Here is a 56740-nt window from a genome sequence, read left to right as displayed (position 1 = left end):
CGCTGCTCGGGCGCATCGAGGCCCAGTTGCGCGCCGCGCTGGAGATGGCCGAGGGCTATCTGCACCTGGCGCGCGCGCAGGCGCCGGAGCCCGATGCGCGCGAACTGCTGGACCTGCGCGACGTCGCGACCGAGGCTGTCGACCTCGCCTGGGACGCGGCCCGGCAGCGCGATGTGCGCCTGACCTGCGAGCTGCCGCCCGAGCCCTGCCTGGCCGAGGCCGACGGTGCGATGCTGCGCCGCGCCCTCGGCAACCTGATAGACAACGCGCTGAAGTACGGCCGCCCCCAGGCACCCGTGCGCTGCACGCTGTTGCCGCAGCCGGACGGCTGGCGGCTGGCCGTGGACAGCGAGGGAACGCCCGTCGCCGCGGCGCTCGCGGCCGGCCTGTTCGAGCACTTCCGCCAGCGCGACGGCAGTTCCGGCGGTGGCGTGGGCCTGGGCCTGGCGCTGGTGGACGCCGTCGCCCGCCGCCATGACGGCCGGGCAGGCTGGGAGGCGCTGCCGGCGGGCAACCGCTTCTTCATGGACCTGCCGGCTGCTGTCGACCCCGGCGACCGGGACGCATGACGGCAGCGCGCCGCAGCGCCAACTGTCAACGATTGTCATCGGCGTTAGGGGCATCCAGGCCTCGCTGACACAGTGCCCGCACGAAGGCCGTTGAGGGCCTGGCGAAAGGCATGGATGAAGGCGCTCATGGCCGAGTTTCTCGGCACGTTCTGGTTGGTTCTTGGTGGGTGCGGCAGCGCCGTGATCGCCGCGGCGTTTCCCGGGCTGGGCATCGGCCTGCTCGGCGTTTCGCTGGCCTTCGGCCTGACCGTGCTGACCATGGCCTACGCCGTGGGCCCGGTGTCGGGCGGCCACTTCAACCCGGCCGTCACGGCGGGGCTGTGCGTCGCCGGCCGCTTTCCGGCGACCCGTGTTGTGCCCTATGTCACCGCGCAGTTGCTTGGCGCCGTGGCCGGCGCGGCCGTGCTGGCCTGCATCGCCACGGGCAAGCCGGGGTTTGACCTCGTCGCCAGCGGCTTTGCGACCAACGGCTACGGTGCCCGTTCGCCGGGCGGCTACGGCCTCGGCGCCGCCGCGCTGGTCGAAGGCGTGCTGACCGGTGGCTTCCTGCTGGTCATCCTGGGCGCCACGTCGGCCCGGGCCGCCACGGCCCTCGCGCCGCTGGCCATCGGCCTGGCGCTGACGCTGATCCACCTGGTCAGCATCCCCGTCACCAACACCTCGGTCAACCCGGCGCGCAGCAGCGGCGTCGCGCTGTTCGCGGGCGGTGCTGCGCTGGAGCAGCTGTGGCTGTTCTGGCTGGCCCCGCTGGCCGGTGCGGTGGCCGCGGCGCTGATCGGGCGCTGGCTGTTTGCCGACGGCGACACCACCCGGTCGACGTGACCGCAGCGGCCTGACTTCCGCATCCTGCCGCCGCGCCCGCCCGTCCTCGACAGCGGGCGCCAGCCGCCCCATGACGCTCGATCTGCAAGTGCTGACCTTGCCCTGACCCCATGAGCCCACACCGCGTGTTTTCTCGAATCCTGGCCATCCTCGCCCTGGCTGCAGCCGGCGGTGCCCAGGCGCAGCTGCAGATCACGGGCATGCCAGACAGCCCGGACCCGGTGCCGGCAGGCGGTACGGTGACCTACCAGATCGGTGTCGCCGACGCGGGGGGCAGCCCGCAATCGGGCGTCACGCTGAACGTGGATATCCCGGCCAACGGCCGCTACGCCGGCATGGGCAGCCTGCCTGGCGGGGTGAGCTGCGGTGGCATGGCGGTGGGGCAGGCGGGCCCGGGCACGGTGACCTGCACCGGCATCAACATCCCGGCAATGGGCGTCGTGCAGGTGCCGGTCCGGGTGACCTCGACGGCCGCGGGCACGATGACCGTGTCGGCCACGCCGGTCGGCGGCGCCACGCAGAGCGAGACGACGACGGTCAACGTCGGCGCCGATCTGTCCATCGCCATCAACACCCCGGCCACCGCCGCGGCCGGCAGCACGCTGAACATCCAGCTGACGGTTGCCAATGCCGGGCCCTACGCCTCGCCTGCGTCCACGCTGCACTACAGCGTGCCCCCCGGGTTGGTGCTGGGCACGCTGCCGGGCGGCTGCTCGGTGGCTGGCAGCACTGTCAGCTGTTCGATCGGCAACCTTGGGATCGGTGCTTCGTCGAGCGTGACGCTCAACGGCATCATCGGTGTCGGCGGTGGTTCGACCCTCACCCACACCGCCGACGTGGCGGCAGGGGGCGGCGTCGGCGACGGCGACACGAGCAACAACACCACCTCGGTAAACACCAGCGTCACGCCGGGCAGCAGCCTGGCCGTCACCAAAACCAAGTCGGTCGCGGACCCGGTGCAGACTGGGCAGGGCTTCAACTTCCAGTTCGCTGTGCGCTACAGCGGCGATGCGCCGAGCAATCTGCAACTGAGCGACCCGCTGCCCGCCAACTTCTGTCCGGTCAGCGCAACCTTCTCGAGCGGCGGCTGGAGCTGCACGGCTTCGAGCACCTGCCCGGCTGCGGGCGGCACGTTGACCTGTACTCGGCCCAGCCCGGCCGGTGCCGGCGCGAACGCGTCCCTGGGCAGCATCACGGCGGCCGTGCAGGCGCTGACCAGCGGCCCCGGCATCATCAACACGGCAACCGTCGGCGCTACTGGCGTGACGCCCGCCCAGGGCTCGGTAAACACCACCGTCATCGACCCGTCTTCCGATCTGCGCGCAAACAAGGCCAAGAGCTGGCCACAGGCTGCAGTGCCGGTCAATCAGCCGTTCAACTACACGATCAGCACTACCAACCTCGGCCCGAGCGCCATTCCGTCCAGCGGCACGATCACGCTGACGGATACCGTGCCAGCCAATCTGCAGATCAACAGCATTACGCAGCCTGCCGGCTTCACCTGCATTTCGTCAGCAGGTGCGGTCTTCCCGCAGACGGGGCCGCTGACCATCACCTGCAATAGCAGCAACGTTGCGCTGGCCGTCAATGCGACAACGAGCAACGTGACTCTGAACGCTCAGGTCACGGTGGCCGGTGGCTCCGTGACCAACACGATGTGCGTCAGCGGCAGCAATGTGCCCGCTGATCCAGACAACGCCAACAACTGCGCCAGCGTCGGCGTCAACCCCCAAGCGGGCGGCAACCAGGCCGATGTTTCGGTGCTCAAGCGCGTCGTTGGCGTCGGTGACTCGCCCGGCAACCGTCAGTTGGCGGGCCAGCCCATCGTCTGGGAGATCGAGGTCGTGAACGCCGGGCCACAGCCTGCCACCGGCGTCGTCGTCACCGACACGCTGAATGACGTGTTCAATGCCAACGCCAGCCAGTATGGTGTCAGTGTCGTTGCCGGCGCGGCCACGATGGGAGCCTGCACGCTGACCACAACCGGATCGGGTGTCTCGCTCAGTGGCAGCAACTGCACGATCGCGACGCTGCCGATCTGTACCGCCGGGGCGGACTGTCCCCGCATTCAGTTGACTGTGCGTCCGCATGGCGATGGCACCGCCGCGAACGACGACTTCACGTCGACCAACTCGGCCTTCGCGCTGTCGCAAGCCGAGGCCGACCCCAACCTCGCCAACAACACCTCCGCGACGGCCACTGCCTACCTGACGGCTCGCACCGACGTGGCCGTGGCCAAGGCAGACAACCCCGACCCTGCGGCTGTCGGGCAGTTGTTGACCTACACCATCACTGCCAGCAATCCAGCTGCGACCAGCGCGAGCCAGGCGTACAACGTCATGGTCACCGACACGCTGCCGGCCGGACTTGTGCTTGTGTCGGCTGCGACCGCCAGCGGCGGCGGCAGTTGCCCGACCCAACCTGCGGTTGGCAGCACTACCGGTCCAGGCAACAACAGCATCGTCTGCAGCTGGGCCTCCCTCGCGCGCGGATCGCAGCAGACGGTGACAGTCCAGGTGCGTGCAATCGCAGCGCTGGCCGCCGCACTTGGCGGTCCGGGCAGCGTCACCAACAGCGTGGTGATCTCCACGACCACCCCTGAGGTGGCGGGCGGAGCGGCCAACAACACGGCCAGTGAGGCCACTGCGCTGAGTTCGCCAACGTATGACCTGATCGTCAACAACACTGACGACATCGATCCCGCCAACGTGGGTGACGCTGTCGTGTACCTGCTGACCGTCACTAACAACGCTGCGTCGACTGCCGAGAACGTACGGCTCACTGACACGCTGTCTAACGCCGTGGGGGCTCCGACCTTCGATGCCATCGTCGGTCCGCTGCCCGTTGGTGTCAGCTGTGACACCAGTGGCGTGACTGTGGGTCAGGCGGGCGGCAGCCTGAGCTGCACGATCCCTGTGCTGGGAGGGACCGGTGCCGCGGCTACCGGCGAGCCCAACTCGGTGCAGATCCGGGTGCGCCTCATCGGTGCCAGCAAGGGCACTTACACCAACACCGCCAGCGTGCGTTTCGTCAATGCGGCGTTGGATGCGTTCGACAACCCTCAGGCCAATAACACCGCAGCAGAGCCGACCACATTCCGCAACAAGGCCGACGTCGAGGTGATCAGCAAGACGGCTGTGCAGGCCGGCACAGCCACGCCCGTCAGTGCAGTGGGGCAGGCCCAGGCCTTTGACTGGCTGGTTGAGTTGCGCAACAACGGTCCACAGTCCGCCGACAACGACAGCTTCACAGACACGCTGCCTGCCAACCTGCAGCTCGCCGGCGCGCCGGTTTTCACCGTGACCTCGGGCCTGTTCACTCCCGCCGCGCCGACCTGCACGGGCGTTGCTGGCGGCACGGTCGTCAGCTGCGCGGTTAGCAGCATGCCGTCAGGTGCAACGGCGACGGTGCGCATCCCGGTGCAGGTGGTCGGGATGCCGGCCGCCAACAGCGTACTGACCAACACGGCGCACTTCGTCACCAATGGCTCCGGAGACACCAACGGTGGCACCGACCCCAATGGTGGCAACAACCACAGCAGCGGCTCAGTGACGGTGATGAGCCTGTCCGTGTCGGGGCGCGTCTACGAAGACCTGAACGGCAACGGGCAGCCCGACGCGGGCGAGCCAGGCATCGCTGGCGTGCAAATCGCGATCAGCGGCCCGGTCAACCAGACCACAACCACCGACGTCAACGGCAACTGGAGCTTCACCGTGCCGGCCGGCAGCTACACCGTCGTTGAGACGCAGCCGGCCGGGTATCAACCCGGCATCACGCGCGCCGGCAGCGTCACGGGCGCAGGCTCCACAGCAGGCACGGTGCCCACCAGCGGCGCTGGCGTCCTGAGCGGCCCCAATGGCAGCACGGCCAACACCATCCAGGCCATCGTGCTGGCCGGTGGCGGGTTCTCCATCAACAACAACTTCGGCGAGGTGCGCGCAGCGTCGCTAGCAGGCCGCGTCTACTTGGATGCGGATCGTAATGGCGTCTACTCAGCCAACGAGGAGCCCATCGGGGGCGTGGCCGTGAAGCTGACCGGTACCGACGACCTCGGCAACACGGTGAGTCTCAGCACCACTACCGCCGCAGCCGGCGGCTACGTCTTCGACAACTTGCGTCCTGGCATCTACGGCGTGGCCGAGACGCAGCCGGAGAGTTTTGCGGACGGCGCGGAGACAGTTGGTAGCGCAGGCGGCAACGCGAGCATCAATGACGTCATCAGCGGTGTCGTGCTCGGCTCTGGCGCCGCAGCCACCGGCTACAACTTCGGCGAATTCGTCACACGCATCACGGTGCACGTGTTCGAGGACCCGAACAACGACGGCTTGCCGGCGCTGACCGATGCCGGCATTCCGGGCGTCACGCTGACACTGACCGGCCGCGCGTTCAATGGCACGCCAGTGAGTCTGCTTGCTCAACCGACGGCTGGCGGGGCCGGCTACTACGAGTTTTCGCAGGTGCTGCCGTCTGATGCGGCTGGGTACACCATCACGGAAACCCAGCCGGCGAACTATGCACCGGGCAAGGCCCATGCCAACGGCCAGCCGGGCGAAGCTCAGCCGAGTGGCAACGTCATCAGTGGCATTGTGGTTCCCGCTGTGAACCCACCTGCCTGGCTGGGCGACTACCTGTTCGGCGAGCTTCTTGGCAGTCGCATCCAGGGCCGCAGCTTTTACGACCGCGATGGCGACGGGCAGCAAGGTGCCGTGGCACGGGAGCCCGGTATTCCGGGCGTGACGATCACGCTCACGGGTACCGACGGCAATGGCAACCCGGTCAACCGCACGATGACGACCGATGCCAACGGTGACTATGTATTCGCCAACGTGGCCGAAGGCCGTTACACCCTCACGGAGACCCGCCCCGCCGGCTATCTGCCCGGGCTGACCCATGCTGGTTCGGTGACGGGGACAGGCTCGACCCCGGGCACGGTGCCGACCAGCGGCAGCGGCGTCACCACCGGTCCGCTCGGCTCGGACGCTCCCGTGATCCAGAACATCGTGCTGGGTAGCGCGGGCGCCGGCTCGGCACAGAACAACTTTGCCTCGGTGCGCCCCTCGGCATTGAGCGGCCATGTCTACATCGACACCGCGCCGGCCAACGGCCAGCTTGATGCCGGAGAGGCGTTGGTGCCGGGCGTGAATGTCATGCTCAGCGGTACGGACCTCTACGGCCGCAACGTGAGTCTCACGCAGGCGACCGACGCCAACGGTGCGTTCGCTTGGAACGGCCTGCTGCCGGGCCGCTATCAGCTCGACGAAACCCAGCCGGCCGGCATGGCCGACGGCGCCGAGCACCTCGGCACTGTGGACGGCGTTGCGCGCGGCACGGCAAACCCCGGCGGCACGAACGACCGGTTCGGCGATATCCAGCTTGCGTCGGAAGAGCAGGGTGTGGACTACGACTTTGGTGAGCGCGGCGGCCAGATCGCCGGCCAGGTCTATGTGGATCGCAACGACAACGGTCAGCGCGACGCCGGTGAGGCACCCATTCCGGGCGTCACGCTGACGCTGACGGGCCGTACGGCGAGCGGCCAGGCCGTGAACCTCACTGTGACGACGGACGCGCAGGGACGTTACAGCTTCGACGGTCTGCTGCCGTCCGACGCGGCAGGGTATGCCATCACCGAAACCCAGCCCAAGAGCTATGCCGATGGCCGCGACGCCGTGGGTCGTATCGGCGGGCAGACCGTTGGCCAAGCCGACGGCAGCGACCGCACCGGGCACATCGTGTTTCCCGGTGGCGTGGGCGAGGGCTATGACTTCGGCGAGCGCGGCGCTTCGCTGACAGGCCATGTCATCAACGACGTCGATGGCAACACCAAGAAAGACAGAGGCGATCTACCACTGCCGGGCGTTGTCATCACGTTGAGCGGAATGGATGCCGACGGCCATCCGGTCACGCGCGTGACGACGACCGATGGGCAAGGCCGTTATCGGTTTGACGACCTGCCGATGAGCGGCGGTACGGGCTATACGCTGACGCAACAGCCGGTACCGGACAGTACTCACGTTGGCGAAGTGCCGGGCTCGCTCGGCGGCTCGGTGCCGGCACCGCGCCAGATCCTGGTTGCGCTCACGACGACCGAGGGAGGCGTCGAGTACGACTTCTTCGAGCGGCTCAACAAACCCTCGTCACTGACGGGTAGCGTTTGGTGGGACACAGACCACGACCGCCAGTTCGGCGCCAGCGAAAAACCCCAGGGCGGCTGGACGGTGGAACTCGTCGCTTGCCCCGACGGCAGCACCGGCTGCCCGCCTGCTCAAGGCGCGGTGATCGACAACCGCACGACAGGCGGCGATGGCGGCTACCGTTTCGACAACCTGACGCCAGGCAACTACCAGCTCCGTTTTCGCGACCCGCAGGGTCAGTTGGTCGGCGGTGAATGGCCGACAGACCCGGTGCTCAATGGTGTGGGCGGGCCCTTCCCGACGGTGTCCGGCATGCCGCCGCGCATATCGATCCCGGTCACCATCACCGCAGGCCAGGACGTGATCCGCCAAGATCTGCCGCTCGACCCGGGTGGGGTGGTGTTTGACAGCGTGACGGCCGAGCCCGTGGCAGGTGCGCAAGTCAGCATTGCCGGCCCGGCGGGCTTCGATCCGGCCAAGCATCTGCTCAACGGCCAGGGCACGGTCACCACCGCTGCCGACGGCCGCTACCAGTTCTTCCTGCTGCCCGGTGCACCGGCCGGGAGCTACCAGGTGGGCATCACGCCGCCGGCCGGCTACATGCCTTCGGCGACATACCCGCCCGCCAAGGCGCCGCTTGACGTGGTGAGCTGCTCGGCGACCGGTGTGTCCGGCCCGAAGAAGGGCGGCGAAGCTTGCGTCGTCAGCAAGCCGGCCGAGCCGGTGTCCGGCCAGGTCGATCCTTACTTCATGACCTGGCTGACGGGCGGGGCAGTGTCCCGCCAGGTGGTGAACAACCACATTCCGCTCGACAAGCTGGCTGCCGCGGGGAGCATCGAGCTGCGCAAGAGCACGACGAAGCTCAACGTCCGCAAGGGCGAGCCAGTGCCATACGTGATCACTGCGCGCAATGCCGGCTCCGTCGCAATCGGCAACGTAACGCTGCAGGACACGTTGCCTCCGGGTTTCAAGTACCTTGAAGGATCGTTGACTGTGCAGACGCTGCCGGGCGGTCCTGTCGTGGCGGCGCAGCCGAGCATCCAGGGACGCGTGCTGACGTTGTCGCTTAACTTTGCGGCTGGCGAGAGCAAGCGCATCTCCATGGTGCTGGGTGTGGGCCTGGGCGTTGGCGAAGGCCAGTACGTCAACAGCGTCGTCGCCCAGCAAGGTGCGCAGGGCCGCGAAGTGTCCAACACGGCGACGGCGGCCGTGCGCGTCGTGCCCGACGCGATGCTGGACTGCACCGACCTGATAGGCAAGGTCTGGGACGACCGGAACGCCAATGGGTTGCAAGACCAGGGTGAGCCAGGCTTGGCCGGCGTGCGCGTCGCGACGGTCAATGGCCAACTGGTCACGACCGACACGAGGGGGCGCTACCACATCGCCTGCGCGGCGGTGCCAAAGGATGGAACCGGCAGCAACTTCGTGCTGAAGCTGGATGAGCGTACGTTGCCGTCGGGCTACCGGGTGACGACCGAGAACCCGGCTGCCGGGCGGGCCACCCGCGGCAAGGTGCTGAAGATCGACTTCGGAGCCACGGTGCACCGCGTTGTGCGCCTGGAGCTGCGCAGCGATGCCTTCGAGCCGGGTGGCAACGCGCTGCGGCCTCAGCACCAGGACGTGCTGACCCGTGCGTTGGCCGTTCTGCCAGAGAGGCCCTCTGTGTTGCGCCTGAGTTACCGCCCGGCGACCGGCGAGTCCGTAACTCTGGGAGAGAGCCGGGTCGCAGCGATCAAGTCGGAGGTACTGAAGCGTTGGGCCGAGCTGGGCCGCTCGCGTGAGCTCGCGCTGTTCGATCTCGATGTCGAGATCGAGATGCAGACCGCCGTTGTCAACAAGTGATGCAGGAGACCGACATGAGCCACCTGCACCACACCACCGAGCTGACCATGACCCGACGACCCGCCTTCCGCCGCGCAGCACTTGCGAGCGCGGCGGCCACGGCATGCATGCTTGCTGCGCCGATCTTTGCGGCAGAGCCGGCATCCTGCACGGGCGACGCGCGCGGCCGCTTCAGTGACCGCTGCCTGGAGGACCGCCGCGCGTTCGAGATCACCGGCGAACACAAACTCCCGCAGAGCAGTGAGCGCGAGTTGCCCAAGCTGACGTTCTTGCTAGGCGATCCGCGTGCGCTGAATGTGCTGAAGCACGAGGAGAAGCACACCGAACCGGGCGGCACGGCCAACCGCAGCGATGCGCAGACGTCGCGATTCGACTCGGGCGAGGATCTGCTTAAACCCGAGGACCGAGCGCGGCTGGACGCCATCGCGGCCCAGGTACGTCGCCACTCCGATCTGCGCTTCGAAATCATCGGCCACACCGACGTGCAGCGTATTGCGCCTTACTTGCGCTCGCGCTTCCCGGACAACCAGGCGCTGGGCTTGGCGCGTGCGAACCAGGTCGGCCGCTACCTCACGCAGCAGCTGGGCCTGCCATCAAGTGCCTACACGGCCGACTCGCGCGGCCCGGACGAGCCCATCGCAACGCCGCGTGAAGACCGTGCCAACTGGGCCGCCAACCGCCGCGTCGAGGTCAAGGTCTACTGGACGGAGTCGCTGCCGGACAAGATCACGACCGCCACCAAGACCACGCTGATCGACCCGACCGCGTGCAGCATGTTGAGCAGCTATGACCCTGACGCGCCAGTGCGCCTGACGCTGGATGGCCAGCCGTTGGTCGGCAGCGGTGGCAGCGCCGATCGGCAGCGTTGCATCGACGTAAAGCTGGAGCATGACCAGATCAGACTGCAGTACGACAACCTCTCGCAGCCGCGCCGCCTCGCCGGAGCCGCCTGGCCTACCACTGTCGTTCCTGGTGACACAGTGAGCTTCGCTGCGCACAGCAACTACCGCCTATACCAGCAGCGCGCCGAGTTGTTGCTGTTCACGGCCGACGGCGAGGGACGCCCGCGGCCACTGGCGACGCTGCCGTTGGACGCACAGCTGCGCGCCGCCTGGACGGCGCCGGCCGCTTGGGGTGGCGATGCGCTGGCGCAACGCAAGTTGCTCTGGCGCGTGCGTGTCTACGACAAGGACGGCCGCTTCGACGAGACCGAGGACTATGCGCTGTCGCTGGCGCAGCAGCATCGCCCCGAGCAGCCTGCCGCCAGCGAAGCCATGCCCGAGCAGCGCCTGCTTCATGAGTACGGCGAATCACGCCTGGCCATTGTCAACATCCCTATCCAGGGCGGCACAGTGACTGTGCATGGTTCGGGCCTGGGGGCTGGTGACCGCGTGCGTGCGCTGGGCTTTGACGTGCCGGTGGATGCCAATGGCCGCTTCGTCACACAGCAGCTCGCGCCGCGCCAGGTGCAGACAGGAGAGGTCGTCGTCACGCCGAAGGAAGGCGCTGAACGAATCTACCGCCGCGACTTCGAGCTCCCCAAGCACGACTGGTTCTTTGTCGGCCAGGCCGACCTGACCGTCGGCCGCAACCGCACCACCGGGCCGGCGGCCCTCGTCACGAGCGACAGCAACCGCTACAACGGCGACACCTGGACCGAAGGTCGAATCGCCTTCTACGGCAAGGGCCGGTTGGATGAGCGCTGGACGCTGACCGGTAGCCTGGACACCGAGGAGCGCCCGCTCAAGGAGCTGTTCCGCAACTTCGACCGGAAGGATCCAACTTCGCTGTTTCGCCGCATCGACCCGGTCGATAGCTGGGGCACCTTCGGAGACGACTCAACCAGTATCGAGGACGCCCCTACGCAGGGGCGCATGTACTTGCGGGTCGACGACGGCCGCTCGCATGCGCTGTGGGGCAACTTCAAGCTCAGCCTGGGGCAGGACAACACGCTGGCCCAGTTCAATCGCGGCCTCTATGGCTTGCAGGGCCGCTTCGTCAGCGAGGCAACGACGAGTTTCGGCGACGCGCAACTGCGTGTGGATACCTTTGTGGCGGAGCCCGGAACATTGGCTGCGCATGAGGAATTCCGCGGCACCGGTGGCTCGCTGTACTACCTGCGTAACCAGGACCTGAGCCGCGGCGCGGAGCGCGTCGTGATGGAGGTCCGGGACCGCGACTCCGGTCTGGTACTGCAGCGCCGCGCACTTGTGCCTGGCAGTGAGTACGAGGTTGACTACCTGCAGGGCCGGGTGCTGCTCAGCGCGCCCCTGCCAAGCACGGCCGACAACGGCGCGCTGGTGCGTGCGGCTGGCCTCAGTGGCCAGCCGGTCTACCTGGTGGTGGACTACGAGTACGCGCCCACTGCTGCCGACCTCGACACGCTGGCCGTCGGCGGCCGCCTGGCCTGGTGGGCCGGCGATGGCGTGCGCCTGGGCCTTACCGCGTTGAAGCAGCGCCAGATGGGCGCCGACCAGAAGCTTGGAGGCCTGGACCTGCTGCTGCGCAGGAGCGAAAGCACGACGCTGCGCGTGGAAGCCGCGCACAGCGACGGTCCGGGCATCGGCTCGCAGCTATCGGTGGACGGTGGGTTCGGCTTTGCGGCCAACCAGTTGCCGGCCGGCACGGGCGGGGCGAATGCGTGGCGTGTCGAGGGACAGGCGGACCTGAAGGACCTGGGGCTGGCAGGGCAGGGCCAGGTTGGCGCGTACGCGCAGCAGCGCGAGGCAGGTTTTTCGGCCCCCGGCCAGGTCGCGGCCAATGAAACCAAGCAGATAGGCGCCACCGCGACGCTGCCGCTCGGCGATGGGAGCGAGCTGCGCGTGAAGGCCGATCGCAAGAACGAGGTCAATGGCTACAACACCGACGTGGGTGAGGTGCAGGCCAGCACCAAGCTTGATGAGCACTGGAGTCTGGCTGCGGCTGTGCGCAGCGATCGCAAGAGCAGCGATGCGCTGAACACCTCGCCTTTGCTGCCGACCTCGGGTGTCGTCCAGGGCGAGCGCACTGATGCATCGGTACAGGTCGACTACAGCGATGGTGCGGACTGGGGCATCTACGGTTTCGGTCAGAAGACGCTGGGTCGCACCGGCACGCGGCTGGAAAATGATCGCCTCGGCGTCGGTGGTCGCTACCGCGTGACGGACAAGCTCGCGCTGCGTGGCGAAGCCTCCGGCGGCGATGGCGGTGCGGCTGGCAAGGCGGGCATTGACTATCAGTACGACGACCGCTCCAACGTCTACGTCACTTACGCCCGCGATACCGGCCGTACCGACGAGGCCTCGTTGGCGCGCGGTGGCGCGCTGGTGGGCGGCGTGAAGTCGCGCCTGGCCGACGGCTTGAGCGTCTACACCGAGCACAAGCAGAGTACTGGCACGCAGGCAGGACTGACCCATGCCTACGGCGTGCAATACGCGCCCGACGATCATTGGACGCTGGGGCTGACGACCGAGAACGGCCGCATCGAGGCTGAGAATGCGGGCGAGATGCGGCGCAATGCGGTCGGCCTGAGCGTCGGCTACGTCAAGCCGGGCCTGAAGTACATGGGCGGAGCCGAGTTCCGGCGCGATGCGACTCGCAATGGTCAGGGCAGCGACAGCCGTCGCAGTTGGCTGCTGAAAAACTCGTTCACGCTGCAAGATGGCGACGACGCGCGCTGGATGGGCAAGCTCAACTGGGCGGATAGTGACGTCAGCGGCGCCGGCGCGTCCAGCGCGCTCACCTCGGCCAAGTACACCGAAGCCACGCTGGGCTATGCATTCCGGCCGGCCAGCAATGACAAGCTGAACATGCTGGTCAAGTACACCTATCTGTATGACCTGTCGTCTCCGGCGCAAGTGTCAGTAGACGGGGCGGCGCTGCCGGCGGTCAGCACGCTGGGTATCGACTACCAGCAGCGCAGCCAGGTAGCAGCAGTGGATGCGACCTACGAGATCAACGCACGTTGGACGGTGGGAGGCAAGGCGGCCTGGCGCGTCGGCGAACTGCGCAACAGCCGCGACGACTCGGCCCCCTGGGTCAAGGCCGGGGCGCAGTTGCTTGTCGCCCGCGTTGATTGGAAGGTGCTGCGCCACTACGACTGGCTGCTCGAAGCGCGCACGTTGCGCTCAGGCGAGCTGGGTCAGCGCCGCAGCGGTTGGTTGACGGCCGGTTATTACCACGTCAACGAGAACTTCAAGGTCGGCCTGGGCTACAACTTCACCGACTTCTCGGACGACCTGACCGACCTGGGCTACCGCAGTCGGGGCGTTTTCCTCAACGTGCTCGGGAAGTTCTAGCCTCCATGAAGCTGTGGGGGCTTTCTTCTGGGAGATGGCCCAAAAGCGCCACATCCTGAAAGACCCCACAACAAGCCCTACAGGATGCGTGTGCTTCATCGCGACGCCCTGGGCGGCCTGGGGCAAGAAAGTCCTTATAGATCAGTCAGTTATTGATTCTTTGAGCGTGTGCTGGAGCGCCCCGAAAACCTACTCAATGTTCTGCACCTGAACCTCGTGGTCGAGGCCAAGTCGTTGATGCCAATGGAATCCGGATCTCAGAGCAGTCATTAACCCAACGAATTACCTCGCATCGAAGCTGAGCTTTGGTGACACGCGAGGAGACTCTATTTGGCGTTGACCGTCTCAACGAAACGCCGTGAATGTGTACCAGCGGCGCCTTCTCGCCATAGATGCTGTCGTCGCCAGAGTTCGTCGGATGTGGCCGCATCAGCGCGCCTGTTCATAGAGCCGCCGCGCTTGATCCAATACGGGCCGCAGCTTGCCAGCCACGCTCTTCACGACGTCAGGCAACTGCATCGAAGGCAACTCGTTCTTCTTCAGGAAGGCGTGCCAGATGGCGTTGCGCGTCGGGTCGTTTGCAAACTCGTCGCTCAGGCCGATGGGCAGGTCTGCGGGTACCGCCGTGCCCCGGCGGTTGAAGGTGGCCGCGATAGCGGTCGCCAGCGTGCTCGGATCGACCGTCCCTCGATCGAGCATCACCGAGAGGTCAAGGTAGTCCTTCAAGCGACTGTTCGTCATGCCCAGCAAGGCGATGGCGTGAAGCTTCTCGGCGATGACGCTGTAGACCGGGTAGGTGCGCAGTTGCGGCGCAGGGAAGTCCGCGATCAACACGGGGTAGACGGCAGATATCGGCGCTGGTGTCACCGCGTCGCCGAATCCGATGTCGACCTGGACCTTGCATTTCGCCCGAGCCAACTCGGCAGCGAGGATGACACGAGCCCCGGCATAGCCGGCGTCCTTGCGGATCTCCTGAGCATTGACAGTCGCGGGATCGAACACGATCCCGTCGTCTGCCGCGATGGCAGCGATCTCTCGGAATGTCCGCTCGATGGATGCGAGGTCGCTGGCGCCGAAGCCCAGCAGGTCCACGTCGCGCGTAGGGCGGTGAGGCATGTCGTACCAGAGCGTGAACAGCAGCGCGCCCTTGAGCAGAAAGTTGTCGGCGTGCGGGGAGCGGCTCATGCGGTACAGCAAGCGCTCCAGCGCGTACCGAACCAGCACGCCATTGAAGTCCGAACCCTCTGCCTTGGCCAGGTTCAGCAGTCGTGCTCGCACCGAAGCCGCCAGGTCTTTGCTCACGTTGTGGCCTCTAGGTAGGGGCGCAGCACATTGGCGACGCGGCAGACCTTGGCGTAGTGCCACAGGTCCTCGATGGAGGCTTTCTTCTGGGCCAGGGCGTCCTTCAGGGCTTCCAGGGCCACGTCCAGGCCGATCTTGTTGCGGTGCTTGAAGCAGTCGGCCACGGTCTTGGCGACGCTGTAGACGCGCAGTTGCACCCGATCGCGCTCGAAGAGCTCGATGCCCTCTGAGTAGCCTGCGCCCGTGAACTGGACCATCTTGATCGGCGGATGGTCGATGCGAGGCGCATGGCTGCCGCGCGGCATGGCGATCCAGACCCGGCGGGGGAGCTGGGTCGTCAGCTCGTGGAACTGCAGCGCCGTGAGCAGACAGAACACCGCCTGCGGCACCTTGACGGCGATGGACGCCAGACCCTCATGTTCCGACATGCTCTCGTTCGGCAGGCGATAGAGGCCGCGACCGACTCGTTCCAGCTGCCCGCTGGTGGTAAGCCTGGTCAGGGCCATCCGCGGAGCGCCCAGGACCTGCAGGTCGGCGGCGCGCACCATTCCCCTCTCGCGGGCGAGATCGAGGATACGCTGAGGGTGGGACAGGGCCGACATGGACGTTCCGTTTTGTCGTCAAAAGATTTTAATCGACGAAATTATGCAACATATCGGCTCGGCGGATGTTGCTGTGGCGAAGGAGCGAACAGTTCCGCGTGCGAGAGCGCGGCAGGCCTTCTGGATGTTCCGTTCTTCCGTCATATGCAAAGACCTGACGAACATACGTAGCCCGCGGCTCGCCACAAGAGCTCTGACAGGCTCGCAAATTTGCTGTACAGCAAATCTTGCGGTTTCCCCAAATCAAAGCCGCCGAACGGCCCGTCGGCGCCACTAGAACCGCTGATTGCCCTGCAGCCTGAGGTTGTTGATCTTCGCCTTGCGCAGGAGCTTCAGCAGCAGGTTCCGGCCCTCACGAAGCAGCGGGTAGAGCACCCGCGCTCGCGCCTTGGAGCGGAAGATCCAGTGGTTCGTCCGGTTGAACAGGCCCGAGCCACTGCTCATCAGCGACAGCGCGCAGATGGCGTCGGCGCCGTAGTAGAGAACGTCATCGACCTTGAGCACCATGCCTTGGTCGATGTCCATGCCCTGGCGCGTGATCTCGTCCATCACGCCGCCCGCGCCGCGCGCATTGACGAGTCGCAGCGCTCCGACCGATTCACGAACGCGGACCATGCGGCAATAGGCATCGCACAAGGGGCACTCCTCGTCGTAGACGAGCAGGATCTCACGCTCCGGACCGGCGCTGCCTGTGGCCGACGCGTCAGGCGACATCGAAGGCCTCGCGCGTCGATTCGAAGGCGACGGCCAGCGGCGCGACACAGAGTGCGAGGCGGCGTAGCGCAGGCGCGCGCAGGCTGAGCGACACGCACAGTGCGGGCAGGCCTCGAACCTGGCGCTGGCCGACGTGCAGCACCAAGCGCGCGGCTGCGGCGTTCTCGTGGAACTCGACGCGCGGGCCAACGATGCGGCGAACGAGGGTGGCTGGCAGCGTCGCCGCTGGACCTTCCATCGTGACCGGCTGGTCTCCTTGAATCGTGCCTTTCCAACACAGACGCAGGACGTGACGCATGCCGATACTCGCGCCCGACCGCGGTGCCCGGTCGCGCCGACGCTCAAGTTCAACGGAGCCGGCTTCATCGCAGGCCTGCAGTTCTGCACGCTCCGGAAGCGCCGCGGGCAGTCGGATTGCCCAGACCAGCCCGAGCTTGCGCAGCACCATCAGCATCCACCAACCCGGATCCCACTCGCCGGCAAACAGCCCGAGGCGGGCCGAGCCAGGAAAGGCGTGGTGGTTGTTGTGCCACGACTCGCCCATCGTCAGCAGCGACGTGAAGCGGATGTTGCGGCCCTGCACCGCGGCGTTGTGCACCTCGTAGTGCATGGCGCCGCGGTTGTGGGCGAAGTAGCCGATCAGCCAGTGGCCGACCACGCCGGCGGTGACGCGGGCGCAGGTGCCCCAAAACACGAAGCCCCAGCCTCCCAGCGCGTAGAGCAGCATGGCGGGAGGCAGTTGCTGAACCATCCAGGTGCGCTCGACGAATCGGTAAAACCGGTCGGCGGCGATGCCCGGCTCGATCGTCAGTCGTGGCGGGTTCTGCAGGCGCAGCTCGCAGTGGAGCTGCCACCAGGCATCGCGCCAGAACGAGCTGCCGTGGCGAAGGTAGTCATGGCAATCGGGCAGCCGCTGCGCATAGTCGCGCAACTCATGCTGGCGCAGCAGGCCCAAGGGTCCGGCGAGGCCCACCTGCACGCCAAAGTAGACCAGCGCGTACTCCAGCCACTTCGGGCACTGGTAGCTGTCGTGGATGAGCTTGCGGTGGCTGCCGAGCGAATGCCCGAGCAGCAGGACCGTGCCCGTCGTTGCAAGGAAGACCAGGAAGGCAGCCCAAGTGAACGTGAGGATACCGCCCACGAGCGCCGCGCCGGCCATGCCGGCGAGCCACAGCGACTTCACCGGGGCGTAGCGCACCTCGCCGCGTACGACGCTGTCGACATCGTCGGCCTGGGCGCGGTGGTGGCTCAGGCTGGCGGGGAGTTCGGTCATGTCTCTCTCCTCGAGCTGGATCAGGCCTGCTTGCGCCGCTTCTTCGCGACTTCCCGGGACTCGCGCTTCAGCGGCCGGCCGACGGGGCACAACTCGAACGCGAAGCCCGTGAGGTTGTTGACGAGGTTGTCGCGGTTGAGTCGGTACATCACGAACTGGCCTTGTCGCTCGCTGCTCACCAGGCCGGCGTTCTCCAGCACCGAGAGGTGGCGAGAGATCGCCGGCGCGCTCATCGAAAAGCGCTCGGCCAGCTGCGACGTGCTGAGCTCAGCCTCGGAGAGGTAGGCGAGGATCTGTCGTCGCGGGCCGGAAGCCAGGGCTTCGAAGACCTTGTCGAGGGACATCTGGATTCAATCATTAACTCATTCGTTAATGATTTATAGCTTGACGCCGCGCACGCGTCAAGCGCCAAGTGTTGCCTCGCTGCGATCAAGCCGTGGGACAGCGAGTCCCGCTGAGGTCGTAACGAGCAAGCCCTGCGGCCTCTGCCACGGCCGGCGCACGAGATGCCCCTCAGGTGATCTGCAGAATGGCGCGATGACTACTTCTTTCCCCAAGGCTCCGGCCCGCGTTTCCTTGTCTACACCCGTCCCCACCTTGCCGCAGACCGGCTTTGTCAGGCAGGCACAGGTTCTCTCCTTCATTCCGATTTCGAAGTCGACGCTGTGGCGTCAAGTTGCGGTCGGGGCCTTTCCGGCGCCCGTGAAGCTGACATACCGTGTCACTGCTTGGCGAGCCGAAGACATTCGGCTGTGGATCGAAAACAGGAGTGCTGCCGCCTGACCTACAGGCGGACTCGCCGGGGCACCGCCCAACCTGCTCGGGCCTGCGCAACGGTGTCGAGGGCGAGCGAAGCAGTGGTTCTCCTCAGGTGCTTCGAGATGTCGGCGGTGAGCGTCAGATCTGCAGCGATGACCGTCATCCGCAGCAGGTATCGCCGCACGTCGTTGGCGACGGTTGGCGCACCGCCCGCGACGATGCGGGTCAGCACCTCGTCGATGTGCACGGGTCGGACGACCTCGACCGGCAACTTGCCGATCACCGGCTTGATGTGGCGCCGAATCGTGTGCTCGACGACCTCCGGGCGTTTGTACTTCGGCGCGATGTCACGTTCGTACCAGGCGCGGGCGAGGCTCTCGACGTTGTGGGCGTCGCTGATGCGAAGCTTCTCCAGGCGCTTCTGTACTGCGACGTCCACGCCCTGTTGGATCTGCGCACGGTAGCGCAGCGCCAACTCGCGGGCAGTCCGTAGCGTGATCTCGGGGTGGCGGCCGAGCACCTTCTCCTTCTGGCGACTGCCGAAGCGGTACCGCAGGATCCATGACGCTTTGCCGACACGGGCGCTCGCCTCGGAGGCCACGAACATCAGGCCGTCACCGACGGATCGGTCGACGGGCCCGGCGCTCAGCCAGGACTTGAGCAAGAGATCAGAAACTGGCTTTGGTGTTATTCCCATGGAACCTCCGTTGGGGGATCGATGGGGCGACCCTCCGCGCGGGCTACGGGAATCTGAACCGAGCAACTCTGCCGGTGAACTACCCCAAGAGATGGTTGTGCTTCAGGGAGCCGGTTGCCATGCCGGCTTGCGAAGCGCTACTGAAAATCGGCGGCGAATCGGGCGCCGTGCGGTGGCATGCCTACCGAGCGCCGCGTGAGGGGCTCTGCGCCGGGGCATGCTACCGACAGTTCACCCCACTGACCGCGTGCGCTTCAGTGAGACGGGCTGGGACGCCGTGAAATTGACTACCGTCGGAGGTTGGCGCCGAACATCGAACTACGGGACGGTTTGAGACGCGGTGAGACGTTCATTCAATGTTTTGCACCTGTTCGCGCATCTGCTCGATGGCGACCTTCATCTCGACCGAGATGTTCGTCAGCTCCAGTGCGGCGGATTTGGAGCCCAGCGTGTTGGCTTCGCGATGCAGCTCCTGGATCAGGAAATCCAGCCGCTTGCCGAGCTCGCCGCCCTTCTTCAGCAGTCGCGTCAGCTCGTCGAGATGGGCCCGCAGCCGTGCCAGCTCCTCGGCCACGTCGATGCGAATGGCGAACGCTGCGGCCTCGTTCAGCGCGCGCTCCTGCAATGCCTCCTGGGGCACGCTGCTGGTGGCGCCTGTGGAGGCCAGGGCTTCCTGCCAGCGCTCCAGAAAGCGCTGCTGCTGGCGGGCGACGACGGCCGGCAGCAGTGGCTCTGCCTCGTCGGCCAGTTGCCGCAGGCGCTTGATGCGCTCGGCCAGGATGGTGACCAGCTTCTCGCCCTCACGCTCGCGGGCTTCGGCCAGGCCCTGCACGCAGGCCTGGGCCGCCTCCAGGGTGGCTACGTCGAGCTGTGCTGGCACGGCCGAGCCGCTCTTGCACCAGTTCAGCGCTTCATGGACGGACAGCGGCGCGGCCTGAGGCATCCAGGCACGAACCTTGGCCTCGAGGTTGGCCAGGCGGTTGAGCTGCTCCGGCTGAGGCTGGGGCCAGCCACCTTCGGCCTCGCGCTGGGTATTGATGCGCAGCTCGATCTTGCCCCGCTTGAAACGGGCCGCGATGAGTTCGCGCAGTTGGGGCTCCAACCCCCGCAGCTCCTCGGGCATGCGCATGGATAGGTCAAGGAAACGGCCGTTCACCGACCGCAGTTCGACGCTGACGGAGGCTTGTATGGAAGTGTTGCCGTCCTCGGCTTTAGGGGGTTGGGCCAGGGAATTGGCGTACCCGGTCATGCTGTAGACTGGCATTTCGCACTCGCAGAACAGACGTTAACTAAGAGACTCAAGCGCGATTATGTCCAAGCCGAAGCCGGCGCCCTTGCCCGCAGGCACGGTGGTTGGGGGCTACCAGATCATCAAGCGACTGGCGGCGGGCGGATTCGGCGTGGTCTACCTCGCCGAGGACCCCGACCACCATCTGGTCGCGCTCAAGGAGTATCTGCCCTCGTCGCTGGCCGAGCGCTCGCCGGGCGAGCTAACCCCTCGCGTCAAGCCCGAAAAGCAGCCGCTGTATCGGTTGGGGCTGAAGAGCTTCTTCGAGGAGGGACGCTCGCTCGCGCAAATCTCGCACCCCAGCGTCGTGTCGGTGCTGAATTTCCTGCGCGAGAACGAAACCGTCTACATGGTTATGAACTACCTGCAGGGCGACACGCTGCAGGACTTCATCGTGACCGCGCGTGACATGAAGCGCGACAAGGTGTTCCGCGAGTCCACCATCCGCAGCCTGTTCGACGAGATCCTGCGCGGCCTGCGCATCGTGCACCAGCACAAGATGCTGCACCTGGACATCAAGCCGGCCAATGTTTTCATCACCAACGACAACAAGGCCGTGCTGCTGGACTTCGGCGCCGCGCGCGAGGTGCTGAGCAAGGAAGGCAACTTCATCCGCCCGATGTACACGCCGGGCTTCGCCGCGCCGGAGATGTACCGCCGCGATGGCTCGCTCGGCCCGTGGACCGACATCTATGCCATCGGCGCCTGTATCTACGCTTGCATGCAGGGCTATCCGCCCAATGACGCACCGCAGCGGCTGGAGAAGGACCGCCTGTCCCTGAGCCTGTCGCGGCTGCGAAATGTCTACTCCGACAACCTGCTCGAAGTGACCGAGTGGTGCATGTCGCTGGACCCGCTGTCGCGTCCGCAGAGCGTGTTTGCTCTCCAGAAGGAACTGGCCCGCGAGACCGAGCGTCGCTACACCAAGCTGTCCTTCAGCGAGCGCCTCAAGCTGCAGCTCGAGAACCTCAAGTCCGGAGCGAAGGCTTGAGGTTCAACGTCTTCCAGGTCAGCCGCCGCGGAGGCCGCGAGACCAATGAAGACCGCATGGGCTACTGCTTTACGCGGGAGGCGGGCCTGTTTGCGCTGGCCGACGGCATGGGCGGTCATCCCGAAGGCGAGGTCGCGGCCCAGATTGCGCTGCAGACGTTGGCGGCACTGTTCCAGCAGGAAGCGCGGCCCGTCATCACGGATCCCCAGCGTTTCCTGCAGGAAGCCATCATCGTGGCCCACCAGCAGTTGCTGCGCTACGCCGCCAGCAAGGGGCTCTCCGACACTCCGCGCACGACGGTCGTGGCCTGCATCCTGCAGGGCAACCAGGCCTGGTGGGCGCACTGCGGCGACTCGCGCCTGTATCTCGTACGCTCGTCCAAGCTGATTGCCCGCACGCGTGACCACTCGTACTCCGAGCTGCAGGAAGCACTGGGGCGCGTCTCGCGCGGCGGCGAACCTTTCAACCGCAACGTCCTCTTTACCTGCCTGGGCAGCCCCGGTCGGCCTATGGTGGACGGGCAGGGACCGTTGGTGCTGGAACCTGCGGATCGCCTGCTGTTGTGCTCCGACGGCTTGTGGGGAAGCGTGGACGACGACGAGATCGTCCAGCATCTGGCCGACCAGCCCATCTCCGAGGCCGTGCCCGAACTGGTCGAGCAGGCCCTGCGTCGCGGTGGCGCACGCAGCGACAACGTCACCGTCCTTGCCGTCGAGTGGGAAGGCGAAGGGGAGCCCAGTGGCGACACGACGCAGAGTCTGGGCAATTCTGGCTTCGCATCCACCATACAAGGCGCGCTGGACGCCGACCTCGTCGCCGCCATGGATGAGGAGGAAATCGAGCGCTCGGTGCGCGAGATCAACGAAGCCATCCGGGTGCGCGCCGCCGCCAATCGCCGCTAACTTTCATTTCTCCATGACACAGACCTTCATGCGCAGCGCAGGCCGCGCCGCCAATCAATTGCGCCCGGTGCGCATCACCCGCGGTTTCACCGTGCATGCCGAGGGTTCGGTCCTGATCGAGTTCGGTGCGACGCGTGTGCTGTGCACGGCCTCCGTCGAGGAGCGCGTGCCGCCGCACAAGCGCGGCTCGGGCGAGGGCTGGGTGACGGCCGAGTACGGCATGCTGCCGCGCGCCACCCATACTCGCAGCGACCGTGAGGCGGCCAAGGGCAAGCAGAGCGGGCGCACGCAGGAGATCCAGCGCCTCATCGGGCGCTCGCTGCGCGCTGTCTTCGATCTGGCCGCCTTGGGCGAACGCACAATCACGCTGGACTGCGATGTGCTGCAGGCCGATGGCGGTACGCGCACGGCGGCCATCACCGGCGCGTTCGTGGCCGCGACCGATGCGGTCAACCGGCTGCTGGCCGACGGCCGGATCGCGAAGTCGCCGATCAAGGACTCGGTTGCGGCCATCTCGGTCGGCATCGTCGATGGCACGGCGCTGCTGGACCTCGAGTACATCGAGGACTCCGCCTGCGATACCGACATGAACGTCGTCATGACCGGCAACGGCGGTTTCGTCGAGCTGCAGGGTACGGCCGAGGGTGTGGTCTTCACGCGCGAGGAGATGAACGCGCTGCTGGACCTGGCCGACAAGGGCATCCGCGAGCTGATTGCCCTGCAGAAGTCAGCATGACGGGCCACTCAGCGCCGGGCCGCGCCGAGCAAGCGGCCAGCTCCGTCGGGGATGGCCCGACGCACCCGCTGGGCGAGGTACGGATATGAAGCTGGTCCTCGCCTCCAACAACGCGAAGAAGCTCGTCGAGCTGCAGGCCTTGTTCGTGCCGATGGGCATAGAGTTGCTGACCCAGGGCAGCCTTGGCATTCCGGAGGCCGAGGAGCCCTATCTGACCTTCGCCGAGAACGCGCTGGCCAAGGCCCGCCATGCCGCGAAGCTGAGCGGCTTGCCGGCGCTGGCCGACGACTCGGGCCTGAGCGTGGACGCGCTGGGCGGAGCGCCCGGCGTGCGCTCGGCACGCTACGCGCTGGATGCCGGTGGCGAGAAGAGCGACGCGGCCAACAACGCTCGCCTCCTGCGCGAGATGGCCGGCCTGGCCGATCGCCGTGCGCGCTTCGTCTGCGCGCTGGTGGCCGTGCGCAGCGCCGACGACCCAGAGCCGCTGATCGCGATGGGGCGCTGGGGTGGCGAGATCCTGACGGCGCCCAACGGCGAGGGCGGCTTTGGCTACGACCCGCTGATGCACATCCCGTCCCTGGGCCGGACCGTCGCCAGCCTGGGCGCTGAGGTCAAGAACCGCCACAGCCACCGCGCGCTGGCGGCCGCGCAACTGATCGCCCAGTTCCGCGAGGTCTGGCACCTCGGCTGACGCCATGGCCGATCTCGTCCATCTGATGCGCCCGGGCACGTTGCAACTGCCCGCGCTGCCGCCGCTTGCCCTCTACGTGCATCTTCCCTGGTGCCTGCGCAAGTGCCCCTACTGCGACTTCAACTCGCACGAGGTCAAGGGTGGCGCGCTGGCGACCGACACGGCCGAGGCCTATCTCGCCGCACTGCGGGCCGATCTTGAGGCCGCGCTGCCGCTGGTCTGGGGGCGACCGGTCGTCAGCATCTTCATTGGCGGTGGCACGCCTAGCCTGTTCAACCCAGAGCAGATCGCGCAACTGATCTCCGATGTCCGCGCCCGCCTGCCGCTGGAGCCAGGCTGCGAGATCACGCTGGAAGCGAACCCCGGCACCTTCGAGCGCGAGCGCTTCAAGGGCTTTCGCCAGGCCGGCGTCACGCGGCTGTCGGTGGGTGTGCAGAGCTTCGATGACGCGCAGCTGAAGACACTGGGCCGCGTGCACAGCTCGACGCAAGCTCGAGAAGCGCTGGCAGAGGCGGCCGAGTCGTTCGAGACCTTCAACCTCGACCTGATGTACGCGCTGCCGGGCCAGACGCTGGACGATCTGGCCCGCGAGCTCGACGCGGCGCTTGCCTTCCGTCCGCCACACCTGTCGATCTACCACCTGACCATCGAGCCCAACACGGTGTTCGCGACGCGCACACCCGCGGGCCTGCCCGACCCCGACCTTGCCAGCGACATGCTGGACCTGATCACCGAGAAGACCGGCACCACGGGCCTGTCGCGCTATGAGGTGTCTGCCTATGCCCGCGAGGGCCACCGTTGCCAGCACAACCTGAACTACTGGCAGTTCGGCGACTACCTCGGTATCGGTGCCGGCGCGCACAGCAAGCTCAGCTTTCCGAATCGTGTGCTGCGCCAGGTGCGCTGGCGTGAGCCAGCGGCCTTCATGGCGCAGGCGAACAAGGTCAGCAACGAGCAGGAGGTGGCGCGCAAGGACCTGCCGTTCGAGTTCATGCTGAACGCGCTGCGGCTCAAGGAGGGCGTCACCATCACGCAGTTCCTGGAGCGAACCGGTCTGCCGCTGTCCGCCATTGCCAGCGGCCTTGAAACCGCCCGTGGCCGTGGCCTACTGATGGCCGACCCGGCCCGCATCCAGCCCACCGAGCGCGGCTTCGACTTCCTCAGCGACTTGCAGCAGCTGTTTCTGTGAGCCTTTGCTGAAGGGCTGCGATCTCGGCGTGGAGCCAGTCACAAAAGGCGCGCACCGCGGGGTCGTCGCGCAGCGCCTCGGGATAGACGACGTGATAGTCGCGGCCGGCCTCCAGATCCAGCTCCTGCGCAGCCACGCGCACAAGGCGTCCATCCAGCAGTGCATCACCGGCCATCAATTCGCGCGCTAACGCCACGCCCATGCCCTGCTCTGCGGCTTGCAGCAGCACGCCAGCGTCGTTGAAGCTGGCAACGACGACCGGCGCTACTGGGAGGCCGGCCAGTGCGAACCACTCGCGCCAGACGTCCACATCGTCCAGCAATGGCTGCGAGGCGAGGGCGGACAGCGGCTGGCCCATCAGGCGATGCGCCAGCGCCGGCGCGGCGACGGCGATCAGCGGCGAGTGGAAGAGGCGTTCGTTGACGAGGCCATGCCATGGCCCGCGGCCCACGCGCAGGCCGATCTGGTAGCCATCCCGCTCCAGGTCGACCACCTGCTGGCTCGTGTGCAGATCCAGCGTGATGCAAGGCTGCAGCGCCTGCCATCGTGACAGCCTCGGCATCAACCAACGCTGGGCGAAGGAGGGTAGGGACGTCACGCGCAGCATCTGTGCCGCGTTGTTGTGTGCCTGGCTGGCTGCCAGCAATCCGGCCTGCAGCTCGGCGAAGACTTTGCTGACAGCGCGCTGCAGGGCCTGGCCGGCGGGGTTCAGCGACAGCCGGCGGCCCTGGCGCGTGAAGAGCTCGAAGCCGAGCTGTGCCTCCAGGCCGCGGATCTGCTGGCTGACCGCGCTGTGCGTCAGGTGCAAGCTCTCGGCTGCCGCACGCAAGTTCTCCGTGTGGGCCGCGGCACGGAATGCGACGAGATAGTGGAGTGGAAATCGGTCGAGTGAAGCCATCTGGTTAGCCATTCAAACCAATCAGTGCAGAAAAAAGCGCTTTTTGGCGCTCTTTTGGATGAATAGCATAACCAGCATTCAAGGAGTCCACATGAATATGCCGCTTCACAAGATTGCCCTGTTTCCGTTGGTTACCGCGCTGGTGCTGGCCGCGGTGAGCGCGCGAGCCTTCACGGATTCGAACGCCGACCTGAAGGACGCCGCAGCCGACCATTCAGCCCGGGTCGTCATCACCGGCAAGGCCGAACGCCCGATGCAGACGGCCTGGGTGCCGGCGACGCCCAAGTCGCTGGACGGGTTCACGCCGGTCGTTGCCGGGGAGCGCCTGGCAGCGGCACGCAACCGCGCAACCTTGCTCGCCAAGGCAGATGCGGCGGCCAGCGCAAGCCGCCGTTGAGGCCGGTCAGACGCGGTTGAGAGACATGCCGGAGGTGGCGCGCAGTCGCTCCAGCACCTTGCCCGCAATCTGGTTCAGTGGCAGCACCTCGTCCGCCGCGCCGGCCGCGATAGCCTCGCGGGGCATGCCGAAGACCACGCAGCTGGCCTCGTCCTGGCAGTAGTTGTAGGAGCCGGCGTCCTTCATGACCTTCATGGCGCGGGCTCCGTCGGCGCCCATGCCGGTCAGCATGATGCCGATGGCATTGGGGCCGACGACCTTGGCGGCGGACAGGAACAAGGCCTCCACTGAGGGCTTGTGGCGGTTGATGGGCTCGCCGTCTTGCACGCGGGCGATGTAGTTCGCACCGCTGCGCTCCACGGTCAGGTGCATGCCGCCCGGTGCGATGTAGCCGTGTCCGGGCAGGATGCGCTCGCCGTCCTGTGCTTCCTTCACGCGGATCTTGCACAGGCCGTCCAGCCGCGCCGCGTAGCTCTTCGTGAAGCCGGGTGGCATGTGCTGCGTGATGACGACCGCGGGGCTGTCGGCCGGCAGGTTGAGCAGCACGTCCTTGGTCGCTTCGGTGCCACCGGTGGAAGCGCCGATGAAGATGATCTTCTCCGTGGATGCCCGGCCCAGGCTGGCCATGGTCACAGGCTTGGCCGGTGCCGGCGCAGCCGTTCCCGGCGCCGGCGCCACATGGCGACGGATATGCGCCTTGGAGGCGATCCGGATCTTGTCGGTGATGTCCTGAGCCAGCAGACGGATGCCGTCGGCCACGCCGATCTTGGGCTTGGCGACGAAGTCGATGGCGCCCAACTCCAGCGCCTTCAGCGTGACCTCGGCACCGCGCTCGGTCAGCGTGGACACCATCACGACGGGCATGGGCCGCAGCCGCATCAGGCGCGACAGGAAGTCCAGACCGTCCATGCGCGGCATCTCGACGTCCAGCGTAATGACGTCGGGGTTCAGGTTGCGGATCATCTCGCGTGCGACCAGCGGGTCTGACGCCGCGCCTATGCACTCCATGTCGGGCTGGCGGTTGATGATCTCGGTCAGGATAGAGCGCACGAGCGCCGAATCGTCCACCACCACGACCCTGGTCTTGGGCATGGGTGTCTCCTCAGAACAAGTCGATGGAGCCGCCGCTGCTCGCGACCGGCTGCACCTTCTGGATGGCTGCGCGGTCCTGCTGGACCAGCGCGTCAGTATTCGTCGATGCCAGGCGTTTGATCATGGCCTTGCCGCTGGCGGGCAGGAAGCAGACCTTGCGCGGATAGACGTCAAGGACGTCCTTGGACACGATGGGGATGCGCTCAAGCTTCAGGTAGTCGATGACGAAGTTGGTGTTGCGCTCGCCGACGTTGAGCGAGTTCATGCCAGAGATGACGGCGCCGCCGCCGAAGATCTTGGCTTCCATGCGCGCCTTGCTGGCGCCGCGCTTCATCATCTCGTTGATTAGCAATTCCATTGCGTAGGAGCCATAGCGTCCCGAGTCGCCATTGCCTTCGGGCAGCATGAAGTGATTCATGCCGCCGACCCGGGCGACGCGGTCCCATAGGCAGGCGGCGATGCAGGAGCCCAGCGTCGTCATCACGAGCAGGTCCTCGGTGTCGACGAAGTACTCGCCCGGCAGAATCTTGACGGCGGCGTTCTTGAAGTGGGCGTCGTAGAAGAAAAACGAGGCTTCGCCCTGCTTGCGCGGCTGGGCCTTGAGCTGGTTGACCCTGGCCAGCGCGGCGGGGTTGCCGATCGTGCTGGCAGTGGCGAGAGGCGTGCTCATGGTCAGACCCTCTCGTAGATGGTTTTGCCGCGCAGCTTGAACAGGTCGCGCGATTCGGTGAAGTTCTCGGAATGCCCCACGAAGAGCAGCCCGCCGGGGCGCATGACGCGGTGGATGCGCTCAAGCACCTTGCGTTGGGTAGCCGCATCGAAATAGATCATCACGTTGCGGCAGAACACCATGTGGAAGGGATCGCCGAGCTGCCACTGCGTGTCCATCAGATTCAGCGGGCGGAACTCCACCCAGCGCTGCAGCTCGGGCTTGACGCGGATCTTGCCGGCATTGGCACCGGTGCCGCGCATGAAGAAGTTCTTAAGCCGCGTGGCATCCAGGCCGCGAGCATCTGCGTTGTAGACAGCGCGCTTGGCCGTGGCCAGCACCTGGGTGTCGATGTCGCTGGCGACGAGTTGCACCGAGGCGCTAGGCCCCAGGGCCTCGCCGCAGGTCATCAGGATGGAGTACGGCTCTTCACCGGTCGAGGCGGCACAGCACCAGATGCGAACGGGCTTGCCCACGAAGGGCTTGAGATCGTCCTTGAGCGCATGGAAATGGTGATCTTCGCGGAAGAACGAGGTCAGGTTGGTCGTCAGGCAGTTGACGAACTCCTGCCATTCGGCCGTCCCGGCTGCGCCGGTGGATGCTTCCAGCCATTGGAGATAGCTCGCGAAGCTTTTGTGGCCGGTTTCGCGCAAGCGACGCGACAGACGGCTGTAGACCATCGCGTGCTTGCCGTCATGCAGGCTTATGCCGGCATGCTTGTAGATCAGCTCGCGCACACGGTCGAAGTCGGCCTTGCTGAAGCTGAACTCGTGATCAAGGGAATCGGTGCCGGAGGCGAGGTCGGGTGCGGGCATGTCGGAAACAGATTGGTGGGTGCTCGCAGCGGTTCTAGCGGTGGCGCATCGATTTTCCACCGCAGGGGCAGTTGTACGGCCCTGACGCAGCCCAGCATAGTGCAAACAGCTCACGGGAACGTGCCTGTTTCACGACCTGGACATGGGAAGCGCGCTGCTAGACTGCCCTGAAACCACAATCCAGCAGTTCGCACCACCTTTGGAACATCGTTTGCCCGCCCCTCGCCTGATCGACGCCCAGGTGCTCGTTCTGGACCAGGCCCTGCAGCTGCTGCAGCAGGCCGGGGCGTTGCTGCCGGACGAGGCACCGATGACGACTGCCTGGCTGCAGGCCGTGCTGGACGCGCTGTGCGACCTCTCCAGCAGGGATGCACTGACCGGGCTGGCCAACCGCCGCAGCTTCGAGATGGCCCTGGCTCGCGAGGTCGATCGCGTGGCCCGGTCGGACGAAGCAGCCCTGCTGCTGATGCTGGACATCGATCACTTCAAGGCTGTCAACGATACCCATGGCCATGGCGCCGGCGACCAGGTCATTTGTGCCGTGGCTCGTGCCATCGAGCAGGCCGTCAGGCCCATGGATCTCGTCGCCCGGGTGGGCGGCGAGGAGTTCGCAATCATCCTGCCCAACTGCGCCCCGCATGTAGGACTGGCTGTCGCAGAGCGCGTGCGCGAGCGAGTCTCGGAACTCGACATCGAAGTTGGTCCGGGGCGCTTGCTGGGCGTCACCATCAGCCTCGGCGGCGCTTTTGCACCGCAGTGGGTGCGTTCATCGCCGCTGCTTTGGATGGAGCGCGCCGACCGCCAGCTGTACCGCGCCAAGGCCGAGGGCCGCAACCGCGCCTGCCTCGAACCCCAGGTCGACTCCCTGGTCAGCGCCGAAGAAAGGGGCATGTTGTTCGCCTCCCTGAACCTCGACACGCAACAGGACCTGCCATGAGCATGACAAACGATCCTGCTGCCCCCCGTCCGCCGCGCTCTGGCGCCCGCACCCTGGCCGTCACAAGCGGCAAGGGCGGCGTCGGCAAGACCTTCGTCACCGCCAATCTGGCTGCGGCCCTGGCCGCGCGTGGCCAAAAGGTGCTGGTGCTGGATGCCGATCTCGGCCTCGCCAACCTCGACGTGGTGCTGAACCTGCACCCCAAGCTGACACTGCACGACGTCTTCACCGAGAAGGCTACGCTGGAGCAGGCCATCCTTCCCGCGCCTGGCGGCTTCTCGGTGCTGCTTGCTGGTTCAGGCATGGTGGAGTATTCGCGCCTGACACCAGATGTGCGGGACAAGCTGCTGCACATCATCGACCTCGTCAAGCCGCGCTTCGACTGGGTGCTGCTCGATACCGGCGCTGGCATCTCCGACGTCGTGTTGTTCGCCATCTCGATGGCCGAGGATGTCCTCGTCGTCGCCACCCCCGAGCCCACGTCGCTGACCGATGCATACGCCACCATCAAGGTGCTGGCCACGCAACAGGAGCGCCGCCATATCGGCCTGGTCGTCAACCAGGCCAACCGCGTTGGGGAGGGCAGGCTGATTTGCGGGCAACTGCAGCAGGTTCTGCAGCGCTTCGTCGGCCCGACGCCGGGGCAGAGCTTTCGGCTGGAGCTGTTCGGCGAGGTCAAGGCTGACCTGGCTGTGCGACAAGCCGTGCTCAAGCGCCAACTGATGCTGGAACACTACCCGGGCTGCGATGCCGCCCAGGCCATCAAGGCACTTGCCTCCAAGCTCCTTGGCTGAACCAACTCCTGCAACGGCCTTCGAGTGGATGGGCGGCGAGGTCGGCGTGCGCGAACTCGTCGACCGCTTCTACGATCTGATGGACCTGGAGCCGGGCTACGCCCGACTGCGGGCGGCTCATGGCAACTCGCTGGAGTCGGCGCGCGACAAACTGTTTTGGTTTCTGTGCGGCTGGCTGGGCGGGCCGGATCACTACATTCGCCGTTTCGGCCACCCGCGGCTGCGGGCGCGGCATTTGCCCTTTCGCATCGGCATCGCTGAGCGCGACGAATGGCTCGCCTGCATGGCACAGGCCATGCAGGAGACCGGGGTGGACCCGGCCCTGCAGGCCCGCTTGGCCGAGTCCTTCGCCGGCACGGCTGACTGGATGCGCAACGTCTAGGGCCTGTTAACACAAACGCAATCCGTCAGCGATCAGAGCGAAGCTGATGAAGGCGGTGAACATGATGTCGAGCTTCTCGAAGCGGGAGAAGATTCGGCGATAGCCCTTGAGGCGGCGGAACAGGCGCTCGACTTCATTGCGGCGCTTGTACATCTCGCGGTCGTACTCCCAGGGCTCGATGCGCGTGCTCAGGGTGAGCGTCTGGCCGCCCCATCTTGAACTGTGGGGATACGCCCATGACGATGGTGCCCACCAATTCCAATAGGTGGGCACCTATGCAACCCAGATCCCAGAGGCGCGTGCACAGCGCCGAGTTCAAGGCGCAGGTTCTTGCCGAGTGCCAGCAGCCTGGCGCCTCGGTGGCGGCCATCGCGCTGGCACACGGCCTCAACGTCAACCTTCTGCGTAAGTGGCTGGTGGGGCGCGGCATCAAGCGCACCGGGATGGCTGCGCCCCGAACAATAGCCGGCAAGCAGCCGGTCGCCGCCGTGGCGACGGCTGCGTCGCTGCAGTTCATTCCCGTCGAAGTGGCTCCTGCAGTGTCGGCCGGCGCTGGGCACGCCGAGATTGAGTCGGTCAATTCCCCGGACATCCACATCGAGCTCAACCGCGGCGCGACGCGGCTGAGCGTGCGTTGGCCGTCGACACAGGCCGCAGCGTGCGCCGCGTGGCTGCGCGAGTTGGTTGCCGTGACCCTGAAGGACTGACTGGCGCATGATCAGGATCGACGCCCTTTGGCTGTGCAGTCGGCCGCAGGACATGCGCGCCGGTGCCGATCGGTTGCTGTCAGTGGTGGTCAACACACTCGGCGAGGCACGCGCCCACCACGGCTACCTGTTTGCCAATGCACGGGCCAGCCGCCTGAAGCTGCTCGTGCATGACGGCTTCGGCGTGTGGTGCGCCACGCGTCGCCTGCATGCCGGCCGCTTCGTTTGGCACGCCGCCGAGGCGGGCTCGCCGGCACCGGCCTTGCAGCTGAGCGCACAGCAATTCGAAGCACTGACCCTCGGACTGCCCTGGCAGCGGCTGGGTGAACTGGCCACGATCCGCCGCACCTGAGGCGCTGCGGCGGTTGACAGCGCAAGTGCCAATGGCAGGCCGATGTTCGATGCGGCACCATGCTGCGCATGCCCAGTGCAGTTGCCCCCACCCCTGATCTGACGAGCCTGCCCGCCGAGGTGCTCGCGCTGATTGAGCGGCTGCAGCAACAAGCGCGGGTCGATGCGCAGGAACTGGCCCACCGTGGCCGGGAGCTCACGCTGGCGCAAGCCAAGATCGACAAGCTCAACTTCGAGATTGCCCGGTTGCGCCGCTGGCAGTTCGACGCCAAGACCGAGGCCATGACCGCTGCACAGCGACTGCTGTTCGCTGAAGCCCTTGCCGAGGACGAAGCCAGCCTGCAGGCGAAGTTGGCCGAACTGCAGCGCGGCCTGCCCGAGGCGCCTAAGACGCCCAAGGCACCCCCGCGCAAACCGCGGCGCCAGGCGCTGCCCGAACATCTGGAGCGCGTGGAGCACCGCCACGAGCCCGAGGACACCACCTGCCCGAACTCCGACTGCGGCCAGCCCATGCAGCGCATCGGCGAGGACGTCAGCGAGAAGCTGGACATCGTCCCGGCGAAGTTCTTCGTCCACCGGCACATCTACGGCAAGTGGGTGTGCCGGTGCTGCCAGGTGCTCCGCCAGGAACCGGCCGAGCCCGACGTCGTCGACGGCGGCATCCCGGCGGCCGGGCTAGTGGCCCACACGCTGATCAGCCGCTTCGTCGACCACCTGCCGTACTACCGGCAAGAGCCGATCAACGCGCGCTCCGGCGTGCACACGCCGCGCTCTACGCTGGCCAGTTGGGGCGGCGCTGGCGGCGCGAGCCTGGAGCCGCTGTACGAGCTGCACCGAGCCTTCATCCTGAGCTGCCGGGTGCTGCATGCCGACGAGACGCCGGTGCCACTGCTGGACCCTGGTGCCGGCAAGACGAAGAAGGCCTATGTCTGGGCATGGGCACGCAGCCATCACGACCCGCACCCGGGCGTGATCTACGAGTTCTGCCTGGGTCGAGGATCGCAGTACCCGCTCGCCTTCCTCGGTGGCAAGGGGCCACCTGCGCCGGAACCCGCCTGGAACGGCACTCTGATCACGGACCAGTATGGGGGCTACAACGCCGTGCTGGACGGCAAGCTTTACCCGCAGCGCAAGTCGGCGGCATGTGCCGCGCATGCCCGTCGTCGCTTCGAGGAGCTCAGCCGCGGTGAGCACAGTGCCAGCGCCGTGGCCGCCGAGGCCATGCAGCGCTGGGCACGGATCTACCGTGCCGAAGGCGCCTTCGGCGAGATGTCCCACGACGAGCGCCGCCAGGCACGCCAGGCGGTGAGTCGGCCGCTGTGGGAGGAGCTCCAGGTGTGGCTGAAGCTGCAGCGCACGCAGGTGCTCGATGGCAGCAAGATCGCCGAGGCGATCGACTACAGCCTGAACGCCTGGCCGGCACTCACGCTACACCTGGACGACGGGGCCGTGGTCATCGACAACAACCTCATCGAGCGGCAGATCAAGCCCTGGAAGCTTGGAGCGAAGAACTGGCTGTTCGCCGGCAGCGCGTTGGCCGGCCAGCGCGCTGCGGTGGTGATGAGCCTGGTGCAGTCGGCCAAACTCAACGGCCTGGATCCGTGGGCCTATCTGCGCGATGTGCTGGCGCGCATCCACTCACACCCGAGCCACCGCCTCGAAGAACTGCTGCCGCACCGCTGGCGGCCCACCTGACAATGGAACGGATCAACTTGCCCGTGATCGTGCAGGCCCAGCGTGCCGTCCAGCGGATGAGCCTGGAGCAGAAGGTGGCGCTCACCGATGAGATCTTCGTGAAGCAGCCCACGTTGCTCGCGTCGATCCTGGTGCTGCCGCGCATGGGCGTGGCCATGGCGCAGTTGGATGTGGCGATTCACGTCCTGCTCGTCACGTTCCAGGCGATGAAGCTCAGCGGTCACCAGTGGCCCGTCGTCACCGAGGACATCCAGGAGGGATGCCTACAGCGCCTGACTGCCCGTGCGCGCTTCAACGAGGGGCTGCCGCCTGAGTTGGTCGCCCAGATCGTCCAGAAGTTCTGTGACGAGCATCCCGAGCGCAATCTGCTTGCATTCGCCTACGGCTATCTCGGCGACCACGACCTGTGGGCCGTGCGTACCGAGGCTGAGAAGTACTTGGTACTGGCCACTCTCAACCTCGTGGAGTGCGTCGCCTTCGTCGGATCCGCAGCTGCGGCGAGATAGCCCCGCTTCCAGACTGAGTCAAGGTGGAGCGGCTGGACGCTCACTGCTCAGGGGCGGCACGACAGGGATGAACCCCAGGTCGAGTGCGAGCTGCCGAGTTTCGTTGCCCTCGTAGGCGCGATCCATCAACAGATGCAAAGGCCGATTGGGCGCACCGAGCCGCTTCAGCAGAGCTCGCCCCTCGGGAGCATCGTGCGCCTGCCCTGGTGACAGCGAGAAGGTTATGGCCGTGCGCGCGTCCGCCGCGACGAGATGGATTTTGGTGTTCCACCCACCACGGGATTTGCCGATAGCTTGCGGACCGTTTTTTTTGGCGCGCCGGTGCCATCGGGGTGCACCTTGACGCTGGTGCTGTCCAGCGACACCGCTTCAATCTTGATCTGCACGATCTGCGCCTGCTGCAATTGCTCGAAGGTCCGGTCCAAAACGCCCGACTTTGCCCAGCGGCTCATGCGCGTGTAGATCGTATGCCAGTTGCCGAAGCGCTTGGGCAAGCCGCGCCATTTGCAGCCGTGCTCAGCAACGTAAAGGATGGCATTCAACACCTGCAGATTCGACAGGCTGACATTGCCGCGTTGCAGCGGCAAGCAGTGCTCGATCTGCGCGAATTGGGCTGCTGTGATCTCCATGCACTCACTGTCGCAGCCCAATTGCTTTGGTGCAATTAGTGTTAACAGGCCCTAGTCGATCCTGAACGCGAACTCCTGTTGGAACATCGCATCACCCTGGCACTGGTAGCCGGCAAGGGCGGATTCCACTGAGCGCTGCAGTGAGCGCCTTGTCTTGCCATCCATGGCGCCCTGGGTCACGCGCAAGTCCGTGCCGACGACGCGGCCGCCGCGTACCGTGGCAATCACTTGCAGCACCGCTTCGCCGCTCCAGTTGACAGCAGGGACCTCGGGGCGGGGCATCACGGAACAGACCGCGCCCGGGAGCTGGACCTGCGTCCTGTCGATGCTTTGCTGCGGCAGCGCGACGCTGGGTGTGGCCGGGCCAGGAGTGCTAGGCATCGGCTCTCCGCGCGCCGTCGTGATACCGCCGGTAGGTGCTTCCTGCGGAGGGAAGACGTCAAATATCGGCGGTTGGACCAGGGGCACCTGAGGGTCGCGCAGTGTCGGCTTTTCGGGATGTCGTTGCGGCGGTGGCGGATCGGTAACGACGTCAGGCGGCAGCGGCTTGAACGTGGCGACTTCAGGGGGCCTGGGTGGCGCCTTGATCAGCCCCGCACTCAGCGCCCAGATGCCTGCGACGTGCAGGGCAACGACCAGGCCGATGCCGACATAGCTCTTGGGCTGAGGCGCACGATCAGAAAAGGTGTGGGACATGGGTTCTCTCCTCGTCGGGGCTGGGAAACCGGATGTCGCGCAGGTGGCGGCTTGCGCCCAGACTACTCTGGCCTAACGGGCCCGGTCAATGGCGTTGAACCGCGTGTCTGCCGCGCGACGCACCGAGCTGGCGGCATTTGCCGTCAGCCGTGTGTCAGACCGTTCCGTTCAACAGCACGATGAGGGCGCCGGCGCCGCCGTCGCTGGCGCGCGCCTGCACAAAGGCCAGCACTTCGCTCTTCTGTACGAGCCAGCGTCGCACCCGCCCCTTGAGTACCGGCTCTCGGCCTGGAGAGCCGTGACCCTTTCCGTGCACGACGCGCACGCATCGCAGGCCGCGTCGTGCGCTGTCGTGGACGAAGAGGCCCAGGGCCTCCCGCGCCGCGTCGCGGCGCAGCCCATGCAGGTCGAGCTGGGCTTGCAGGGCCCAATGGCCGCGACGCAGCTTGCGCACGACCTCGAGGCTGATGCCTTCGCGCCGAAAGCTCAGCGTCTCGTCGGTGTCCAGCAGCGACTCGACATCGATCTCGTCCGACAGGGCCTGCAACAGCACGGCGCGTTCGTCCGCCTCGCGTTGGCGGGGTTCCGGTGCGGGCTGTTCGCGCTCGTGCAGCACTCGGTCGACGCGGCGCAGCGGCGTCACGGGCCCTACGCTGAGCTCGAAGGCGCGCCGTTCCTGCTCCGCCAGCCGCAGCGCTGCGGCGCGGTGCTCACGCTCCAGTTCGACCGCCAGCCGCGCGGCGGCGAGCTCGCGCGCGAGCGGCTTGAGGTCGGCGAGGCTGCGTACCGCCGCTGGCTTGCTCACAGCAGGCCCCGCTCGGCAAAGGAGACGACCTCGCCGGCGCCGACAACGAGGTGGTCGACGACGCGCACGTCCACCAGGGCCAGTGCCTGGCTGAGTTGGCGCGTCAACTGTTCATCGGCCTTGGAGGGCTCGGCGACGCCACTGGGGTGGTTGTGGGCCAGGATGGTCGCGCCGGCACCCAGGGCCAGCGCGCGCTTGACGACTTCGCGCGGGTGTACGGTGGTCGAGGTCAGAGAACCCTGGAACAGCGTCTCCATGGCGATCAGCCGCAACTGCGCGTCCAGGAACAGCACGGCGAACACTTCGTGGTCCAGGCCGCCCAGATGCAGGCGCAGATAGGTCTTGACCGCGTCGACGTCGTTCAGCGCCGGTTTCTCGGCCAACTGCTGGTTCAGCGAGCGGCGTGCGATTTCCAGCACGGCGGCGATCTCAGCGCGTTTCGCCGGCCCCAGGCCTCTGACCTGGGCCAGGTCCTGCACGTCGGCAGCCAGTAGTCCGGCCCAGCCACCGAACCGGTCCAGCAGGCTCTGCGCCAGATGCAGCACCGGCATGCCCTGGATGCCGGTACGCAGCAGCAGGGCCAGCAGCTCGGCGTCCGCCAACGCCTGCGGTCCGCGGGCGAGCAGCTTCTCGCGCGGGCGGGCGTCCGGGGGCAGATGGGTCAGCGGCATAAAATCGGCAGTCTAGCCAAGCGCTCCCAGACCTCTCTCGAATGAACCCCATCCAGGCCGGCTCTTTCCTTACGTTGCATTACCGGCTCTCGGGCCCGGACGGCGCCGACATCGTCAACACCTTCGGCGACAAGCCCGCGACGCTGTCGTTGGGTGCCGGCCAGCTGTCGCCGGCCATCGAAGCGCGCCTGCTCGGACTGGCCGAGGGAGCGCACGAGCGCTTCCAGCTGGCACCCGGCGAAGCCTTCGGCGATCGCAACCCCGAGCTGTTGCAGCGCGTGAAGCTGACACTGCTGCGTCAACTGGGCGATCCGGATGAGGTCTACAACGTCGGCGACGTCGTGCAGTTCCCCGGCCCGGACGGGCAGGGTGGCTATGCCGGCGTCGTGCGCGAGCTGGGCGAGGAGGCGCTGCTGTTCGATTTCAACCATCCGCTCGCCGGTCAGCCGGTGAGCTTCGAAGTGCAAGTGATCGGGGTGCTGTGATGAGTGCTGCCCAGCAACTCCAGGAAGTGCTGCTGGCCGAGCCGCGCGGCTTCTGTGCCGGTGTGGACCGCGCCATCGAGATCGTCGAGCGGGCGTTGCTCAAGTTCGGCGCGCCCATCTACGTGCGCCACGAGATCGTCCACAACACCTACGTCGTCAACGACCTGAAGTCGCGCGGCGCCATCTTTATCGAGGATCTGGCCGAGGTGCCGGCCGGAGCGACGCTGGTGTTTAGTGCCCATGGCGTCAGCCAGGAGGTGCGCCGCGAGGCCGCAGCCCGTGGCTTCAATGTCTTCGATGCAACCTGCCCGTTGGTGACGAAGGTCCACGTCGAGGTGGCCAAGCTGCACCGCGAGGGCTACGAGTTCGTCATGATCGGCCACAAAGGCCATCCCGAGGTCGAGGGCACCATGGGCCAGCTGTCTGAAGGCATCTTCCTGGTGGAGGACGTCGAAGATGTCGCCAAGGTGCGCGTGAGGGATCCCGCCAAGCTCGCCGTCGTCACGCAGACCACGCTGAGCGTTGATGATGCTGCCCAGATCCTGGCCGAGGTGAAGCGCGTCTTCCCGCAGGTGCGCGAACCCAAGAAGCAGGACATCTGCTACGCCACCCAGAACCGCCAGGACGCGGTCAAGCTGCTGGCGCCGCAGGTGGACGTGGTCATCGTCGTCGGTAGCCCCACCAGTTCCAACAGCAACCGGCTGCGCGAGCTGGCCGAGCGCCTGGGCACGCCGGGCTTCATGGTCGATGCTGCTGAAGACTTGAAGGCCGAGTGGCTACAAGACCGCCCGCGTGTGGGCCTAACGGCCGGCGCCTCGGCGCCCGACGTGCTGGTGCAGGCTGTCATCAGCCGGCTGCGCGAGTTCGGCGCGACGACGGTGCGCAGCCTGCCGGGCGTCGAAGAGAACGTGCACTTCCCACTGCCCATGGGGCTGGGCGACAAGTCCATGGCCGAGGTGACGCGTTCATTGTCTTGACGCCGATGCCTCACGCATCCGGCGGCGCTGTGACATCGGCGCCGTTTTCGCATCCGATTCCCCAAGGTTTTCATCCATGCTCGACATCACCCAACTGCGCAAAGACCTCGATGCCGTCATCGAGCGTCTGAACATACGCAAGACCCCCCAGCCCTTCCTCGACGTGGAGCGCTTCAAGGCGCTCGAAGCTGAGCGCAAGGCCGTGCAGACCCGCACCGAGGAGCTGCAGGCGCGCCGCAATGCGCTGTCCAAGCAGATCGGCATGGCCAAGGGCAAGGGCGAAGACGCTTCGGCGCTGATGGCCGAGGTCGGCGGCATCGCGGACGAGCTGAAGGCTGGCGCCGAGCGCCTGGATGCCATTCAGCATGAACTCAACGAGATGCTGATGGGGGTGCCCAACCTGCCCGACGCCAGCGTACCGGCGGGCAGCGATGAGGCCGGGAACGTCGAGGTGCGCCGCTGGGGCCAGCCGCGCGCGTTCGAGTTCGACGTCAAGGACCATGTCGACCTCGGCGCGTCGCTGGGCCTGGACTTCGAAACCGGCGCCAAGCTATCGGGTTCGCGTTTCAGCTTCCTCAAAGGCCCTGTCGCCCGGTTGCATCGGGCCCTTGCCCAGTTCATGCTCGACGTGCAGACGACGGAGCATGGCTATACCGAGTGCTATACGCCCTATATCGTCAACCGAGAGATCCTCGAGGGCACGGGCCAGTTACCCAAGTTCAAGGAAGACATGTTCTGGGTGCTTCGTGGCGGTGATTCGGAACACCCCGAGCAGTACCTGATCTCGACATCGGAAATCTCGCTGACCAACACGGTGCGCGACAGCGTGCTAAAGGCGGAGGATCTGCCCGTCAAGCTGACAGCCCACAGTCCTTGCTTCCGCTCGGAGGCCGGTTCGGCCGGTCGCGACACGCGCGGCATGATTCGCCAGCACCAGTTCGACAAGGTCGAGATGGTGCGCATCGAGCAGCCAGAACACAGCATGGCGGCACTGGAGGAGATGACGGGTCACGCTGAGGCCGTCTTGCAGAAGCTGGGCCTGCCTTACCGCACCATGCTGCTGTGTTCGGGTGACATGGGCTTCGGCGCCACCAAGACCTACGACCTGGAGGTTTGGCTGCCGGCGCAGAACACCTACCGCGAGATCAGCTCCTGCTCGAACATGGGCGCCTTCCAGGCCCGTCGCATGAAGGCGCGCTTCAAGAATGCTCAGGGCAAGAACGAGCTGGTGCACACGCTGAATGGCTCGGGCCTCGCTGTGGGCCGCACATTGGTGGCGGTGCTGGAGAACTACCAGAACGCCGATGGCAGCATCACCGTGCCCGAAGCGCTGCGGCCCTACATGGGTGGCATCGACACGTTGCGAAGCTGAGCTTCAGCGGCGCAAAAAAGCTGGCTATAATGATCGGCTTCGCACCAGCGCACCGAATCAGGAGAGGTGGCAGAGTGGTCGAATGTACCTGACTCGAAATCAGGCGTACGGTATCCCCGTACCGAGGGTTCGAATCCCTCCCTCTCCGCCAAGTAGTAAGCAAAAATGGGCCTTCGGGCCCATTTTTCATTTCCGTTCTACCAATGACCACGCTTGCTGGAGTCTCTGAAACGGATTGGGTCGCCCGCAGAAGCGACGGCGCCTTTTCACCAGAATGCTGCGTCGGATATCTCGCCCAATAGCGGGCGGCTCTTGCAAACGGCCGATCTAGGCTGTCAGTGGAAGTTCCCCGGGGTGTTAATTTGGGGCGGCAGACATTGGTAGCGCAGAAACAAGAAGCCCCAGAAGGGGCTAAATCGTTGCCCTCACAGGCAAATCGGCGCTGGTTAGACCAGGCCCTGCTTTGACGCCAGCACGGCCGCTTCGGCGCGGCTGCTGACATTAAGCTTCTTGTAGATGGACTTGATGTGGTCGTTGACGGTGAACCACTTGATACCCATCAGGTTCGCGATCTCCTTGATCGTGAAACCCTTGCTCAGATAGGTCAGCACCTCGCTCTCACGTGGCGTCAGGCGTTCCCACTCGGGAGGAGGGTCCAGCGCCACGCCACGACTGTTGGCGAAAGACGCCTGCGACGTCGAAAGCGCGCCGAAGCCGGAGTTCAACGGCATCGCGCCGCTGTCACTGGAGCTGGGCCGGAAGTGCGACAGCAACCGGCGCGCGATGGCCGGCGACAGTGGCGGCTGGCCGCGCACGATGCGCTGCAACTCCTCCACCAGCACCTCGAAGCGGTCTTCCTTGAGCAAATAGCCATCGGCACCGCATTGCAGGGCCGGGAACAGGTGGTCATCGTCCGAGTAGAGCGTCGTGACGATCTTGATGGCCGTCGAGCCTGTCAGTTCGGTCAGGAACTCCATGCCATTGCCGTCGGGCAGTTCGAGGTCCACCAGGATGAGCTTGAAGCCGACCTCCGGGTTGCCGGCAGACAGCTTGGCCACCTGGCGGCGGGCGTTCTCGAGGTCGCCGACCTCGGTGATCTCCATGGCATCGCTGAAGCTCTCTCGAACCACGCGGCACAGGAAGCTGCGGGCAACGGGGTTGTCTTCGATGATGAGAACTTTGACGGTCATGGCGCGGGGCGGGCGGCGGCTGTCGATTCGACCGCTGAATGTAGCGCACCGCCCCGTGCAGACCCGGGCCTGACACCCCGGCCTAAGCCCCCGTTTCAGGCTTCAAGGATTGGTAAGAACCAACTTGCCGACAACCTCGCGAGCCGCCATGCGAGCGAACGCTGCAGGCAGTTCCGCCATGGGCAGCACTCGGTCCAGCACCGGCTTGATCTTGCCCGCGGCGTACCAGGCGGCCAACTCACCCAGCATCTTGGCGTTGCGGCCGGGCTCGCGTTTGGCGAACTCGCCCCAGAACACGCCGACGAGGGAGGCGCCCTTGAGCAGGGCCAGGTTGAGCGGCAGCGCCGGGATCTGCCCCTGTGCAAAGCCGATGACGAGGTACCGGCCGCGCCAGGCGATGGAGCGGAAGGCGGCCTCGGCCAGATCGCCGCCGACGGGGTCGTAGATCACGTCTGGCCCCTTGCCCTCGGTCAGGGCCTTCAGTTCGTCGCGCAGGTTCTGCGTGGTGTAGTTGATGACTGCGTCCGCGCCCAGCGCCTTGCAGGCCTCGCATTTGGCATCACTGCCGGCCGCGGCGATGACGCGCGCACCGGCGGCCTTGGCGATCTGCAGCGCCGCGGTGCCAACGCCACCCGCTGCCCCAAGGATGAGGACCGTCTCGCCGGACTGCAGTGCGGCGCGGTCCATCAGCGCGTGGTGGCTGGTGGCGTAGGTGCAGATGAAGGCCGCGGCGTCCTCGAAGGCGAAGCCTTCGGGCAGCGGCATGGCCAGCACGGCCGGAATGCAGACTTCGGTGGCGAAGCCGCCTAGACCGCCGAAGGCCGCGACACGCTGGCCCACGGCAAAGCCCCTGACGCCATCGCCCACCTCGCTGACGACACCGGAGAACTCCGTGCCCGGCACGAAGGGCAGGGCTGGTTTCATCTGATATTTGTTCTGCACGATGAGCAGGTCAGGGAAGTTCAGGCTGGCGGCCTTGATCTGCACGCGCAGGTGCCCCGCCGGCAGTGCCGGCGCCGGCAGTTCGCGCCATTGCAGCGCTTCGACGCCTACCGGGTTTTCGCACAGCCATGCTTTCATCGTCGTCTCCGATTTCCTGAAACGGCCATGATAGGAATCAAGGTGGTTACACCCGGTCTCGCAGGTGACGCTCTCCCTACAATTGGCAACCATGCGCATCCTGATTTCCAACGACGACGGCTACCTTGCTCCCGGCCTCGCGGCTCTCGTGAAAGCTTGTGAGGGCCTGGGCGAGATCGAGGTCATCGCCCCCGAGCAGAACGCCAGCGGCACCTCCAATTCGCTGACCCTGAACCGGCCGCTGAACGTCTATCGTGCCGCCAACGGCTTCCGCTACGTCAGCGGCACGCCGTCCGATGGCGTCCACCTGGCGCTGACCGGCCTGCTGGGTTACCGGCCCGACCTGGTGCTCTCGGGCATCAACAACGGCGCCAACATGGGTGACGACACGCTGTACTCCGGCACCGTTGCTGCAGCGACCGAGGGCTATTTGTTCGGCATCCCGTCAATCGCCTTCTCGCAGGCGGAGAAGGGCTGGGGCGAACTTGAGGCCGCGGCTCGCGCGGCGCGCAGCGTCGTGGAGCAGGTCATTGCCGGTGGTCTGGGCCAAGGCTTCCTGCTCAACGTCAACATCCCCAATCGTGCCGATGCCGACAAACTGCCGCGCCGCGTGACCCGCCTGGGGCGGCGACATGCCAGCGAGGGCATCATCCAGCAGGTCAACCCGCGCGGCGAAACCATCTACTGGATCGGCCCGGCGGGCGACGCCAGGGATGCTGGCGAGGGCACGGACTTCCATGCCACAGCGAACGGCCAAGTGTCGATCACGCCGCTGCAGGTGGACTTGACGGAGCATGCGTCCCTTGGCAACTGGGCGCAACGCCTGGGTCTTTGACGACATGATCACCCCTACGCTCGCTGGAGCGCCCGCGGGCGGCCGGGTGGCACTGGCATGAGCACCCCAAAGCGTTTTCCCGCCAGCCTGAAGTCGGCCGCCTCTCCCCAGCGCGAGCTGCTGATGCCGCAGCGTCATCTGCGTCAGGCCACGGCCGACGCAGCCCGGCTGGCGCGGCCAAGCGGCACAGGGTTGGACAGCGGCGCCGTGCGTGAGCGCATGGTGGCCCGGCTGCGTGCCGAGGGCAAGTTCGACGAGCGAGTACTGGCCGCGATGGCCAGCGTGCCGCGCCACGAGTTCGTCGACAGCGCACTGGCTGCCCAGGCCTACGAGGACACGGCACTGCCCATCGGCCATGGACAGACGATTTCCAAGCCTTCTGTCGTCGCCCACATGCTGGGCCTGCTGATGGCTGGCGCCGGGGCTCGCCAGCGCAGCGCGCTGGGCCGGGTGCTGGAGATCGGCACGGGCTGCGGCTACCAGGCCGCAGTCATCGCGCTGCTGGCGCGCCACGTCACCTCCATCGAGCGCCTGCAGGGCCTGCACGAGAAGGCCAGGCTCAATCTGCAGCGTGTGACCTTGCCCAGGCCCCATGCAGTGCCGCGCCTGGTATGGGGTGATGGCCGCGTCGGCCACTCGGCCAGCGGCCCCTTCGACAGCATCATCGCGGCCGCCGGTGGCGAGGATATTCCGCAAGCCTGGCTGGAGCAGCTCGCGCCTGGGGGGCGCCTCATAGCCCCGACCGTGTCCAGCGGCCGCGGGCAGGTACTGGTCGTGCTCGACCACGTCGTCGAGGGTGGTGTCGGACGCTGGGTTCGGAGCGAACATGAGGCCGTGCTCTTCGTCCCCCTAAAATCTGGCGTCGTCTGACGAGGCCGACGGCGCACCGCGCCACACAATCGGGTCGGCCTCCAACGTGCTCCAGCCACACGATGCCCTATAGCCTGCGCCTTCTACTCGTCGTCACCACCTCGCTGCTGCTCAGCGCCTGCGGCACTTCGCTGCATCAAGCCCCGGTCGAGGACCGCAACCCGCTGCCTCCCAAGCCGGCGGCTTCGGCGCCGGCTCCCGCGGCCTCTGCTCCCGCAGCGGCCGAGGTCAAGCCGCCGCCCGGCGCCGAGAACGCAGGCAAACCCGGCTACTACACCGTCAAGCCGGGAGATGCGCTGATCCGCATCGCGCTGGACAACGGCCAGGGCTGGCGCGACATCGCGAAGTGGAACAACCTCGACAACCCCAATCGAATCGAAGTCGGTCAGGTGCTGCGCGTCGTGCCGCCAGGCGTGGATGCGAGCGCCGTGACGGCCAAGCCCATCGCCAGTGCGCCCAAGGTCGAATCGAGACCGCTGGACAGCAAGCCTCCGGTGGCAGCCGCCAGTGCGCCTACGAACGCCGGCGCTGCTTCGCCCGCTACGGCTGCCGCGTCGTCCGACGATGATGGACTGGCCTGGGGCTGGCCCGTTGCGCATCCGGTCAGCGCCGGTTTCGACGAGCAGCGCAACAAGGGCCTGGACTTCGCGGGCAAGGCGGGTGACCCGGTGCTGGCCGTCGCCGATGGACGCGTCGTTTACGCCGGTTCGGGCTTGCGCGGCTACGGCAACTTGGTCATCATCAAGCACAACAACACCTACCTGACTGCGTATGCCCACAACCGGGCGATGCTGGTCGAGCAGGACCAAGTCGTACGCAAGGGTCAGAGGATCGCCGAGATGGGCTCCACCGAGAGTGACACCGTCAAGCTGCACTTCGAAGTGCGCAAGCTCGGCAAGCCTGTCGACCCGGCCAAGCTGCTGCCGGCGCGCTGAGGACGCGGCAGGCAGGACCGCACCACTGGGCCAGCGAACCTGCCATGAAACGCGCTGTGTCCAAATCCAACGGCCACGAGGGCGTCAGCCACGAACCTGGCGTCATGTTGTCGGCGCTGAACGGCAACGGTGGCGATCCCGACCCGGGCCCCGAGGCGCCCGATGAAGAAGGGCAGATGCTGCGTGCCACGGGCGACGAGGTCGAACTGGGCAACGCGCTGCAGGCCTATCTGCGCGACATCCGGCGCACGCCGCTGCTGACGCCGCAGCAGGAGTTCGACACCGCCCAGGCCGCGCGCTCGGGCGACTTCGAGGCCCGTCAGGCCATGATCGAGCACAACCTGCGCCTGGTTGTCAGCATCGCCAAGAACTACCTGGGCCGGGGCCTGCCGATGAGCGATCTCATCGAGGAGGGCAACCTCGGCCTGATGCACGCGATCAGCAAGTTCGAGCCGGAGCGCGGCTTCCGCTTCTCGACCTACTCGAGCTGGTGGATACGCCAGAGCATAGAACGTGCGCTGATGCACCAGGCCAGGCTGGTGCGGCTGCCGGTGCACATCGTGCGCGAGCTGAACCAGGTGCTGAAGGCGCGTCGTGCGCTGGAAGCCCTCCAAAGCGCCAACGGGTCGGAAGGGCGTGTGCGCGCCGAGGATGTGGCCCAGGCGCTGGGGCGGCCGGTCGACGAAGTGGCGGAGCTGCTGGCCTATGCCGAGCTGCCCAGCTCCCTCGATTCGCCGGTGGACCGCAATGGCGAGGGGGGCGAGTCCATGCTGGATCTCGTCGCCGACGACCAGGCCATCGACCCCATGGGCCTGCGTCTTTCGCACGAAGTCGAGGAGTTGCTGCAGCATGGTCTGGCCAGCCTGAACGACCGGGAGCGCGAGGTGCTGTCGGGCCGCTACGGCCTGTCGGATCGTGAGCCCGAGACACTGGACGTGCTGGCCATCCGCCTGAAGCTGACACGCGAGCGCATCCGTCAGATCCAGATCGAGGCGCTGGCCAAGCTGAAGCGCAACATGATGCGTCACGGCGTGGACCGGGATTCGATCTTCTGATCTCTTGCACGAGCCTCGGATAATCCGGGGATGACTCAGACAACGGATTGGCTCAAGGTCGAGAGCATCGAACTTGAGGCGCAGGGCGTGGCGCACAACGTCGAGGGCAAGGTGGTCTTCATCGATGGAGCCTTGCCGGGTGAAGTGGTGAAGGCGCAGATCTCGCGCCGCAAGAACAACTGGGAGCAGGGCCAGCTCACCGAAATCAAGAAGGAAAGCCCGCTCCGCGTGACACCGGGCTGCCCGCATTTCGGCCTGCATCCCGGTGCATGCGGCGGCTGCAAGATGCAGCACCTGCATGCGGGCGCGCAGGTGGCCATCAAGCAGCGCGTGGTGGAAGACCAGCTCTGGCACCTGGGCAAGGTCAAGCCCGAGGTGCTGCTACGTCCCATCGAGGGGCCGACGTGGGGCTATCGCTACCGCGCCCGCTTCTCGGTGCGCTACGTGCAAAAGAAGGGCGTGGTACTGATAGGCTTTCACGAGCGCAAGAGCCGCTACGTGGCAGACATGCAGGTCTGCAAGGTCGTGCCTCCCGTCGTCAGTGACCTGCTGATGCCGCTGCGCGAGCTGATCGCGGCCATGGCCGAGCGTGACCGGCTGCCGCAGATCGAGCTGGCCATGGGCGACGAGGTCATCGCCCTCGTGCTACGTCACCTGAACCCGCTGCCGGATGGCGACGTGGCGATGCTGCGCGAGTTCGCCGCGAAGCACGGCGTGCAGTGGTGGTTGCAGCCCAAGGGGCCGGACACCGTGAAGCTGCTTGATGCAGGTGGCGCCGAGCTGGCCTATGCGTTGCCAGAGTTCGGCATCCGCATGCCGTTCAAGCCGACGGACTTTACCCAGGTCAATCCGCATATCAACGCGTCGCTGGTGGGGCGCGCACTGCGCTTGCTGGCGGTGCACAAGGGCGACCGCGTCATCGACTGGTTCTGCGGCCTGGGCAACTTCACGCTGCCGCTTGCCACACAGGCGCGCGAGGTGCTGGGCATCGAGGGCAGCGAGACGCTGGTGCAGCGCTCGCGCGAGAACGCCAAGGCCAATGGCCTGGCGCACAAGACGAGCTTCGTGGCCCGCAACCTGTTCGAGATGACACCCGAGCTGCTGGCCCTGGATGGTACGGCCGACCGCTGGCTGATCGACCCGCCGCGCGAGGGCGCCTTCGCGCTGGCCAAGGCGGTGGCCGACATCGCCCAGGACCCCTCGCTCGCGCCGGGCTGGGTGCCCCCCAGGCGCATCGTCTACGTCAGCTGTAACCCGGCGACGCTGGCGCGCGACGCAGGCCTGCTGGTCAATGTGGCCGGCTACCGCTGCACGGCCGCGAGCGCGGTCAACATGTTCCCGCACACGGCACACGTGGAGAGCATCGCCGTTTTCGAACGCTGATCGCCCGGCTCGGACGAGCCAGATCCGGCCTGCCGCAATGCAGAGGGCCGGATCTTTTGCTTTCCGGCCTCCGTGTTAGTCCGGAATCGGCGCCAGGCCGATGTCGACAAAATGAGTAAACAAAAAGTGTTTAGTTCATTTGGAGACAAGAGGCCGGCCATGCTGATTCGCAACCCACTCCCACGCCTGTTGGGCGTTGCCTGCCTGGCCCTGGGCCTGGCGCCTGTTTCACTTGCCCAGGCGGTGGATCTGCCGCCGCTGGCGCTCAAGCGAGGCGTCAATGCCCTGGGCTATGACCCGTTGTGGAGCGAGCCCGCCAAGGCGCGCTTTCAGCCGCGACACATGCAGGCCATCCGAGATGGCGGCTTCGACCATGTCCGGCTGAATCTGCATGCCTTCGAGCACATGGACGCGCAAGGGCGGCTGTCGGCCGCCTGGCTGAAGACGCTGGACGAGATGACGGCCGCGGCGCTGAATGCCGGCTTGCAGGTCATCCTCGACCAGCACAATTTCAACGACTGTGCCAAGGAGATCGACCTGTGCCGTGCGCGGCTCAAGGCTTTTTGGCGCCAGGTCGCGCCGCGCTACAAGGATGCGCCCGATGCGGTGCTGTTCGAGATCCTGAATGAGCCCAATGGCGCGGCCGATGCGGTCTGGAACGACATGCTGGCCGAGAACCTGGCCATCATCCGTGAGACCAATCCCCGGCGCCGCGTTGTCGTCGGCCCCAGGTTCTGGAATTCGCTGGACCATCTCGACAGCCTGAAGCTGCCCGAGGCCGACCGCAACCTGGTTGTCACCTTTCACTACTACACGCCGATGGAGTTCACCCACCAGGGCGCGTCGTGGACGCCGCAGTTCCAGAAGCTGTCCGGCGTGACCTGGGGTACGGCCGCGGAGCTGGACAAGCTCAAGCAGGACTTCGACCGCGTCAAGGCCTGGGCCCTGCGTGCGGGCCGGCCCATTCTGCTAGGCGAGTTCGGTGCGCTCGAGACTGCCGGCATGGCGCAGCGCGTGGGCTGGACCGCGGCGGTCGCCCGGGCCGCCGAGGCGCGTGGCTTCGGCTGGAGCTACTGGCAGTTCGATTCCGACTTCGTCGCCTGGGACATGAAGGCGGACGGTTGGGTGAAGCCCATCCTGAACGCCCTCGTGCCGGTGACGGGCGCAGGGCCCCAGGCGGTGGCGCGCAGCGCTGACCCGGCGCTGGATCACCTGATCAATGCGCCCAAGGTCAGTGCCTGGTCGGTCTATGGCGAAGGCCAGTCCACACAGCAAGTGCCCTGCGAGGCTTCGGGCAAGACCTGTCTGCGCGTCGATCTGCAGGGCAAGCGCACCAACCCCTGGGACAACGGCGTGATCGCCCCCATCACCGGCGACATCCGCAAGGGTGACAAGCTGCAGGTGCTGATCTGGATGCGGCTAGATACGGACGACGCCAAGGCCAAGGTCAGCGTGCCTGTCTCGCTGCAACTGAACGCAGCGCCCTACACGGCCCTGCTGTCCGGCGTGGCGACGCTGACCAGCAAGCTAGAACCCGTGGTGCTGAACGGCACGGCCCAGGCCGACCAGGCGGCAGGCACGGTGATGCTGTCGGCCCATGTGGGTCAGGTGGGCCAGCCGATGTGGTTCAGCGCGCCCTTCGTGCTGCGCAACTATGTGCCGGCCAAGTAGGCAGGAGGTGGCAAGTCGCCGATGGCCGCAAAGCCGTCGCGGCTCCGTCGTGCCTAGAAATCGGGATGCTCTGGCTGAGCCCGCTGCCCGGGCGAGGCGCAGGCCTGTGCGCCCGCAGGGACCGCGGCGACGTGGCCCAACTGCATTCCCGCTTGCACCGGAGTTGGCGGGGCACAAGGCTTCGAGAGAACTGAAATTCCTACGGCGGCAGGACTACAAACAGGTAGGCACACAGGCAAATCCAGTTCCTGTGAACGCAGCGGTCACAGCCTCGTGGATGCGCCCGTCGCGTCCTGCCGGGTAGCCTTCCACTTTCTTCTGGAATGAACGATAAATTGTTGATTCGAAGAGGATTTTTCCATCTTCGGCTCAGTATCTTGGGCAAAAACAAAGGCGGCCCTGCAGGCCGCCTTTGTCATGGGGGGGGGTGCGTCAGTCGCGGTCGCCGCCGAAGATGCCCAGCAGCGACAGCAGGCTCTGGAACACGTTGTAGAGGTCCATGTAGATGGCCAGCGTGGCGGAGATGTAGTTGGTCTCGCCGCCGTCGACCACGCGCTTGATGTCGTAGAGCATGAAGGCCGAGAACACGCCCAGCATCAGCACCAGGATGGTCAGCATCAGTGCCGACGACTGCAGGAAGAAGTTCGCGATGCAGGCGACGAACAGCACGACGGCGCCGACCGTCAGGAACTTGCCCATGCCGGACAGGTCGCGCTTGATGACGGTGGCCAGCGTGGCCATCGTGAAGAACACCGCTGCCGTGCCGCCGAAGGCGGTCATGACCAGTGAGGTGCCGTTCTTGAAGCCGAGCACGTAGCCGATCAGCCGTGAGAGCATCAGGCCCATGAAGAACGTGAAGGCCAGCAGCGCGGCGACGCCGGTGGCGGACTCCTTGGTCTTCTCGATGACGAACATCAGACCGAATGCGCCGACGAAGAACACGATCATGCTGATGCCGGGGCTCATCAGCTGGAACAGGCCGGTGGCAACGCCGACCCAGGCGCCCAGCACGGTCGGCACGAGGGACAGGGCCAGCAGCCAGTAGGTATTGCGCAGCACGCGCTGACGGTCGGCGGCCAGACCCATCCCGGCATGGCCGTATTGGGTTTGCAAGCTTTCGTTCATGACGATCCTCCGGGAGACGAATGGAAACCGCAGGGATTCTAGGGCGGTACCGGACGGCTACATTGGGGCCTGTACCTGGGAAAGCAAGACCATGAAACAGCAAGCTCAACTCGAACTCCAAGACGTCAAGCGCATCGCCGCCGCCGCCGAAGCTCACGCGACCAGCAAGGGCTGGGCCGTGTCCATCGCGATCGTCGACGCTGGCGGCCATCTGCTGTGGCTGCAGCGCCTGGACGGTGCATCGCCAAGTTCTGCGCTGTTTGCGCCTGCCAAGGCCCACACGTCGGCACTGGGGCGGCGCGAATCCAAGGTCTACGAGGACATGATCAATGGTGGCCGCCAGTCCTTCCTCAGCGTGCCAGGCATGCATGGCATGCTGGAGGGCGGCGTGCCCATCCTTGTCGACGGGCAGTGCGTGGGCGCGGTGGGCGTGAGCGGTGTCAAGTCCAGCGAGGACGCCGAGATCGCCAAGGCGGGCATCGCGGCACTTTGAGGGGGCACGCCAGGGTCGCGAAGGCTCGGTACTAACCCTTGTCGGCTATACTCGATAGGTTTACCTGAACCCCACGCTGCCCGGCACAAAACCGCTCTGGTTTCTTCAAGTTGATCCGTCTTGGGACGGATCGATGCTGGGCAGGCGCCCCACTTGCGGAGACCCTTGTGCTGACTGACCTGCTCCATCCCCCTCAAGCAATCTTGGCTCTGGCGGATGGGACGGTGTTCCGAGGCCAGTCCATCGGTGCCACCGGCCAGACCGTCGGCGAAGTGGTGTTCAACACCGCGCTGACCGGCTACCAGGAAATTCTGACCGACCCCAGCTACTGCAAGCAGATCGTCACCCTGACATATCCGCATATCGGCAGCTATGGCGTCAGCGAAGAGGACGTGGAAGCGTCCAAGGTGTTCGCTGCCGGTCTGGTCATCAAGGACCTGCCCATTCGCGCGTCCAACTTTCGCTCCGGCAAGACGCTGGACGCCTACCTGCGGGAGCAGGGCACGGTGGCCATAGCTGGGCTGGACACGCGTCGTTTGACGCGCGTTTTGCGTACCCATGGCGCGCAAAACGGCTGCATCCTGGCGCTGCCCGCGGGTGAAGCGCTGACGCAGTCCCACATTGACACTGCCGTCGCCGCCGCTAAGGCCGCGCCGTCCATGGCCGGCCTGGACCTGGCCAAGGTGGTCAGCCGTGCCGAGAGCGAGGTATGGACCGAGACTGAATGGAAGCTCGGCAGCGGCTACGGCCAGCAGACCGCGCCCCGGTTCCACGTCGTCGCCTATGACTTCGGTGTCAAGAACAACATTCTGCGCATGCTGGCCGAACGTGGCTGCAAGGTCAGCGTCGTGCCCGCGCAGACGCCTTCCAGCGCCGTATTCGACCTCGAGCCGGATGGCGTTTTCCTGTCCAACGGCCCTGGCGACCCGGAGCCCTGCGACTATGCGATCAAGGCCACGGCCCAGTTGATCGAGTCCGGTATCCCCGTCTTTGGCATCTGCCTGGGTCACCAGATCCTGGCACTGGCCAGTGGCGCCAAGACCTTCAAGATGAAGTTCGGCCACCATGGCGCCAACCACCCGGTCAAGGACCTGGACAGCGGTCGCGTTGGCATCACCAGCCAGAACCACGGTTTCGCGGTTGATCCCGACACGTTGCCGGGCCACCTGCGCGCCACGCACATCAGCATGTTTGACGGCACGCTGCAGGGCATCGCCCGCACCGACAAGCCGGCCTTCAGCTTTCAGGGACACCCCGAAGCCAGCCCTGGCCCGCACGACATTGCATACCTGTTCGACCGTTTCATTGGCCTGATGAGCAAGGCCTAAATCGGAACTCGGGAGCCTCGCATGTTTGGCATCACCGACCTCGGCACCTACCTCGCGGCAGCGATCTTCATCATCTTGCTGCCGGGGCCGAATTCGCTGTACGTGTTGTCCGTCGCCGCCCAACGGGGTGTACGGGCTGGCTATACGGCAGCGTGCGGCGTGTTCGTGGGTGACACGGTGCTGATGACGGCCGCGGCCGCCGGCGGGGCCTCGCTGCTGATGGCTAGCCCGCAGATCTTCTTTGTCGTGAAAATGGTCGGGGCAGCCTATCTTGGCTGGATCGGCATCCAGCTGCTGCGCGGTGCGCTGAGCACCTGGCGCGGCGAGGCCAAGGCCGATGACGCGCCGCGCGTCGTGGACGCCAGCCAGCCCTTCCGCAAGGCACTGGTCGTCAGCTTGCTGAACCCCAAGGCCATCGCCTTCTTGCTGTCCTTTTTCATCCAGTTCGTCGATCCGGCCTATCCGCATCCGGCGCTCACCTTCCTGATCCTGGGCACCATCATCCAGGTGCTCAGCTTCATCTATCTCTCGACGCTGATCTTTGCGGGTGCCCGCCTGGCCGCGGCTTTCCGCGCGCGCCGCCGTCTTTCCAGCACGGCCAACGCCAGCGTCGGCGCACTTTTCGTTGGGTTCGGGGCCAAGCTCGCGACCGCCACTCTCTAAGCAGACCGCCATGCCGAAACGTACAGACCTAAAAAGCATCCTCATCATCGGCGCCGGCCCGATCATCATCGGCCAGGCCTGCGAGTTCGACTACTCGGGCGCCCAGGCCTGCAAGGCGCTGCGCGAGGAGGGCTACAAGGTCATCCTGGTGAACAGCAACCCGGCAACCATCATGACGGACCCGGACACGGCCGATGTCACGTACATCGAGCCCATCACCTGGCAGGTGGTCGAAAAGATCATCGCCAAGGAGCGCCCCGATGCCGTGCTGCCGACCATGGGTGGCCAGACCGCGCTGAACTGTGCGCTGGACCTGCACAAACACGGTGTGCTGGCCAAGTACAACGTCGAGATGATCGGCGCCAACGAGGTCGCCATCGAGAAGGCCGAGGACCGCCTGAAGTTCAAGGATGCGATGACCAAGATCGGTCTGGACTCGGCCAAGTCGGGCATCGCGCATACGCTTGAGGAGGCCTGGGGGGTGCAGAAGCGCATCCACGCCGAGATCGGCGGCAGCGGCTTCCCGATGGTCATCCGCCCCAGCTTCACGCTGGGCGGCACCGGTGGCGGCATCGCCTACAACCCGGAAGAGTTCGAGACCATCTGCAAGCGCGGCCTGGACCTGTCGCCGACCAATGAGCTGCTCATCGAGGAGAGCCTGATCGGCTGGAAGGAGTACGAGATGGAGGTCGTCCGCGACAAGGCGGACAACTGCATCATTGTCTGCTCCATCGAGAATCTGGACCCGATGGGCATCCACACTGGTGACTCCATCACTGTGGCGCCTTCGCAGACGCTGTCCGACAAGGAGTACCAGCTGCTGCGCAATGCGTCGCTGGCTGTGCTGCGCGAGATCGGCGTGGACACCGGTGGCTCCAACGTGCAGTTCTCGATCAATCCGAAGAACGGCCGCATGATCGTCATCGAGATGAACCCGCGCGTGTCGCGCTCATCCGCATTGGCGTCCAAGGCCACGGGCTTTCCCATCGCCAAGGTCGCGGCCAAGCTGGCCGTCGGCTACACGCTGGACGAGTTGAAGAACGACATCACCGGCGGTGCCACGCCAGCGTCCTTCGAGCCCAGCATCGACTACGTCGTCACCAAGATCCCGCGCTTTGCCTTCGAGAAGTTCCCGATGGCCGACTCGCGCCTGACGACGCAGATGAAGTCCGTCGGTGAGGTGATGGCCATGGGCCGTACCTTCCAGGAGTCGTTCCAGAAGGCGCTGCGCGGCCTGGAGACCGGCATCGACGGCCTGACGGAGCGCAGCAGCGACCGCGAAGAGATCGTGCAGGAGATTGGCGAAGCCGGCCCCGAGCGCATCCTGTTCCTGGCCGATGCCTTTCGCATCGGCATGACGCTGGACGAGATCTTCGAGGAGACCGCGGTGGACCCGTGGTTCTTGGCTCAGATCGAGCAGTTGATCCAGATCGAGGGAGACCTGAAGGGCCGCAGCATCGAGTCCGTCACCGAGCCCGAGCTGCGTCTGCTGAAGACCAAGGGTTTCTCGGACAAGCGCCTGGCCAAGTTGCTGGGCACCAACCAGCACGAAGTCCGCGCCCGCCGCCACGCATTGAATGTGCGTCCGGTCTACAAGCGCGTGGATACCTGCGCCGCTGAGTTCTCGACGCAGACCGCCTATATGTACTCCACGTACGAAGGCGAGGGCGCCGAGTGCGAGGCCAACCCGACCGGCAAGAAGAAGATCATGGTGCTGGGCGGTGGCCCGAACCGCATCGGTCAGGGCATCGAGTTTGACTACTGCTGTGTGCACGCCGCGCTTGCCATGCGCGAGGATGGCTACGAAACGTTGATGGTCAACTGCAACCCCGAGACCGTCTCCACCGACTACGACACCAGCGACCGCCTCTACTTTGAGCCCGTCACGCTGGAGGATGTGCTAGAGATCGTCGACAAGGAAAGGCCGGCTGGCGTCATCGTGCAGTACGGCGGCCAGACGCCGCTGAAGCTGGCGCTGGACCTGGAGCGCGCTGGCGTGCCCATCATTGGCACGACACCGGATTCCATCGACATCGCCGAGGATCGTGAGCGCTTCCAGAAGTTGCTGCATGAGCTGGGCCTGAAGCAGCCGCCCAACCGCACTGCACGCACCGAAGAGCAGGCGGTCACGCTGGCCAACGAGATCGGCTACCCGCTGGTCGTGCGTCCCAGCTACGTGCTGGGCGGCCGAGCGATGGAGATCGTGCACGGTGACAAGGATCTGGAGCGCTACATGCGTGAAGCGGTGCGCGTGTCCGAGAAGTCGCCGGTGCTGCTGGACCACTTCCTGCAAGATGCCGTCGAGGTCGACGTGGACTGCATCTCCGACGGCACCGACACGATGATCGGCGGCATCATGGAGCACATCGAGGCGGCCGGCATCCACTCCGGAGACTCGGCCTGCTCGCTGCCGCCGTACACACTGGCGGCCGACGTGCAGGATGAGCTGCGCCGCCAGACGGCGGCCATGGCCAAGGCGCTGAAGGTCGTCGGCCTGATGAATGTGCAGTTCGCAATCCAGGGCGACGTTGCCAAGGGCCTGGAGCACTGCACGATCTATGTGCTGGAAGTGAACCCGCGCGCGTCGCGTACCGTGCCTTACGTCAGCAAGGCCACGGGCCAGCAACTCGCCAAGGTGGCCGCGCGCTGCATGGCCGGCGTGAAGCTGAAGGACCAGAAGGACCGCAGCGGCAGGCAGCCGCGTGAGGTCGTGCCCCCGTACTACAGCGTCAAGGAAGCCGTTTTCCCGTTCAACAAGTTCCCGGGCGTGGACCCCATCCTCAGCCCCGAGATGCGTTCGACCGGCGAGGTCATGGGTGCCGCCCGTACCTTCGGCGAAGCCATGCTGAAGAGCCAGATCGGCGCCGGCTCGCGCCTGCCGCGCCAGGGCAATGTGTTGATCACGGTCAAGAACAACGACAAGGCTCGCGCCGTCGCAATCGCCAAGGATTTGCACGAGCTGGGCTTCGGCATCGTTGCGACCAAGGGTACCGCCGCCGCTATTGCGGAGGCCGGCGTGCCGGTCAAGCTGATCAACAAGATCAAGGACGGTCGCCCGCACATCGTCGACGCCCTCAAGGGCGGTGACATCCAGCTCGTCTTCACGACGGTGGACGAGACCCGCACGGCCATCGCCGACAGCCGCTACATCCGTCAGGCGGCCCTCGCCAACCGTGTCACCTACTACACGACGATGGCGGGCTGCGAAGCTGCCGTGGAAGGCATGAAACACCAGGACGGGCTGCTCGTGCAATCCCTGCAGGAACTGCACGCCGAGCTGGCTTAAACTTCGCATTTACTGATTCCGCCGCCGTAGCCTGGACATCCGGGCTGCAGCGGCGGAACTCTTTTTGCCACAGAGTTTTGACATGACCACCATTCCCCTGACCAAGCGCGGCGCCGAGGCGCTCAAGGCCGAGCTGCACCGCCTCAAGACCGTCGAGCGTCATGCCGTCGTTCAGGCGATTGCCGAGGCACGCGCCCAGGGTGACCTGAGCGAGAACGCCGAATACGACGCGGCAAAGGACAAGCAGGGCTTCATCGAAGGTCGTATCCTCGAGATCGAGGGCAAGCTCGCGGCCGCTCAGATCATTGATCCGGCCTCTCTGGATGCCGGTGGCCGCGTGGTGTTCGGCGCCACTGTGGACCTCGAGGACGAGGACAGCGGCAAGGCCGTGACCTACCAGATCACCGGCGATGATGAGGCCGATATCAAGCTGGGCCGGATCTCGGTGGGCTCGCCCATTGCCCGCGCGCTGATCGGCAAGGAAGCCGGCGATGTGGCCGAGGTGCAGGCCCCGGGCGGCGTGCGCCGCTACGAGATCATCGAAGTCCGCTACGAGTGATGTTCGCCCGGCTCCAAGCCCTGCTGGCCGCCCTTTGGGGCGGCCTTTTGCTGTGCATTGCCTTCGTTGCCACGCCGAGCGCCTTCGCCGTGTTGGAGCGCGCCCAGGCAGGTGCCTACGTGGCGCGGGTGTTCGCGATGGAGGCCCCCATCAGCCTAGCCATCGCGTTGGTGCTGATGCTGGTCGAGCGACGCCTGTCACGAGACGAGGTCGAGGCCGGTGGCGTTAGCCATGTGTTCTCGGCCCGGCTGTTGCTGCCGTCTGTGGCGCTGTTCTGCACCGTCGCCGGCTACTATGGCCTGCAGCCCATGATGGCCGACGCGAAAGCGGGCCATGGCGTCGCGTCGTTCGCGGCGTTGCACGGCGTGTCGCTGGCGTTCTTCGGCGTGAAAGGCCTGGCCGTGCTGGCGCTGGCGTGGGTCAGTCAGCTCAGTCCGCGAAGGACTTCTTGACGCTGGTCGTCTTGTTGCGCTTCTTGATGCGCTTGATCTCGCCACCCTGCGTCACGCGTTCGTTGCCCATGACCTTGACCTTGTTGATCTGAGGGCGGCCATTGCCGCTCTT

At 66.0% G+C, this 56740-nt stretch carries 51 protein-coding genes, 1 tRNA gene and 2 pseudogenes (2 of these 54 only partly in view); 34 read left to right on the top strand and 20 right to left on the bottom strand.

Annotated elements, in window-relative coordinates:
• The 4 genes from QM732_RS14880 to QM732_RS14865 all read left to right on the top strand — a co-directional run.
• On the top strand, nt 1-569 hold the 3' end of the coding sequence (locus QM732_RS14880; RefSeq protein ID WP_415656898.1) for a CHASE2 domain-containing protein. 1384 nt of this gene lie to the left of the window's left edge; the window shows 569 of its 1953 coding nt (coding positions 1385-1953); its start codon lies off the left edge, out of view; the stop codon is at nt 567-569.
• 114 nt (nt 570-683) lie between these two features.
• Nucleotides 684-1391, top strand: a complete 708-nt coding sequence (gene aqpZ / locus QM732_RS14875; protein WP_415656897.1) for an aquaporin Z — start codon at nt 684-686, stop codon at nt 1389-1391.
• Nucleotides 1392-1516: 125 nt separating this feature from the next.
• Entirely contained in the window at nt 1517-9364 is a 7848-nt protein-coding gene (locus QM732_RS14870) for an SdrD B-like domain-containing protein (protein ID WP_415656896.1), read from the top strand.
• Nucleotides 9365-9378: 14 nt separating this feature from the next.
• Complete coding sequence (locus tag QM732_RS14865; RefSeq protein ID WP_415656895.1) at nt 9379-13641, top strand: OmpA family protein; 4263 nt, start codon at nt 9379-9381, stop codon at nt 13639-13641.
• A gap of 429 nt (nt 13642-14070) precedes the next feature.
• Here QM732_RS14865 and QM732_RS14860 read toward each other — a convergent pair whose 3' ends face one another.
• From QM732_RS14860 to QM732_RS14840, 5 genes are all read right to left on the bottom strand, one after another.
• Nucleotides 14071-14943, bottom strand: a complete 873-nt coding sequence (locus QM732_RS14860; protein WP_415656894.1) for a nucleotidyl transferase AbiEii/AbiGii toxin family protein — start codon at nt 14941-14943, stop codon at nt 14071-14073.
• The gene (locus QM732_RS14855; RefSeq protein WP_415656893.1) at nt 14940-15545 is read right to left on the bottom strand and encodes a type IV toxin-antitoxin system AbiEi family antitoxin domain-containing protein; all 606 of its coding nucleotides are present in this window, start codon (nt 15543-15545) and stop codon (nt 14940-14942) included. The genes QM732_RS14860 and QM732_RS14855 overlap by 4 nt, the downstream gene beginning before the upstream one ends.
• 273 nt (nt 15546-15818) lie before the next feature.
• The gene (locus tag QM732_RS14850; RefSeq protein WP_415656892.1) at nt 15819-16259 is read right to left on the bottom strand and encodes a DCC1-like thiol-disulfide oxidoreductase family protein; all 441 of its coding nucleotides are present in this window, start codon (nt 16257-16259) and stop codon (nt 15819-15821) included.
• Nucleotides 16249-17532, bottom strand: coding sequence for an acyl-CoA desaturase (locus tag QM732_RS14845; protein ID WP_415656891.1), 1284 nt, complete (start codon nt 17530-17532; stop codon nt 16249-16251). Before QM732_RS14845 ends, QM732_RS14850 begins: the two co-directional genes overlap by 11 nt.
• A gap of 20 nt (nt 17533-17552) precedes the next feature.
• Nucleotides 17553-17876 (bottom strand): metalloregulator ArsR/SmtB family transcription factor, encoded by a 324-nt coding sequence (locus QM732_RS14840; protein WP_415656890.1) that lies wholly within the window; start codon nt 17874-17876, stop codon nt 17553-17555.
• A 193-nt stretch (nt 17877-18069) separates the two neighbouring features.
• Here QM732_RS14840 and QM732_RS14835 point away from each other — a divergent pair, with 193 nt between their 5' ends.
• Nucleotides 18070-18315 carry a helix-turn-helix transcriptional regulator gene (locus QM732_RS14835; protein ID WP_415656889.1) on the top strand — a complete coding sequence of 82 codons (246 nt, stop codon included), beginning with the start codon at nt 18070-18072 and terminating at the stop codon, nt 18313-18315.
• A 1-nt stretch (nt 18316) separates the two neighbouring features.
• Here the strand turns inward: QM732_RS14835 and QM732_RS14830 are convergent, their stop codons facing one another.
• The gene (locus tag QM732_RS14830) at nt 18317-18955 is read right to left on the bottom strand and encodes an integrase arm-type DNA-binding domain-containing protein (protein WP_415656888.1); all 639 of its coding nucleotides are present in this window, start codon (nt 18953-18955) and stop codon (nt 18317-18319) included.
• A 382-nt stretch (nt 18956-19337) separates the two neighbouring features.
• Entirely contained in the window at nt 19338-20252 is a 915-nt protein-coding gene (locus tag QM732_RS14825; RefSeq protein WP_415656887.1) for a YicC/YloC family endoribonuclease, read from the bottom strand.
• A 46-nt stretch (nt 20253-20298) separates the two neighbouring features.
• On the opposite strand from QM732_RS14825, the gene QM732_RS14820 reads away from it, so the two are divergent.
• From QM732_RS14820 to hemW, 5 genes are all read left to right on the top strand, one after another.
• Nucleotides 20299-21267: a serine/threonine protein kinase gene (locus QM732_RS14820; protein WP_293501955.1), complete on the top strand. Its 969-nt coding sequence runs from the start codon at nt 20299-20301 to the stop codon at nt 21265-21267.
• Nucleotides 21264-22169 (top strand): PP2C family protein-serine/threonine phosphatase, encoded by a 906-nt coding sequence (locus QM732_RS14815; RefSeq protein WP_415656886.1) that lies wholly within the window; start codon nt 21264-21266, stop codon nt 22167-22169. Before QM732_RS14820 ends, QM732_RS14815 begins: the two co-directional genes overlap by 4 nt.
• A gap of 13 nt (nt 22170-22182) precedes the next feature.
• On the top strand, nt 22183-22905 hold the full coding sequence (gene rph / locus QM732_RS14810; RefSeq protein WP_415656885.1) for a ribonuclease PH: 723 nt from the start codon (nt 22183-22185) through the stop codon (nt 22903-22905).
• Nucleotides 22906-22990: 85 nt separating this feature from the next.
• Nucleotides 22991-23596, top strand: coding sequence for an RdgB/HAM1 family non-canonical purine NTP pyrophosphatase (gene rdgB / locus QM732_RS14805; RefSeq protein WP_415656884.1), 606 nt, complete (start codon nt 22991-22993; stop codon nt 23594-23596).
• A 4-nt stretch (nt 23597-23600) separates the two neighbouring features.
• Nucleotides 23601-24785, top strand: a complete 1185-nt coding sequence (gene hemW, locus QM732_RS14800; protein ID WP_415656883.1) for a radical SAM family heme chaperone HemW — start codon at nt 23601-23603, stop codon at nt 24783-24785.
• Here hemW and QM732_RS14795 read toward each other — a convergent pair.
• Nucleotides 24757-25683, bottom strand: a complete 927-nt coding sequence (locus tag QM732_RS14795; RefSeq protein ID WP_415656882.1) for a LysR substrate-binding domain-containing protein — start codon at nt 25681-25683, stop codon at nt 24757-24759. The two genes, hemW and QM732_RS14795, sit on opposite strands and share 29 nt — an antisense overlap.
• Nucleotides 25684-25774: 91 nt before the next feature.
• On the opposite strand from QM732_RS14795, the gene QM732_RS14790 reads away from it, so the two are divergent.
• On the top strand, nt 25775-26080 hold the full coding sequence (locus tag QM732_RS14790; protein ID WP_415656881.1) for a hypothetical protein: 306 nt from the start codon (nt 25775-25777) through the stop codon (nt 26078-26080).
• 6 nt (nt 26081-26086) lie between these two features.
• On the opposite strand, the gene QM732_RS14785 is transcribed toward QM732_RS14790, so the two are convergent.
• From QM732_RS14785 to QM732_RS14775, 3 genes are read right to left on the bottom strand one after another with little or no spacing between them, the layout of a single operon-like run.
• On the bottom strand, nt 26087-27172 hold the full coding sequence (locus QM732_RS14785; protein WP_415656880.1) for a protein-glutamate methylesterase/protein-glutamine glutaminase: 1086 nt from the start codon (nt 27170-27172) through the stop codon (nt 26087-26089).
• A 10-nt stretch (nt 27173-27182) separates the two neighbouring features.
• Nucleotides 27183-27842: a chemoreceptor glutamine deamidase CheD gene (gene cheD / locus QM732_RS14780; RefSeq protein ID WP_415656879.1), complete on the bottom strand. Its 660-nt coding sequence runs from the start codon at nt 27840-27842 to the stop codon at nt 27183-27185.
• 2 nt (nt 27843-27844) lie between these two features.
• Nucleotides 27845-28696 (bottom strand): CheR family methyltransferase, encoded by an 852-nt coding sequence (locus QM732_RS14775; RefSeq protein WP_415656878.1) that lies wholly within the window; start codon nt 28694-28696, stop codon nt 27845-27847.
• A gap of 211 nt (nt 28697-28907) precedes the next feature.
• Between QM732_RS14775 and QM732_RS14770 the strand changes: the two genes are divergently transcribed.
• Genes QM732_RS14770 through QM732_RS14760 form a run of 3 tightly spaced genes read left to right on the top strand, consistent with a single transcriptional unit; the run spans nt 28908 to nt 30809 of the window.
• Nucleotides 28908-29633 (top strand): GGDEF domain-containing protein, encoded by a 726-nt coding sequence (locus QM732_RS14770; RefSeq protein ID WP_415656877.1) that lies wholly within the window; start codon nt 28908-28910, stop codon nt 29631-29633.
• Nucleotides 29630-30427 (top strand): MinD/ParA family protein, encoded by a 798-nt coding sequence (locus QM732_RS14765; RefSeq protein ID WP_415656876.1) that lies wholly within the window; start codon nt 29630-29632, stop codon nt 30425-30427. Before QM732_RS14770 ends, QM732_RS14765 begins: the two co-directional genes overlap by 4 nt.
• The gene (locus QM732_RS14760; RefSeq protein ID WP_415656875.1) at nt 30381-30809 is read left to right on the top strand and encodes a group II truncated hemoglobin; all 429 of its coding nucleotides are present in this window, start codon (nt 30381-30383) and stop codon (nt 30807-30809) included. Before QM732_RS14765 ends, QM732_RS14760 begins: the two co-directional genes overlap by 47 nt.
• 6 nt (nt 30810-30815) lie before the next feature.
• On the opposite strand, the pseudogene QM732_RS14755 reads toward QM732_RS14760, so the two are convergent.
• Nucleotides 30816-30998, bottom strand: a pseudogene (locus QM732_RS14755) (IS5/IS1182 family transposase); the annotation flags it as partial.
• Between the two features lie 86 nt (nt 30999-31084).
• On the opposite strand from QM732_RS14755, the gene tnpA reads away from it, so the two are divergent.
• The 4 genes from tnpA (at nt 31085) to QM732_RS14735 (ending at nt 34068) form a co-directional block, all read left to right on the top strand.
• The gene (tnpA, locus tag QM732_RS14750) at nt 31085-31516 is read left to right on the top strand and encodes an IS66-like element accessory protein TnpA (RefSeq protein WP_415656120.1); all 432 of its coding nucleotides are present in this window, start codon (nt 31085-31087) and stop codon (nt 31514-31516) included.
• 7 nt (nt 31517-31523) lie between these two features.
• On the top strand, nt 31524-31868 hold the full coding sequence (gene tnpB / locus QM732_RS14745) for an IS66 family insertion sequence element accessory protein TnpB (RefSeq protein ID WP_415656121.1): 345 nt from the start codon (nt 31524-31526) through the stop codon (nt 31866-31868).
• 68 nt (nt 31869-31936) lie between these two features.
• Nucleotides 31937-33562 carry an IS66 family transposase gene (gene tnpC, locus QM732_RS14740; RefSeq protein ID WP_415656874.1) on the top strand — a complete coding sequence of 542 codons (1626 nt, stop codon included), beginning with the start codon at nt 31937-31939 and terminating at the stop codon, nt 33560-33562.
• Nucleotides 33563-33564: 2 nt separating this feature from the next.
• A complete protein-coding gene (locus QM732_RS14735) occupies nt 33565-34068 on the top strand; it encodes a hypothetical protein (RefSeq protein ID WP_415656123.1) in 504 nt (167 codons plus the stop codon).
• 42 nt (nt 34069-34110) lie between these two features.
• Here the strand turns inward: QM732_RS14735 and QM732_RS14730 are convergent.
• The 4 genes and pseudogenes from QM732_RS14730 to radC all read right to left on the bottom strand — a co-directional run.
• Nucleotides 34111-34697, bottom strand: a pseudogene (locus QM732_RS14730) (IS5 family transposase); the annotation flags it as partial.
• Between the two features lie 51 nt (nt 34698-34748).
• Nucleotides 34749-35393 carry a hypothetical protein gene (locus tag QM732_RS14725; RefSeq protein WP_415656873.1) on the bottom strand — a complete coding sequence of 215 codons (645 nt, stop codon included), beginning with the start codon at nt 35391-35393 and terminating at the stop codon, nt 34749-34751.
• Between the two features lie 154 nt (nt 35394-35547).
• Nucleotides 35548-36198 (bottom strand): Smr/MutS family protein, encoded by a 651-nt coding sequence (locus QM732_RS14720; RefSeq protein WP_415656872.1) that lies wholly within the window; start codon nt 36196-36198, stop codon nt 35548-35550.
• Nucleotides 36195-36869 (bottom strand): RadC family protein, encoded by a 675-nt coding sequence (gene radC, locus QM732_RS14715; RefSeq protein WP_415656871.1) that lies wholly within the window; start codon nt 36867-36869, stop codon nt 36195-36197. The genes QM732_RS14720 and radC overlap by 4 nt, the downstream gene beginning before the upstream one ends.
• Nucleotides 36870-36910: 41 nt before the next feature.
• Between radC and QM732_RS14710 the strand changes: the two genes are divergently transcribed.
• The 4 genes from QM732_RS14710 to QM732_RS14695 all read left to right on the top strand — a co-directional run bounded on the left by QM732_RS14710 (nt 36911) and on the right by QM732_RS14695 (nt 39854).
• Nucleotides 36911-37354: an FKBP-type peptidyl-prolyl cis-trans isomerase gene (locus QM732_RS14710; RefSeq protein WP_415656870.1), complete on the top strand. Its 444-nt coding sequence runs from the start codon at nt 36911-36913 to the stop codon at nt 37352-37354.
• Entirely contained in the window at nt 37354-38331 is a 978-nt protein-coding gene (ispH, locus tag QM732_RS14705; RefSeq protein WP_415656869.1) for a 4-hydroxy-3-methylbut-2-enyl diphosphate reductase, read from the top strand. The genes QM732_RS14710 and ispH overlap by 1 nt, the downstream gene beginning before the upstream one ends.
• Nucleotides 38332-38407: 76 nt before the next feature.
• A complete protein-coding gene (gene serS / locus QM732_RS14700; protein ID WP_415656868.1) occupies nt 38408-39703 on the top strand; it encodes a serine--tRNA ligase in 1296 nt (431 codons plus the stop codon).
• 60 nt (nt 39704-39763) lie between these two features.
• A tRNA-Ser gene (locus QM732_RS14695) sits at nt 39764-39854 on the top strand.
• Nucleotides 39855-40149: 295 nt separating this feature from the next.
• Here the strand turns inward: QM732_RS14695 and QM732_RS14690 are convergent.
• Nucleotides 40150-40893, bottom strand: coding sequence for a LuxR C-terminal-related transcriptional regulator (locus tag QM732_RS14690; protein WP_415656867.1), 744 nt, complete (start codon nt 40891-40893; stop codon nt 40150-40152).
• 102 nt (nt 40894-40995) lie between these two features.
• The gene (locus tag QM732_RS14685) at nt 40996-41973 is read right to left on the bottom strand and encodes an NADPH:quinone oxidoreductase family protein (protein WP_415656866.1); all 978 of its coding nucleotides are present in this window, start codon (nt 41971-41973) and stop codon (nt 40996-40998) included.
• 91 nt (nt 41974-42064) lie between these two features.
• Here QM732_RS14685 and surE point away from each other — a divergent pair, with 91 nt between their 5' ends.
• The 6 genes from surE to QM732_RS14655 all read left to right on the top strand — a co-directional run bounded on the left by surE (nt 42065) and on the right by QM732_RS14655 (nt 48722).
• Entirely contained in the window at nt 42065-42808 is a 744-nt protein-coding gene (surE, locus tag QM732_RS14680; RefSeq protein ID WP_415656865.1) for a 5'/3'-nucleotidase SurE, read from the top strand.
• Between the two features lie 57 nt (nt 42809-42865).
• Entirely contained in the window at nt 42866-43678 is an 813-nt protein-coding gene (locus QM732_RS14675) for a protein-L-isoaspartate(D-aspartate) O-methyltransferase (RefSeq protein WP_415656864.1), read from the top strand.
• Between the two features lie 62 nt (nt 43679-43740).
• Complete coding sequence (locus QM732_RS14670) at nt 43741-44613, top strand: peptidoglycan DD-metalloendopeptidase family protein (RefSeq protein WP_415656863.1); 873 nt, start codon at nt 43741-43743, stop codon at nt 44611-44613.
• A gap of 176 nt (nt 44614-44789) precedes the next feature.
• Nucleotides 44790-45668: an RNA polymerase sigma factor RpoS gene (gene rpoS, locus QM732_RS14665; protein ID WP_415659386.1), complete on the top strand. Its 879-nt coding sequence runs from the start codon at nt 44790-44792 to the stop codon at nt 45666-45668.
• Between the two features lie 30 nt (nt 45669-45698).
• On the top strand, nt 45699-47051 hold the full coding sequence (gene rlmD, locus QM732_RS14660; protein WP_415656862.1) for a 23S rRNA (uracil(1939)-C(5))-methyltransferase RlmD: 1353 nt from the start codon (nt 45699-45701) through the stop codon (nt 47049-47051).
• A gap of 159 nt (nt 47052-47210) precedes the next feature.
• The gene (locus QM732_RS14655) at nt 47211-48722 is read left to right on the top strand and encodes a glycoside hydrolase family 5 protein (RefSeq protein ID WP_415656861.1); all 1512 of its coding nucleotides are present in this window, start codon (nt 47211-47213) and stop codon (nt 48720-48722) included.
• A 432-nt stretch (nt 48723-49154) separates the two neighbouring features.
• Here the strand turns inward: QM732_RS14655 and QM732_RS14650 are convergent, their stop codons facing one another.
• Nucleotides 49155-49847, bottom strand: coding sequence for a Bax inhibitor-1/YccA family protein (locus tag QM732_RS14650; RefSeq protein ID WP_415656860.1), 693 nt, complete (start codon nt 49845-49847; stop codon nt 49155-49157).
• 91 nt (nt 49848-49938) lie between these two features.
• Here QM732_RS14650 and QM732_RS14645 point away from each other — a divergent pair, with 91 nt between their 5' ends.
• The 6 genes from QM732_RS14645 (at nt 49939) to QM732_RS14620 (ending at nt 56628) form a co-directional block, all read left to right on the top strand.
• Complete coding sequence (locus tag QM732_RS14645; protein ID WP_415656859.1) at nt 49939-50340, top strand: GlcG/HbpS family heme-binding protein; 402 nt, start codon at nt 49939-49941, stop codon at nt 50338-50340.
• 167 nt (nt 50341-50507) lie between these two features.
• Nucleotides 50508-51668 carry a glutamine-hydrolyzing carbamoyl-phosphate synthase small subunit gene (carA, locus tag QM732_RS14640; protein ID WP_415656858.1) on the top strand — a complete coding sequence of 387 codons (1161 nt, stop codon included), beginning with the start codon at nt 50508-50510 and terminating at the stop codon, nt 51666-51668.
• Between the two features lie 21 nt (nt 51669-51689).
• On the top strand, nt 51690-52331 hold the full coding sequence (gene leuE / locus QM732_RS14635; protein WP_415656857.1) for a leucine efflux protein LeuE: 642 nt from the start codon (nt 51690-51692) through the stop codon (nt 52329-52331).
• Between the two features lie 10 nt (nt 52332-52341).
• Entirely contained in the window at nt 52342-55617 is a 3276-nt protein-coding gene (gene carB, locus QM732_RS14630) for a carbamoyl-phosphate synthase large subunit (protein ID WP_415656856.1), read from the top strand.
• An 82-nt stretch (nt 55618-55699) separates the two neighbouring features.
• Entirely contained in the window at nt 55700-56176 is a 477-nt protein-coding gene (gene greA, locus QM732_RS14625; protein ID WP_331175959.1) for a transcription elongation factor GreA, read from the top strand.
• Nucleotides 56176-56628: a DUF4149 domain-containing protein gene (locus QM732_RS14620; protein WP_415656855.1), complete on the top strand. Its 453-nt coding sequence runs from the start codon at nt 56176-56178 to the stop codon at nt 56626-56628. The genes greA and QM732_RS14620 overlap by 1 nt, the downstream gene beginning before the upstream one ends.
• On the opposite strand, the gene QM732_RS14615 is transcribed toward QM732_RS14620, so the two are convergent.
• Nucleotides 56606-56740, bottom strand: partial view of a YhbY family RNA-binding protein gene (locus QM732_RS14615; RefSeq protein WP_415656854.1) — the end only. The gene runs 345 nt beyond the window's last position; the window shows 135 of its 480 coding nt (coding positions 346-480); its start codon lies beyond the right edge, outside the window — the gene reads right to left on this strand; it ends in the stop codon at nt 56606-56608. The two genes, QM732_RS14620 and QM732_RS14615, sit on opposite strands and share 23 nt — an antisense overlap.

It is taken from the genome of Roseateles sp. (assembly GCF_047654805.1).
Lineage (GTDB): Bacteria > Pseudomonadota > Gammaproteobacteria > Burkholderiales > Burkholderiaceae_C > Pelomonas.
Note: the sequence above shows the minus strand (reverse complement) of the source record. Positions and strands in the feature narration are given on the sequence as shown.

Excerpts from the sequence above, each read along its gene's own strand:
- QM732_RS14645 (WP_415656859.1), top strand. The coding sequence starts at position 49,939 with ATGAAACAGCAAGCTCAACTCGAACTCCAAGACGTCAAGCGCATCGCC.
- rpoS (WP_415659386.1), top strand. The coding sequence starts at position 44,790 with ATGCTGCGTGCCACGGGCGACGAGGTCGAACTGGGCAACGCGCTGCAG.
- hemW (WP_415656883.1), top strand. The coding sequence starts at position 23,601 with ATGGCCGATCTCGTCCATCTGATGCGCCCGGGCACGTTGCAACTGCCC.
- QM732_RS14850 (WP_415656892.1), bottom strand. The coding sequence starts at position 16,259 with ATGTCGCCTGACGCGTCGGCCACAGGCAGCGCCGGTCCGGAGCGTGAG.
- QM732_RS14865 (WP_415656895.1), top strand. The coding sequence starts at position 9,379 with ATGAGCCACCTGCACCACACCACCGAGCTGACCATGACCCGACGACCC.
- QM732_RS14710 (WP_415656870.1), top strand. The coding sequence starts at position 36,911 with ATGAACCCCATCCAGGCCGGCTCTTTCCTTACGTTGCATTACCGGCTC.
- serS (WP_415656868.1), top strand. The coding sequence starts at position 38,408 with ATGCTCGACATCACCCAACTGCGCAAAGACCTCGATGCCGTCATCGAG.
- ispH (WP_415656869.1), top strand. The coding sequence starts at position 37,354 with ATGAGTGCTGCCCAGCAACTCCAGGAAGTGCTGCTGGCCGAGCCGCGC.
- QM732_RS14845 (WP_415656891.1), bottom strand. The coding sequence starts at position 17,532 with ATGACCGAACTCCCCGCCAGCCTGAGCCACCACCGCGCCCAGGCCGAC.
- QM732_RS14655 (WP_415656861.1), top strand. The coding sequence starts at position 47,211 with ATGCTGATTCGCAACCCACTCCCACGCCTGTTGGGCGTTGCCTGCCTG.
- QM732_RS14690 (WP_415656867.1), bottom strand. The coding sequence starts at position 40,893 with ATGACCGTCAAAGTTCTCATCATCGAAGACAACCCCGTTGCCCGCAGC.
- QM732_RS14760 (WP_415656875.1), top strand. The coding sequence starts at position 30,381 with ATGCCGCCCAGGCCATCAAGGCACTTGCCTCCAAGCTCCTTGGCTGAA.
- aqpZ (WP_415656897.1), top strand. The coding sequence starts at position 684 with ATGAAGGCGCTCATGGCCGAGTTTCTCGGCACGTTCTGGTTGGTTCTT.
- leuE (WP_415656857.1), top strand. The coding sequence starts at position 51,690 with ATGTTTGGCATCACCGACCTCGGCACCTACCTCGCGGCAGCGATCTTC.
- greA (WP_331175959.1), top strand. The coding sequence starts at position 55,700 with ATGACCACCATTCCCCTGACCAAGCGCGGCGCCGAGGCGCTCAAGGCC.
- cheD (WP_415656879.1), bottom strand. The coding sequence starts at position 27,842 with ATGAGCACGCCTCTCGCCACTGCCAGCACGATCGGCAACCCCGCCGCG.
- rph (WP_415656885.1), top strand. The coding sequence starts at position 22,183 with ATGACACAGACCTTCATGCGCAGCGCAGGCCGCGCCGCCAATCAATTG.
- QM732_RS14650 (WP_415656860.1), bottom strand. The coding sequence starts at position 49,847 with ATGAACGAAAGCTTGCAAACCCAATACGGCCATGCCGGGATGGGTCTG.
- QM732_RS14840 (WP_415656890.1), bottom strand. The coding sequence starts at position 17,876 with ATGTCCCTCGACAAGGTCTTCGAAGCCCTGGCTTCCGGCCCGCGACGA.
- QM732_RS14820 (WP_293501955.1), top strand. The coding sequence starts at position 20,299 with ATGTCCAAGCCGAAGCCGGCGCCCTTGCCCGCAGGCACGGTGGTTGGG.
- QM732_RS14785 (WP_415656880.1), bottom strand. The coding sequence starts at position 27,172 with ATGCCCAAGACCAGGGTCGTGGTGGTGGACGATTCGGCGCTCGTGCGC.
- QM732_RS14835 (WP_415656889.1), top strand. The coding sequence starts at position 18,070 with ATGACTACTTCTTTCCCCAAGGCTCCGGCCCGCGTTTCCTTGTCTACA.
- QM732_RS14855 (WP_415656893.1), bottom strand. The coding sequence starts at position 15,545 with ATGTCGGCCCTGTCCCACCCTCAGCGTATCCTCGATCTCGCCCGCGAG.
- tnpC (WP_415656874.1), top strand. The coding sequence starts at position 31,937 with ATGCCCAGTGCAGTTGCCCCCACCCCTGATCTGACGAGCCTGCCCGCC.
- rdgB (WP_415656884.1), top strand. The coding sequence starts at position 22,991 with ATGAAGCTGGTCCTCGCCTCCAACAACGCGAAGAAGCTCGTCGAGCTG.
- QM732_RS14670 (WP_415656863.1), top strand. The coding sequence starts at position 43,741 with ATGCCCTATAGCCTGCGCCTTCTACTCGTCGTCACCACCTCGCTGCTG.
- QM732_RS14795 (WP_415656882.1), bottom strand. The coding sequence starts at position 25,683 with ATGGCTTCACTCGACCGATTTCCACTCCACTATCTCGTCGCATTCCGT.
- tnpB (WP_415656121.1), top strand. The coding sequence starts at position 31,524 with ATGATCAGGATCGACGCCCTTTGGCTGTGCAGTCGGCCGCAGGACATG.
- QM732_RS14790 (WP_415656881.1), top strand. The coding sequence starts at position 25,775 with ATGAATATGCCGCTTCACAAGATTGCCCTGTTTCCGTTGGTTACCGCG.
- QM732_RS14765 (WP_415656876.1), top strand. The coding sequence starts at position 29,630 with ATGAGCATGACAAACGATCCTGCTGCCCCCCGTCCGCCGCGCTCTGGC.
- QM732_RS14735 (WP_415656123.1), top strand. The coding sequence starts at position 33,565 with ATGGAACGGATCAACTTGCCCGTGATCGTGCAGGCCCAGCGTGCCGTC.
- carB (WP_415656856.1), top strand. The coding sequence starts at position 52,342 with ATGCCGAAACGTACAGACCTAAAAAGCATCCTCATCATCGGCGCCGGC.
- QM732_RS14675 (WP_415656864.1), top strand. The coding sequence starts at position 42,866 with ATGAGCACCCCAAAGCGTTTTCCCGCCAGCCTGAAGTCGGCCGCCTCT.
- QM732_RS14775 (WP_415656878.1), bottom strand. The coding sequence starts at position 28,696 with ATGCCCGCACCCGACCTCGCCTCCGGCACCGATTCCCTTGATCACGAG.
- rlmD (WP_415656862.1), top strand. The coding sequence starts at position 45,699 with ATGACTCAGACAACGGATTGGCTCAAGGTCGAGAGCATCGAACTTGAG.
- tnpA (WP_415656120.1), top strand. The coding sequence starts at position 31,085 with ATGCAACCCAGATCCCAGAGGCGCGTGCACAGCGCCGAGTTCAAGGCG.
- QM732_RS14825 (WP_415656887.1), bottom strand. The coding sequence starts at position 20,252 with ATGCCAGTCTACAGCATGACCGGGTACGCCAATTCCCTGGCCCAACCC.
- radC (WP_415656871.1), bottom strand. The coding sequence starts at position 36,869 with ATGCCGCTGACCCATCTGCCCCCGGACGCCCGCCCGCGCGAGAAGCTG.
- QM732_RS14725 (WP_415656873.1), bottom strand. The coding sequence starts at position 35,393 with ATGTCCCACACCTTTTCTGATCGTGCGCCTCAGCCCAAGAGCTATGTC.
- QM732_RS14685 (WP_415656866.1), bottom strand. The coding sequence starts at position 41,973 with ATGAAAGCATGGCTGTGCGAAAACCCGGTAGGCGTCGAAGCGCTGCAA.
- QM732_RS14620 (WP_415656855.1), top strand. The coding sequence starts at position 56,176 with ATGTTCGCCCGGCTCCAAGCCCTGCTGGCCGCCCTTTGGGGCGGCCTT.
- surE (WP_415656865.1), top strand. The coding sequence starts at position 42,065 with ATGCGCATCCTGATTTCCAACGACGACGGCTACCTTGCTCCCGGCCTC.